Below are 57,671 nucleotides of genomic sequence, written 5' to 3' on the forward strand. Positions count from 1 at the left end.
ATCCTCGATTCGACATCCTAGGTTACTTCACGATTTTTTCTTTTCCCTGGCATAACTCAGCAACTCCTCTATGGTTTAGCTAGTTTTGCCCAGATCATTTCTCGAAAATTCAAGCTTTTATAGCCATCGATACTCGCCCGACTTGAATGGCCTTATCAAGTTCTGGTCAACCAAGTGATAGTAGATCTCGCAGTGGCTTTTGCGGTGCCCTGGGTAGTGAATAGAGAGTTCGGTTTTTTCTTTTTTTATTCCAAGTCCTGTTCGGGCAAAATTCACGGTTGTAAACGTCGCCCCAGTTAGGTCACTGCACAGCTTGGTTACAGGCGACAAGTTGTTTTTTTTCTGTTTTTCTGTTCTTTTCCCAAAGGGGAACACTTTATGATGACACCTTCGAATCCGAAATTACGAAGTCGGCAACGAGCGTTTACGCTCATTGAGTTGCTGGTGGTGATTGCGATTATTGCAATCCTCATCGCGCTGCTCTTGCCTGCTGTACAACAGGCCCGTGAAGCGGCCCGTCGGACAGCTTGCCGCAACAACGTGAAGCAAATCGGTCTTGCATTCCACAATTATCACGACGTGTTTGGGCGTTTCCCGGCGGCTTTCTCAGCCAACGCTGGAGACTCGATCTTTGACATTGGTGAAGGTCCCGGTCCGCGGGATGACATCGATGTCGACAGTAACATCCATACTTGGGTCGAACGCATTCTGCCCTACATGGATCAAGGCAATGTCTACGAAGGTATTAGCTTCGATACCATGATGGGTGCTTTGAACCCGGATGGTACGGGCATTCCCACATGTGTTGGTGTCAGCACCAAGGGCGGCAACGCTTCTGGTGTCTGGACACGAGCTCACGCTCCGGCAACCTTGAATGCTGTTATCCCGGCATTCATCTGCCCGACCGCTCCTCACCCCTCCAACAAAGTTGCTCCTTATCAGGACGACTGGTTGGGCGACGGTTATGGTGCTGTGGTTTATTACTCAGCTGGTGCCTTGGATTACACCGGTATTGCTGACTGGTTGTCGTCCGACTTGAACGGCGGTCAAGGTATCCTCGACATCGAGCACGATGTGGGCGATGCCGGATCCGACGGTATCAAAATCGGTCAAATCGTCGATGGTACGTCCAACACGTTCATCCTCGGCGAAAAATCTGCTCCGGATTCAAAAGAATGGGTTCAGGGCAAACCGCTCCAAGACATGTCTGACGAACAGTTCGGTCTGATGGGTCCTTCATGGACAGACTGGCAGTGGAGTGTCGGACACTTCTGGCGTGGTCTGACTCCCGGAAGCTGTAATGGGGACTACCCCACGACATGCCCCGGCGGTCGGTCAAACGGTACCTGCCTGATTAACTGTGGTAACAAGTGGAACTTCTACAGCTTCCACACCGGCGGAGCATTCTTCTTGTTCGCTGACGGCTCCGTTCAGTTCCTCAGCCAAAGTACTGAAAGAAACACCCTGTTGAACTTGCACGCTTTCAATGATGGTGCAACTACGGGTGAATTTTAAGTTGTCTGTGGCAAGTCTCGCACTTGCTGCATGAGTTAGTAGACCGTGAATTGCTCCACCAGCCCGGCGCCGGCCGGGCTGGTGGCTTTTATGTGAACATAGAGACAATACTTGTGTAATGTCATACGAGGGATGATGATGTTTTTGCGTAAAGATATTTTGCTGCTCCTGTCCGCGATGCTGCTGCTTGCTGGTTGTGGTTATGATAAAGAAATCAGCAAGGAAGAGATCGCAAAGCAAGCGGGCGTGGAAGTAGATGAACTCAAGGAAACAGTTCCAGTCACCGGTACAGTGACCGTGGACGGGACTCCCACCGGGAATGTCTACATGTATGCATATACCGAAGCCAGCGGAGTCAAACCGGTTGCCCAAACCAAAACCAAAGCCGATGGAACCTACTGCTGGACCAAATACCTACCGTGTGACGGAATGTTACCGGGGGAATACCGCCTTGCGTTCAAGCACATCGTTGAAGAGGGCAAGGGCAAAGAAGAAGGCCCGGACCTGTTTGAAGGTAAATACCGCAATCCAAACAAAAATGATTTCAAGTTGAGTGTCCAAAGCGGATCCCCGCAAGTCGACGTCAACTACGAGCTTTAATCAAGCAAAGCAAGCGTGCCCCTTTGCGGGGGGAATTGGCCGCCAATACCCAGGCGGCCGACACGTGACTTTGCGCTCGCAAATGAAATTATCGATCGAGTGATACAATTGGGTGACTTGTAAGCCATGACCATAGTGATCAGCTTGGTCATGGCTGCTGGTCTGTATTCTGAGGCTTGTCCGTGTCAGACACCTCTGCTGTAACATCACGGCCAGATGCGGTGCCAACCGATTCTGCGCGACGCTGGATGATCAACTGGCGAGTGGATTCTTTGCTGATTCTGCTCACGCCGCTGATAGCAGTCCCTGCAGTGATGCTGCTCTCATCATCCGTCGTTGGTGTCGACGCTGCGACCATTTCTTTGATCGTAACAGCCTTCTTCGCCACTGGCCATCATCTACCTGGGATGATCCGGGCCTACGGGGATCGGGACCTGTTCCAGCGATTTAAGCTGCGGTTCATTCTGGCCCCCCCCTTGGTGTTCTTAGCGTACTTTCCGCTCTACAACTACCACTTCGATCTATACCGACTGATCATCCTCGTCTGGGCGACTTGGCACGGTTTCATGCAGCTGTACGGCTTCGTGCGAATTTACGATGCCAAGGTGGGATCGACGGCCAAGGCAACGGCGAACTGGGACTGGTTGGTTTGCCTGTGCGGTTTCGCAACCGCCCGTCTCATGCGGCCAGAACAGGTTTCGAGCACGTTGGGCCACTGGTACTCGGCAGGCGGCCCCTTGATCCCCCCGACATTGCTGACCACAGTCCGCTGGGGAGCGATAGCAATTTGTATCGCGGTGCTTATCGGCTTTACTGTCAATTACATTGTGCAATGGCGACGCGGACCTAAGCCGAACCCTCTCAAGGTCGTGATGCTGATCAGCGGCATTGGCACGTGGTGGATCGCCATGTGCTTTGTGGATGAGTTGATCTTAGGCATCGCCCTGTTCGACATCTGCCATGATGTGCAGTATTTAGCGATTGTTTGGCTGTACAACTGCCGCAGCGTCAACGCAAACCCCAAACTAAACCGCTTCATGCGCTACGTATTTCGCCGCGGGATGGTCTTGCTGTATTTGGGGCTGATAACTGCTTACGGGACCATTGGTTACATTGCGCCGCTGGTGAAGGATGGCACGATCAGCAGTATCGTTTACAGCGTACTTTTTACATCAACGATCCTGCACTACTACTACGATGGCTTTATCTGGAAAGTCCGCGAAAAAACCAACCAAGCCAATCTGGGCTTGGCCGAAGGTGCGGTTGCGCCACGGAGTCAATGGTTATCAGGGATCAGGTCTTCCCACGCTCTCAAATGGGCGCCGGCGATTGTTGTCCTGGGGTTGCTATTCCTATCCGACCTGATTGATCCACCGTTGACGACTGCCCAAAAAGATAAGATGGACAAGAGCTACGCCCAGACCGTTGTTGGCAAACCGATCCGCCTTGAAAAACCAGAAGAGATTAGTTGGTTAAACGCGGAATTCCAATCAGCGCAGGACATTGCAGAAACCGTCCCGGACGACCGACGAGCACAATTGCGGGCTGCCATCTTATTGGCGAACTTCGGACGCAATGATGAGGCGGCAAACCGCTTGGAAGAGCTGCTAAAACAGCACCCCGAGTATTTCGATGCGCACACAACCTTGGCAGAAATCCATCTTTACCAGGGCAATCTCGAACAAGCAACCGACAGTTTTCAAACGGCACTTTCCCACGCCAAAACCGGCAAGGAACGCTCTGCCATCAATCTGAGACTCGGCGAAATCGATCTGCACAAGAAGGATTTTGCTGCGGCTAAAATCAAATTCCAAAAAGCTGTCGAAGACAACCCCCGCCTTTCAGCCTCCGTCGAAGCGCTAGAAAAGGCCAGCTCCCCCTCACCCAGCCCCTACCCAACCGGCGGTTAGCTCAGGCTTGGTGGGTGTGCTGAGGCTGCCTGCGACCTGAGTTGCCTTCATCGCAAGACGGCAGAGCTACGTGCTAAAGCTCAGGATGACCAAATTGTTGATCCAGTGCGGGAGCAATGCGGCCCAGATTGATTTTGTGTAGTGCACGGCGACTGAAAAAACGACGCCGTAAACAAACAGCGATACCAAAGCCGCGACCAGTGCAACGCCTTGTTGTTTTCCGGACAAAAACCACCAGGGAAGATGCAACAAGGAGAAGAGCAACGATTCCAAAAGAATCGCACGAGACGTAGAAGTCACTGACTTTAGGTGCTCTAAGATCACGCGGCGGAACATCATTTCTTCGACGAGCGGCGACACGATGATGAAGTTGAACCAAACGGCAAAACCAACTGGCAGCGAGAATATCCGTCCAGAATTTTGTGCCACAATCATGACGAAAAACAAGCTGGACAAAACCGTCCCCACCAGCAACCCCTGTCGCCAGTTGTGGCGGAATGCCCAAAAGTCTTCACGGTCCTTGACCACAAAATGAACATAGGCCAGTGCGGGGATCAGGACGACGGAGACGCGAACCAGGGCGCGGAGCAACGGCAAAGAAAACGGTTCGCCAACGAACGCCATCAAGACAGACCAGAGCGTCCAAGCGGCGAACATTCCACCAACACACCAACGAAAGAGACGCGTCGAACGATTCATAGGATCTGCTTGATTCTTGGAATGGGCAAGTGGCACGCCGTCGAAGAGCGGTTTGAATTTCTGAAATGCTAAAACGACAGTGCTGGGTTATTGCGATGATCGTTCACGTTTATGGTGCCACTGCTGGATTTTCGAGTAGATGCGGGGCGTTTGTCGTCGATTCGCGTGGAAAACTCGCCCTTCTACCGCACTGGCGGACAAGCCCAATCCTGTTCGGCACGGAATTTGCGCCATGGGCTTTGGTAGTCTTTCATAACTGCCAATTTGACGGAGAGGCGCCCTGTGGCCAGGAAGAAAGCGAAGCGGGTTTCCGATGCGGATTTGACCGGACTGAAATATCTGAAACGAATCTCTTCGCTGCTCAAACGCTTGCGGCCCGTCGGCTGCGAACGGGACAAAGCGGGCAATCGCGACTTGTTTTTTGATCAGTATTGCGGGTTGATACTGCTGTACATGTTCAACCCGATCGTCACTTCGCTGCGCGGCATGCAACAAACCAGCCAACTCAAAAAAGTGCAGCGCTTGCTGGGCTGCCAACGGGCTTCGCTGGGTTCGTTGTCCGAAGCGGCACGTGTGTTTGACCCGGAATTGCTGCGGGAAATCGCCGGTGAACTGCTCCAGCGCGCTCCGCAACGCGCCGACTGCGACCCGCGGCTGAAAGACTTCGCGCAGACCTTGACCGCCGTCGACGGCAGCCTGCTGAAGAAGCTGCCGCAAATCACGCAGGCCTGTTTTGCCACCCGCAACGATCGCGGTTTTAAGCTGCACGCGCACTTTGAAATCCTCAAAGGCGTGCCTGTCAAATCGGCAGTCACCGACGCCAGCGGCCAAGGACCGGCCAATGAAAAAAACGTGTTGCGCAGCCAATTGGAACCGGACCGTTGTTACGTGATCGATCGCGGTTACGAACAATTTTCGCTGTTCAACGCGATCGTCGATGTCGGCAGCAGCTACGTTTGCCGCATCCGCAACGACCGCACGTTTACGGCTGACGAGGTTCGCGAACTGGACGACGAGGCGCGGGTGGCGGGAGTGTTGGAAGACGCCATCGGCCAACTCGGCTCGCCCAAGTCGCGACGGATTGAGCATCCGCAGCATCGCGTGCGACGGGTTGTGATTCGCGCCGAAACGCATCCCAAACGAGGCGGACGCAAACGGGCCGCCGCCACGCACGACGTCGTACTGGTGACGAACTTGCTGGACGTGCCGGCGGAAATCCTTGCGTTGATTTATCGCTGCCGCTGGATGATCGAATTGTACTTTCGGTTTTTGAAACATGTGCTGGGCTGCCGCAAGTTATTAAGCGACTGTGACAACGGAATCGAAATTCAAACGTACTGTGCGATCATCGCTTGCCTGCTGATCAGCCTAGTGACCGGCCGCAAGCCGACGCTGCGGACGTATGAAATGCTTTGTTATTACTTCCAAGGTTTGGCGGATGAAGAAGAACTACTGGCCCACATAAACCGTTTGCCGCCGCACGCCACGACAAGCGTCTAACCCCACTCGCTCCGCGACTCCCCGCAGATGACGAGCCGCTCAACGCTGCGCTGAGACAACTCCCCACCCCACCAACCGCAGCCCTTGCAGCCACGCCCTCCCCCAAAAAACAAGCAAACACACCGCCACCTTGCCATCACGCCCAACAATAGCAACAATCGAGCCGAACAGGATTGGGACAAGCCGCCAGTGGCACCCCGCGTAACAGTTGTGAGCGAACCGAGATTCCGTGAATTTCAACAAATTGACAGAGCGCTGTCGCACTAAGCGGGTCCCGGAAAAGGTATGCTGGTTGAACACAACACGACGCGCGTCGCCACAGGTCATGATTCGTTCGAGCTTGTCAAATCTTACCGTGAGAAATGAAAACACAGAAAATCGGCAAGCGAACTTTTGCTAGGATGACGGTCCCATGGATCGATGAAGCCATTGAAAACAGCCCGATATCAACACCAGGCCGTTCACGCGTGGTGAACGGCCTGGGCTGACGCTTCTGGATGATCGTGGGCGTAGGCCCTCGGATCACGTCTCCTTTTATTCGCCGTAGAACTTCGTCAGTTCTTCAACGATCAGTGGCTGTTGGATCGAGTCACTGGTCAAGCGGGCACGGAACCGCAAGTTCCCGGCATTGCTGCCGATGATGCGGAGCTGATAGGTCGCCGTTTCCGACGGTCCCAATTCCGGAATCGAGCGGAAGACCAACAGGCCATTCTCAGCAATGTGAGCCGAGGGGCCTTCGGCATTGATCAACTCGATACCGTTGGGCAGTTCGATGGAGATGCCCATGTTGGCGGCGGCTTTGGAGCCACGGTTTTCCACACGCACTTCGATCGATGTTTCCGCACCGACTTCGACCGGATCGTCCCGATCGTCGACGACCATGACCAAGGCGGCACTGCCTTCGACGTTGGCGGCCATTTCGATTTCCTTGTGGCTGCCTTCATCCGATGTGACACGGACGTGGTGTTTGAAATCACCAATGGTTTTGGCCAGCAATTCGATGTCCAGTTCGACCGATTGTCCGGCGTCCAAGTGCCCGACATACCAGGTCACACCCTTGCCCGTGGAATCTGCTTTGCCGCCGTTGCTGGCTTTGACAAATTCGAATCCGGTCGGGATTTCGTGGTAGACGCGAACGTTGTTGCTCGCAGCACCACCGTCGTTGGTGACAGTCACACTGTATTTGCCGCGGCGATTGATGTACCGCAGTGAAGGTCCATCGAGATTGACGTCCAGGCTAGGAGCGACAATTTCGATACGGGACGCGGCCCGTTGTTTCAAGCCGCCTTTACCGGTGGCCTGTACGAGTACGATATGATCGCCACCATTGACAGCCGCCATGGCAAGGCGGATCGAGCGGCTTTCACCGGGGCCCAATGAACCGACACCGATGGACAGGTCGGTTCCTTTAGAATGTTTCAGTCCTTCAGGAATCGTGGCTTGCAGAACGACATTGTGAGCCACACCGGTTCCCGGATTGGAAACGGTCACCATGTGGGGAGTCGGGTCGCCGATGACGGCAGATTCCGGTCCCTTCATTTCGACTTTCAACAACGGCTCGTCCACTTGGAAGTTAGCAATCGATGTTCCCGTGAAGCGAACATTCGCAGCCGTCGCCAATTCACCCGGAATGCTCGGAATCAAGCGAATCCGGATTTCGGTTTTGGAACCGGCCGCCAATTCGGGGAATTCCCAAGTCAATCGCTCGACGCTATTGGCCGGTTTGGGTTCGGCATCCAACAGGCGGACTGAGTTCGGGAATGTCGCATCGACGATGACTTCGTGTGCGGCAGCGTCGCTGGTGTTCTCAACGATCAGACTGCATTCGCATTCTTGACCGACATTGATTTCATCATACATTTTCCATGTCAAATTGACCGCTGGTGTTCCGGTCGAGCGGACGATGGAGTGTGCGGTTGTTGTGACAGGCTTGTCCGCGGCGGCCGACGGCTCAACAAAATCAATGGCCGGTTTCGTATCAGCCGATTTGACTGCACGTGTCTGGCGGATTGTTGCACGAGCCCCTTCCTTAAACAAGTGGTCGGCGTTGTAGACCGGAGGTTTCGGAGCGACCTCAATTTTCCCCGAGGCCTGACGAACCTTCTCGTCCCGCCCCAATTGATCGTCACTGCGGTGATCAGCGTGACGCACATCTTTGACGTCGCCAGGCTTGGCCTCTGCCGCAGCTTGTACTGCTTTCTCGTCTTCTGCTTCGAACAGTTTTCGATAGTTTTTGACGGCGGTCGCACGATCGCGACTATAGCGACGGCTCGCTCTTTTCTTTTTTGCCAAGAATTTTTCGTAGCGTGAGGCGGTGTCATCCACTCCCGCGTTTTGGTCCGCGGCCCAGGCCGCACTGGTCATTCCCACGATGGTTGCCATCGCGAGCATCCACATCCCGCTTCGCATCCTAGATACCTCATTCATTCAAAGTAGTGACCGGTCCGTTGCGACGAGTCATCCCGAAAAACCGAAACATCGCTGACCGGTACTTGGCCCGGAAAAGTGGTTTTTTTGAGAGACGCTTTCTGAATTCTCGAGTAGGACCTTAAGGATCCCCAAGAGGATTCAGCTGCCGTCGCAGCCCTGTGGCAAAGCCGATGATTCATCACCGACTAGACACACACAAATCATCCATTGTCGTTGGTATCGGTCGTTTCAATCGTACGGCTAAAGCCGATTTGGCAAGATTTGACGGTTTTTCCGATTGTGCGGCGCCAACTGAGCGCAAACGTTTCGAGATGCGCGGTTGAATCTCGACCGCCGAATCGACAAACTGGCTAAAACCAGTTTCAAAACCGGGTCGTGCCTGTTCCGGTCACTTGGTCACTTGTAGATCAGTTCACTTGCATCTCAGTGTCAGCGGGCCGCATCCCAGGGTTTTGAAACAACTGGTACCGAGACGCGTTTGCCTTCCCCCCTGTTCCCCTGTGTTTACTGAGAGCGGCGGCCGATATGCGGTATCTCCCGACCAGACAGCGACTGATTTGTGCAATTGCGGTCCTGTACCTTCTTTGTGGAGCAGCAATCTTGAGGGACTTTCAACCTTATCTCGATACGGAACAAGTTGTTGCCGACAGCGGCTACGTGCGGCCGGCGCCCAACGGACGCCAAAGCCGGTCAGCAGTCATCGCCCAAAACGGCATCGTCGCCACCAGCCAACCGTTGGCTGCCCAAGCGGGATTGGATGTCCTCAAAGCGGGTGGCAATGCCGCCGACGCTGCTATCGCCGCCAACGCCGTAATTGGGCTCACCGAACCGATGAGTTGTGGCATCGGCGGTGATCTGTTCGTGATCTATTGGGATGCAAAATCGCAAAAGCTGTACGGCCTCAACGCCAGCGGACGCAGCCCCTACGCATTGAATCGCCAAGTTTTTACCGAGCAAGGTTTGACGCAGATTCCCACACAAGGGCCGCTCGCGTGGTCGGTGCCGGGATGTGTCGATGGTTGGGCGGAACTCAACGAGCGGTTTGGAACCATGCCGCTCAAAGAAATTTTGCAACCTGCCATTGAATATGCCGAAGCGGGGTTTCCGGTTAGCGAAATCATCGGCCTCGGCTGGAAAGGCTCGCAGCGATCGCTCAGTGCTTGGCCCGACTCGGCAACAACGTACCTCCCTGGCGGGAGCGCGCCGGGCATCGGAGAAATCTTCAAAAATCCTAATCTGGCTGCCAGCTACCGCAAAATTGCCGAACAAGGCCGCGACGCGTTTTATCGTGGCGACATCGCTAAATCGATTGTCGACTTCAGCGAAAAAAACGGGGGCTATTTTTCCCTCCGCGATTTTGAAGACCATACCTCGGAATGGGTCGAACCGGTTTCAACAAATTACCGCGGCTACGACATCTGGGAACTCCCCCCCAATGGCCAGGGGATTGCGGCGCTGCAGATTTTGAATCTTTTGGAGCCATACGACATCAAATCGCTGGGGCACAACAGCCCGGAATTCGCGCATCTATTCGTCGAAGCCAAAAAGCTGGCCTTTGCCGATCGCGCGAAATTCTATGCCGATCCAAGCTTCAACAAACTGCCGACCGCTGAGTTAATCTCCAAGCCTTATGCGGACCGGCGCCGGCAATTGATTGATCCGTCGCGGGCAGCGACCAATGTGCCGGCGGGCGATCCGATCCTGCAAAATGGCGACACGATCTATCTGACCGTCGTCGACAAAGACCGCAATTGCTGTTCATTGATTCAAAGCAACTACTACAGTTTCGGCTCGCAGGTCGTGCCGGGAGATGTGGGGTTTGTCCTGCAAAACCGTGGGGCGTTGTTTTCACTGCAAGAAGACCACCTGAATCGCTTAGAACCACATAAACGCCCCTTCCACACGATCATTCCCGCCATGGCGACGAAGGATGGAAAACCGTGGCTGTGCTTCGGTGTGATGGGGGGCGACATGCAGCCGCAAGGACACGCGCAGGTGTTAATCAACATGATCGATTTCGGCATGGACGTTCAGGAAGCGGGTGATGCGGCGCGGATCCGGCATCTGGGATCACGCACGCCTACCGACATACCCATGGACGCAACGGGCGGAACTGTGAATGTTGAACCGACGATCCCGCAATCGACGATCGATGCCCTGCAAGCCAAGGGGCATCGTGTCGAACGCTCCGTCGGTGGCTTTGGCGGTTACCAAGCGATTATGGTTGACCACGATCAAGGCACCCTTCATGGCGGGACCGAACCGCGCAAAGACGGCGCCGCCGTCGGCTATTAAACACTCCACCACCCAAGCACCCGCTCATCCTGCGGGCAGAACAACGCGAAATAGAATCACGTGGAAATCGAAAAAACACAACTGTTGGAACTGCTCGAATCACTCAGTCGCGGCGACGTCTCCCCCGAGGGTCTGATTGAGCAATTGGAAACGGCGCGGAGCGTCGGCACACACGATGCGCAGGTCGATGTCGATCGTCAACAGCGCTGCGGCTTTCCGGAAGTCGTCTTTTGCGAGGGAAAAACGGCGGCCGCGATTGCCGATATTTTCCGCGTGTTGATCGCGCAAAAACAGGACTGTTTCGGCACGCGACTGTCGGCCGACAAAGCGGAGAGCTTGCTGGAATGGTTTCCCGAAGCCCAGCACAACGGCGTGGCCCGCACGATACGAATCCCCCTACCGGATCTCCCCGAACCGACTGGCAATGTCGTCGTGATCACCGCTGGAACCGGTGACCGCCCGGTGGCCGAGGAGGCAGTCGAAACCGCGCGGTGGATGGGCTGCAACGTACGGTTGATTGTCGACATCGGCGTGGCCGGTCCACACCGCTTGCTGCAAGAGAAACAAAATTTCGTCGGCGCCGATGCGGTCGTCGTCGCCGCCGGGATGGAAGGCGCTTTGCCCTCGGTCGTCGGGGGCCATGTCGCCTGCCCGGTGATCGCCGTTCCCACCAGCATTGGCTACGGCGCCAGTTTCGGCGGCCTGGCGGCACTGTTGGGCATGGTCAATAGCTGCGCCGCCAACGTCACGGTCGTCAACATCGATGCCGGTTTCAAAGGAGGCTACCTCGCCGGCCTAATCGCCCGCCAATCCGCACCGCGAAATGTGACATCTTAGCGGTGCCATTTAGCCACAGATTGAACACAGATTAAACACGGATGAAACCTGCTCTTGGAACACGCCGGATCCTAAACTCTGGTTGGGATCGTGATGAACGTAAAAAAACACTTTTTTGATCTGTGTTCAATCTGTGTTTCATCTGTGGCTAATGATACCTGCGCCTATTTCGTATCACGTACCTCCTGTACGGGGCGAGTTGCGGCTGAAAATATGACGCGGCCGAAATCTTGCGGGCGGTGGTATTGGGGTACGGCGGATGTTCCCGGTGACCATTGGCTGTATTGAATGTTCGTGTCGCCGCCAAGCCGATTGAGATTCAAATGCCACACATCGTCCGGTCGCGGCGGTGTCTGTTTGGCGACGTGGGCGAATGCGGCAAAGGGGATTGCTGCTTCGAGAATCCAGAAGGAATCCGTATCACCATCGTCGTTGAGCGTGCCGACGACCGATGCTTTGATTTGGATACCCTCGGCGTTCCAATTCGTCTCAAGTGGCGTTGATTTTTTTGAGGGGTGGTACCCGTCTAAGTGCGCGCCGCGGACACTCATTTCGATATTGAAATACGCCATCGGCAAGTCGGGATTGGGAGCGGTGAAGACCTCAACGCAATCGTCTTCCCAGACGTCGCTATCATGCTTGGTCCGGGTCCCGGCGATATGAGCGTCCTGGCAAATGAAGGAGACGTACAGGTTTTTGTCGTCCCACAGTAACTTGGCAACCGTCTGTTCCCGCTTTCCCGATTTGTACCAGGCAAATTGAAACTCCCCCACGCTCGGCGCCGCAAACCAACCCGGCTCATCCAGCTTACCATCGATTGTGATCGGTGTGGCCGTACGATAGATCGTGTACGGCGCCGGCTTAACCTTGCGTGGCGCCGCCTTCAACAGGCGAGCAGTAATCGGGACCGCACTCGTCGCCGTTAACAAGATGACAAAGAGAATAAAAAAACAACGGCGTGGAGATGACATCCGTATAATCCTGATTCATTGAACTGAACGGGTGGGTGAATTGTCTTTATCATTAATCCGCATTGGCAGCCTTGACGCGATCTTGCCAGAATTCGCGCGCTGTTTTGTGATGTTTCAACACCGCGCGCCGCATCTGGGGATCGGTCAACTTCACGCGAGCCGTCCGTTCTTCGACCCAATCGACGAAGAACTGCGCCGCCGATTTACTGACCCGCTGTGGCTCATCACCGATCTCCACATAATACGCCGCCGTTGAGGCAAAGCGAAACGTGCGCGGGTTTTTGCAACGAACCCGAACCAAAAACCATCCGCTACGATCGAAGGTGATGGCCGGTAGTTCTCCGGAAAAACTTTGTGCATTCGGTGTGAGGGACTGAACCACTTCGCCGTTTTGAATGACTTCAATCACATCGATTTCATCCCGACCAGTGATGTCAGCAACGAGGTTGACATCAAACGGCCCGTTGGCTTTCGCCTTGAAGATATGTCCGGGCAACTTACCGTTGGCGGTGACTTTGAGAAGCGGACCGTTGGTGACAAATGACCGTCCGTCGCGGAGACCTGCCCACCAAGCGTCATAGGCCAACTCGCCGTCCAGTTGCACATAGACCCGGTTGTATCCCACCGGATTGGGCAACACGCCCGACGCACTGCCGGCCGATGGAGGAATCCGCAGGCCGCTGTTGAGAATTTTGTAGTACAACTCCTGCGTCCACATTCCATTGCCACGTGGGGCGGGAAGCCGTTGCTCATCACGTGGTTTGCCCCAAGCTTCATCTTCATACATGCGGCTGCGGCACATATGATTGTTGGCCAGTCCGATCGAGTCGACTTGCCCGCTGGCCAGCCAAATCGGCACGTCCCACCAAAAGGGCTTTTCGATATCGACCCACACCTGCTTGTGCTGGCGCGCGGTTTGGAGAAACGCCATCGGCGAAGGAAACTCGCGCGTCGCACCGATGATTTCCAATGGTCGCGTGAGATTGAAATACAGCAACGCCCCCCCTTCACGTTCATCTTCACCAGCCATCAGGTGATAGAACCGATTACCGTCGAAACGGACGAGCAGTTGTTCGGGAATCGCTTGATCCTTCCAAACATTGCGATTGTTCCACCAGGTAATCACCGGAGCAATATGCAGGTCCTCAGCCTGCATCAGCAGTTCGATATCCTGCACGTCCCGATGGACATGCAATTCCCCCGACCACCACCCCGCTGCCGCCATATCAGTGATGCGGGCAATGGTGATGGCGACGTCCTTCTTCGCACCGTCGACGACCGTGAACATCCCGGTGGCTGCAACGTACTCCGGTCCACGTTCCACTTCGTAGGTGTATTCCCCCGCCGGCAAGTCCAACGTCGCCGTCCCGGGGCAAACAAAGTGATCACGATAACTAGGTAGCGTCTCGCTCAACACCGCTTCACCCGCCGAATCCCGGAGATGCATACGACAAGGCACCGCTGCATCAGTTGCAGTATCCACAACGTTGATCACCACCTCCGCACCCGGCAGTAATATCGCGTCGGCGCACCACAACACAACAGCGCAGAGCAAAACCCAAAACCGGTTCATCAGCCTTCCCCCCCGAGTACGCACCGCATACATCAAATCAGACCACGGTCTTGTAGCTAACCTACGACGCCTGACAACAATCGGCAAGCAAACGACTTATTGGAATATCATCCCTGAAAGAAAAAAACCTCGCGCAAAGACGCAAAGGTTCCACAGCCAGACTGCCTTATATTTCTTTCTCTTTTCCTTCTTTCTCTTTGCGTCTCCGCGTCTTTGCGCGAGACTCTTTTTCATGAAATACACAAGTCACATCACGCATCACCGGCTTTAGCAGGCGCTCGAATCTCGGTACACTGCAAGCAGGACAATGGCGATCCCTTTTCAACGAGAATATCATGCACCGATCCTGGTTTTACCTCCTGGCCGTTTCTACGTTTCTAGCATCGCCATTAACGGCTGATGAACCGGCAACAAAATTCCAACCGCCGACTTACGACATCCTCCGCACCGCCGAGCCGATCCAACTCGACGGCAAGCTCGACGAACCAGCCTGGATTGCCGCTCCGGCGATGGGCGATTTGCACTTCACTTGGTACAAGTCGGGCCGCAAAGAACAGTCGGTCGCCAAGCTGCTGTGGGACGACAAATATCTGTACGTCGGCCACATCTGCCAGGACGCCCACATCACCGCCCGGCACAAACAGCACGACGGGCCGATTTCACAGGACGATTGCTTCGAGGTGATGTTCGCCCCCAACTCGGACAAGCCCAACGTCTATTTCAATGTCGAGTGGAACGTCATCGGCGGCTACATCGACAACCATCGCCCGAACGGCCCCAAGCAACCGCGTGCAAAAAAATGGGACGCCACCGGTGTGAAAATCGCCGGCACTTACGTCGGCACGCTTAACGATGACAGCGACACCGACGGCTATTGGATCGTAGAAGCCGCCATTCCGTTCCAGAATTTCCGCGACTACATGCCCCACACCCCGCCCGAGCCCGGGACCCAATGGAACCTCAATCTCAACCGCCACGGCGGCGACACAAACATGCAGTACAGCCAATGGTCCCCAGCCGACACCGACGTCCCCAGCTTCCACACCCCCCACCGCTTCGGCCGAGTGATCTTTTCGAAGCGGCGGAGTCCGTTTGCGGAGTAGTGTGATGTCCAAGTCAGAATTTCATGGATCGCGGGAAATGTGACGGGTAACATGGCGGGTGGCGAGGGAGCAGGCTCACGCACGGTCGCGTCACATTCATTTTCCACGAAGCGCACAAGGAAACAATTCATGGGATTCTCCGTCTATTTTCAATCGACAGAACCTGTTTCGGAAACAGTCGCAGCGAAGGTCGTCGCCGCGACCGATCAGGCTGCAGGTGAGCGAAGCTGGCTGAGTTGCGAGCCGATATTCCCTACTCTGCAAGAGGACGGGCATTTGTGGGGCGGATCAAAAGTGACCTTTGAACCGGACCCGCTCGACATCGAGTCGGCCGAGCAAGAAGGCTTGCCCAACGGTACGATCGCCGATGTGATCCAACTGCTCTGCGACATCTCCCGTGAGCACGGCATCGACTGGGAGGTCGGCCACGATTTTGGGGAACTGGGCGGCATCCACAATGGAATCGCCGACCCAGAGATGACCCAGGCCATCGACGCGCTGGCATTAACGACCGAAGAACTTCTCAGTGGAATGATGGGGGAGAGCTATGGCGATGACGAAGAGGATGACGACGGGCCACCCGACATCTTGCGTTTTCCGGGTTAAGTTCGCAGTTTGTAAGTTTCCTTAGTTGCAAATAAGAACAATGCTCGTATTAGGCGCAGAACCAGACCATGGAAACCTTCAAAAACGATGACGATGGCTATTTGAAATGGCACTCGACACATGAAATCGCGTTTGTGTTGAATCGCTTCGGCGGAACAAATCCGGCCTACAACGTTTTGCATCGCTCGACTTGCCCCTTTCTCTGGCGGGAGGTCGATGAGAACGCACGAACCGTCATCGAAAAGTGGTGCTCGACGTCGGAAGAAGAATTGACCCAGCAGGCGGACGCTGTTCTGGGTGAGGGAATGTGGAAAAGATGCGGCGTCTGTTTTCGTTCGTCGACAAACGAAAAAGCACAACCAGTCGCGTATCCCCAAAAACACTCTAGTTCATTCGAGCATCCTGGTTCCGTTTGGATTCCTGGTGAGCCTGCTGCATGGGTCAGCACCGGCGAAAAGGAGTGGAAACAACTTGTGACATCCGCATTGAACGAAAGCGTTTCTCCGTTGCCCGGTTTTAAATGGACGCCGGAGTGGCTCGACATTGAATTGCGACTGCTCGAAGACAGACTCTATCGAAAAGACCTCGACAATATGCTGACGCCGTTGTTGGCTGCCGCACGTGATGCGGGTTGGTTGGAGCGAGGTTTCAATCGCCTCGGATCGGTGACCGCTAGAAAAGTAGCGGTGTCCGACGTGGGGGAAGTCGGTGCCCTCATCACGCCGCACTCAAGCTTACCGCAATTTGATAAAGACGAGACGGGAGTTCTCATCAAGACAGAATTAAACAGTCTGGATGAGAGCTCGGTGAAATGGACGTTGTACGACTGCGCCTTTGATTTATGCACCTGCCAACCGGAACTGCGATTCCCGCCGCTTAGTCCGCTTGCCATCGATATTCGTGTCGTGGTCAATAATGACGACCGCCGCAAGTCGATCCAGGCATTGATGAAACCTTGTATCGACGGATTGGAACCAATTCTCGGCCACCCCGATAACCTGCCGCCGGTACCAAGAGAGCAACTGCGCCGTCGCCTGGCACCGCAGGACGAGATGGTCCTCTCACTGGCGATTCATGTGCGGGGCGGGAAATCCAGTGGCATCGCGGTCCGCATTCGCCAGCATCAAGATGGGTCGCCCGCGAGTGTAGAGTAAACTTAGCCGAAGAGGAGCTTCGCGATAGCCCGTTCCCAAGCGGAGCTTGGGAACGAGATCGTCCTACAGCCCAAGGCCTAAAGTCTACAGCCTTTTTTCCTCCGTGCCTCCGTGGTGAACCCCTCTACGACGTCGTAAACACAAACTCCCCATCCTGCGCGTCGATGTGAATCGTCGTCCCCTCGGGAAATTTGCCGGACAGGATTTCGTTCGCCAGTGTGTTTTGCAGTCGCTGTTGAATCACTCGCTTCAGGGGCCGTGCACCATAAACCGGATCATAGCCTTCGTTCGCCAGTTGATCCTTGGCAGCATCGGAGACGGTGAATTCGTAACCGGCCGTCTCCAGTTGCTTCGTCAGGTTTCGCAATTGCAAATCGACAATTTGGCGGATTTCCTCTCTGCCCAATGGGTGGAACACGATTGTCTCGTCGATGCGGTTGAGGAATTCCGGCAGGAACTCCCGCCGCAACGCTTCCATCACGCGGTTGTAGATCTCCTTCTCGTTTTCCTCGCCGGCCAAATCCATGATCGTTTGGCTGCCGATGTTGGAGGTCATCACCACAATGGTGTTGCTGAAATCCACGGTGCGGCCTTGGCTGTCGGTCAGACGGCCGTCGTCCAACAGTTGCAACAACACATTAAACACGTCGCGATGCGCCTTTTCGATTTCGTCGAGCAAGAGCACGCAATAGGGCCGGCGGCGGACTGCTTCGGTGAGTCGTCCTCCCTCTTCATAGCCGACATAGCCGGGAGGCGCGCCGATCAACCGGGCGACGCTGTGGCGTTCCATGAATTCGCTCATATCGATGCGAATCATCGCTCGTTCGTCATCAAACAAGAACTCGGCCAGCGCTTTGCACAGTTCGGTTTTGCCGACGCCGGTGGGGCCCAGAAAGATGAACGACCCAATCGGTCGGTTTTGATCCTGCAGTCCGGACCGCGAGCGGCGCACTGCATTCGAAACGGCTTCGACCGCTTCCTGTTGGTTGATCATCCGTTGGTGGATGCCCTCTTCCATGTGCAACAGTTTTTCGCGTTCCCCCTCCATCATGCGGTTAACCGGAATTCCTGTCCAGGTGCTGACCACGCGGGCGATATCTTCCTCGTTGACATCCTCGCGCAGCAACCGTTCTTCGCCGGAGTCCTGGATTTCCTGGAACTGATCCTCCAACTCCGACAGTCGAGCTTCCGCTTCTTTGAGATGTTGTTCCGCTTGTTGGGCGGTGATGTAATCTTCGTTGTTGTTGGTTTGACGGGCGCGATTGAACGCCTGTTCGTACTCCGTCCGCAAGCGGTCGATGTCTTCTTTGAGCGGTTGAATGCTCGATAGCGTTTTCTTCTCCGCCTCCCAGCGCATTTTGAGCTGATTGACCTGTTCCTCCCGGTCGGCAATCTGCCGCTGCAGGTCCTCAAGTCGTTGTTTGCTATCCGCGCCACTCTCTTGCGCCAGTGCGGTGGCTTCGATTTGCATCCGTGTCAATTGCCGCGTCGCTTCGTCGACCTCAGCGGGCATCGAATCGATTTCCATCCGCAACCGGCTGGCTGCTTCATCCACCAAGTCGATCGCTTTGTCCGGCAAAAACCGATCGGCGATGTAGCGGTCCGACAGCGTCGCCGCGGCGATCAAAGCCGGATCGGTGATCCGCACGCCGTGATGTGATTCATACCGTTCCTTCAAGCCCCGCAGAATCGAAATTGTATCCTCGACGTTGGGTTCTTGGACCATCACTGGCTGGAATCGCCGCTCCAAGGCGGGATCCTTTTCGACATGCTTGCGATACTCATCCAGCGTGGTCGCCCCGATACAGTGCAACTCACCGCGGGCCAGTGCCGGTTTGAGCAGGTTCGAAGCATCCATCGCCCCCTCTGCTGCCCCGGCGCCGACGACCGTGTGCATTTCATCAATGAACAGGATCACGTTGCCTTCCGCTTCGGTGACTTCTTTGAGGACCGCTTTGAGTCGATCTTCGAATTCGCCGCGATATTTCGCTCCGGCGACCAGCGCGCCCATGTCCAACGAGACCACGCGTTTGTCTTTCAGACCAACCGGCACGTCACCGGTGACGATACGATGCGCTAACCCTTCGACGATGGCCGTCTTGCCAACGCCCGCTTCGCCAATCAGCACCGGATTGTTTTTGCGCCGTCGCGAGAGGACCTGGATCACGCGACGGATTTCGGTATCGCGACCAATCACCGGATCGATTTTGCCGCGACGAGCGATTTCGACCAGATCGTGCCCGTATTGTTCGAGAGCTTGGTATTTGCCTTCCGGGTCTTGGTCGGTCACTTGTTGTCCTCCACGAACGGTTTTCAAAGCGGCGAGAATGGTATCGTTATCAATGCCGTGCATATCCAGCAAACGCTTCGCCTGATCATCGACATCGGCCAGCGCCAGCAACAGATGCTCGGTCGAGACATACGCATCCTTCATCGTGTCAGCCAGGGATTGCGCCTTTTCCAAGACTTGCATCGCCGGACGGCTCAGCCCCACGTTGCCCTCAGCCCCGGTGACTTTGGGAATGCGGTCAATCTCGCCATCGATGATCGTGGAGAGCTGTTGCAGGTTGGCGCCAATCTTTTCGATCAACGGCCGCACGATGCCTTGTTGCTCGTCCAAAAGTGCTTTGAGAAAATGAATCGGTGCGATCTGTTGATGGCCATGTTCCATCGCCAACGACTGTGCACGCTGCACCGCTTCTTGTGCTTTGACGGTCAGTTTTTCAATTTGAAATGCCATAGCAAAACTCCTCTACTGGGTTGATTCAGTATTCTACGCGCGCAGTGGCTCTGACTCCAGGTTGCCCAGAGAATTTAAACCCCGCTCGACTCGCCCCATATTTACTACGGTGGATCAAGCAAAGATTTGGGGGAATAGCTCTCACGCAAGAATGAAACGGCGGAGAGGGTTTTCGCACAGCAAGCGATTTCCCACCTGCCCCAATCCGCTCCATTCGATGCGAGGCTACAGCATTTGCCTCGTCACTTAGGCGAGGCGAATCAACGGCGCTCCACCAGAAGCCGTGACGCGATGCACCCAACAGCAGCTTCTCCCTCTCCCCCTGGGAGAGGGCCGGGGTGAGGGCTTTCGCACTCCGAGCGATTTCCCATACAGCCAAACACGCATCAACGCCGGCGGTTCCCTGGGATGAGGGCGGAATTCTTGCTGATCCGTTTATCCCGGTCGAGTTATCCCGATCGAGAATCACCCGTACGACATCGAAAATTGTGTCGCCACGCTCCCCACAGCGTGAGGACTCCTGACGTAGTCCGTTTCTAGAACTGCGCCTGGTGTTGCCGTTGGTGATGGTACTTGATCGCCGCTTCGACGAAACCGGAAAACAACGGATGCGCCGCCGTCGGTTTCGATTTGAACTCTGGATGAAACTGCACGGCCACAAACCAGGGATGCGCCGGGATTTCGACGATCTCCACCAACTTGCCGTCGGGGCTGGTTCCGGAGGGCGTCATCCCCGCATCGACGAATTGCTGCCGGTAATCGGGATTGAATTCGTAGCGGTGACGATGGCGTTCTGAAATCTCGGTCGTCGCATAACAGGCTGCAGACCGTGAATCCTCGGCCAGTCGGCACGGCTGTGTCCCGAGCCGCATCGTCGCCCCCTTGGTCGTTACCGATCGTTGTTCATCAAGCAGGCAGATTACGGGATGCTCAGCCTCATCGGCGAATTCGGAACTGTGCGCGTTGGTCAAATCCAGAACATTGCGAGCAAATTCAATGACCGCACACTGCATCCCCAAGCAGATGCCGAAGTAGGGGATTTCGCATTCGCGGGCAAAACGAATCGCTTCGACCTTCCCCTCAATGCCCCGTTCGCCAAATCCACCCGGACAAAGGATACCGTCGACCCCTTGCAGCAAAATCTCGGGGCCTTCCGCCTCCAGGGCTTCGGCATCGACGCGTTTGACCAACACCCGCGTCGAATTCGCGATGCCCGCGTGTTCCAACGATTCGTAAATCGATTTGTAGGCGTCGCGATGTTCAATATATTTGCCGACTACGGCGATGGTCACTTCGTGTTGCGGGTTCCGCAGACGATGAATCAAGTTCCGCCATTCGCTGATATCGATCGGCTGGGCGGGTAACGCGAGTTTGTCGACGATCAATTGATCGAGTTTGCTTTCCACCAGACCCAACGGGACCTCATAGATCGAAAAGTCCTTGTCCCGCTCCTCAATCACGGCCTGTTTTTCCACGTTGCAAAACAGCGCGATCTTCTCGCAGTTGTCGCGTCCCAACTCACGCTCGGTCCGCACGATTAAAATATCGGGCTGAATACCGATTTGCCGCAACTGCCCCACGCTGTGTTGCGTTGGCTTGGTCTTGGCTTCCTGTGCAGCCTTTAAGTACGGAACCAAGGTCAGGTGTATGAACAAGCAATTGTTCTTGCCGACATCCAACGGGATTTGTCGAATCGCCTCCAGAAACGGCAGGCCTTCGATGTCGCCCACCGTGCCTCCCAATTCCGTAATCACCACATCGACATCCGGGCCGCCGAGATTGATCACCGCCTCCTTGATCGCGTCGGTGATGTGCGGCACGACCTGGACGGTGTTCCCCAGATAGTCGCCACGCCGCTCTTTTTCGATCACGCTGGAATAGATTTGCCCGGTGGTGTAGTTCGATTTTCGTGACAACGGGCTGTTGGTGAAGCGTTCGTAGTGCCCCAGATCGAGATCGGTTTCCGATCCGTCGTCCAGCACATACACCTCGCCATGTTGAAACGGGCTCATTGTGCCGGGGTCCACGTTAATATACGGGTCCAGCTTCTGCATCCGCACTTTGAGTCCGCGTTGTTCCAACAGCAAACCAATGGAGGCGGAGGTCAGTCCCTTTCCCAAAGAACTCACCACACCGCCGGTTACGAAAATATGCTTGGTCGTCATCCTGAACTTTCAGCCTGAAGGAACGATACGCGTCAGATGGCCGCCTAAGAGGCGAAATGCAATAGTCCCAATCTTCACGATTGCAACACCAAACTGTCAACTCACCTTCAGCCAATCCGACCGCTGACACGCAAAATCGGGGGGTGGGCGCCGAAAAACTTCGCAAAACCCGGACGGCAATACGCTCCCCTAGCCTGGGCGTGATGGCTTATTGCGTCCCGCGCGGATGCAGACCGTTAGAAGCCGTAATCTACTATTCCCCTGCGGTGATTCGACGTAACCACATATGAGAATAGGCATTGCGACCCTCAGCGAATGCAAGGCACAAAACGGATCGCAAACGCAGGCCCCTCAACTAGGCCGCGCGTTCGTGTCGCTGGACAAACCGGGCGTAGTCATCCGGAGTATCGATCCCAGCCGCCGGGTGGGCCACTTCGCCAACTTGGATGGTCGCACCCGACTCCAAGGCTCGCAATTGTTCCAGCCGTTCGAGTTTTTCCAAACGGGACGGCGGTAATTCCGTCAACCGCAGCAAGAAATCACGGCGATAGGCATACAGCCCCAGATGCAGCCGCCAAGGGGTGTCGCCCGCCAACAACTCGTCTGGTTCGCCATCACGATAGAACGGAATCGGGCAGCGGCTGAAATACATGGCGGCGCCGTTGGCTGCGCAGACCACCTTGGTGCAAGAATTGTCGGACCACTGTTCTCGCGTCGTGATCGGCGTACACAGGGTCGCCATCTCCGAGGCGGGGTTTTCAGCCAATAACTCGACCAGTTGATTCAGGCTCGCCGGGTCGATATCCGGTTCGTCACCTTGAATATTGACAATAATCTCCGCATCGCTGGAACGGCGGCGGACCACTTCGGCAATACGGTCGGTGCCGCTGGGATGATCGTCGCGGGTGATTTCACATGTCCCGCCGAATGCTCGGACAACCTCGGCGATCTCTTCGCTATCGGTGGCAACGATAATTTCCGACAGCTGCGTCGCTCGGCAGGCCGCTTCCCAGGTGTATTGCAGCAATGGCTTGCCGGTTTCCGCCAATAACAATTTCTGCGGCAAGCGGGACGACGCCAACCGGGCTGGGATGATTCCAATTGCGCGCATGGGCAACTACCATTTCTCTGTAACCCCCGGCTCCGCCGAGGGGGACCGAATACGAAACCAACGCAGACCCGCCAAACCGTGGCGGGGCAGCGTAATACCAAATGTTTCCTCTCAAATCGAGACCAATCGCCGCGGGGCGACTGCTCACAATTCGGGGCATCGGTTGCGCGCACCTAGATAGTCAAAATGGGAAGGCAGACACGATTCTGACCGTGGCGGAATGATCGCGTTCCATTCCGGTGTCTGCCAGATCGAGTCTTGTGGTCCCTTCCCGGCACTGCCAAGTTGGCAGGTTTGGCAAGAGGCGGCAAAACACAACAAATCCCTAAAGTGATTTCCAGTAGCCACTTGTGGTATTTTAACTGTTTGGCACACTGCTTGCTTTTCGAAGGAGACCGAGGGATGTGTTGCCTGTTTGCGGTCGCGGTCGGTCAAAACCGATCAGCCGGGTGCGGAACACCCGAGCGATCTGTTGCAGGTCGTTCGCCCAACGGAAAAGGCGAGCCTCACCGGCTCGCAATGACATATTCAGTCGTGACAAAATTAATAGTTCAGTCCGTGAGGACTAGATCACAGCAGTCGCAAATTGGCCTGTAGTGAGGAGAAACTGTGGCGAAGTTGATGAATTTCGATGAGGACGCCCGCGCAAGTCTGTTGGCGGGAGTCGGTAAGTTGGCAAGAGCAGTCGGCAGCACCCTCGGCCCCCGTGGACGCAATGCCGTCCTCGATAAAGGCTGGGGCAGTCCCAAGATCACCAAGGACGGCGTGACTGTTGCCGAAGATATTGATCTGGAGGATCCCTACGAAAACATGGGCGTGCAGTTGGTCAAGGAAGCTGCTTCCAAGACCAGCGACATCGCCGGCGACGGAACCACGACCGCCACGGTCTTGTCCGAAGCCATCTTCAAGGAAGGCCTCAAGTTTATCGCTGCCGGCGGCGACCCGATGTCGCTGAGCCGCGGAATCAACAAGGCTGTCGAAGCGGTGGTGGGCGACATCAAAAAGATGTCCAAGCCCGTCGCCGGAAACGACAAAAAACAAATCGAACGCGTGGCGACAATCGCGGGGAACAACACCCCGGAGATTGGTGCGATTCTGGCCAATGCCCTGATGAAGGTGGGCGCCGATGGCGTAATCACCGTCGAGGAAGGCCGTCACGTCTCCACCGAAGTGGAACTGGTCGAAGGGATGCAATTCGAGCGGGGTTATCTCTCGCCGCACTTCGTCACCGACCAGGACCAGCAAGAATGCGTGCTGGAAAACTGCAAGATCTTGATCTTCGAAGAAAAGATCAGCAACGCCAAAGATCTGGTGCCGCTCTTGGAAGCTGTTTCCAAGGCGAACGCGCCGCTGTTGATCATTGCTGAGGACATCGAAGGCGAAGCCCTGGCAACGCTGGTCGTCAACAAGCTCCGCGGCATCTTGAACATCGCAGCCGTCAAAGCTCCTGGTTATGGCGACCGCCGCAAGGCACAGTTGGAAGACATCGCCATCCTCACCGGTGGCAAAGCGGTCTTCAAAGATCTGGGCCTCAAACTGGAAAACGTGCAGTTGAGCGACTTGGGAACAGCCAAGAAAGTTCGTATCACTGCTGAAAATACCGTTATCGTGAGCGGTGGTGGCACCAAGGCCGCCATTGCTGGGCGTGCCGATCAAATTCGTCACGAAATCGGCGAGACCGATAGCGAATACGATCGCGAAAAACTGCAGGAGCGGTTGGCCAAGTTGGCTGGCGGCGTCGCGCAGATCAACGTCGGAGCCGCGACCGAGACGGCTATGAAGGAACGCAAAGACCTGATCGACGATGCCCTGGCGGCAACGCGTGCGGCGATCGAAGAAGGGGTTGTTCCTGGTGGCGGCGTGGCGTTGGTTCGCTGTGCCAAAGCCATCGACGCTCTCAAGCTCGTCGGTGACGAAGCCCACGGAGCCTCGATCGTCAAGAACGTGTTGGACATCCCGATTCGACGCATCGCCGCAAACGCCGGTTCTGAGGGTGCGGTGGTTGCCAACAACGTTCGCAAGCTGAAAAACAAGTCCGAGGGCTACGATGCTCTCAATGACCGCTACGGCGACATGTTCGGCTTTGGTATTGTCGACCCAGCCAAGGTGACACGAATTGCCTTGCAAAACGCCGCCAGCGTGGCGTGCTTGTTGTTGACGACCGAAGCAATCATTGTTGAGGAACCGGCCGAAGAAGGTGACGACCACCAGCACGACCATGACCATGGAATGGGCGGTGGAATGGGCGGCATGGGTGGCATGCCTGGCATGGGCGGTGGCATGCCCGGAATGGGTGGCATGCCCGGCATGGGTGGTATGCCCGGAATGATGTAAGCATCGGCTCTTCAGAGCTTCCGGTGTGTCGGGGTTTGAGTCTGTGACTCAGAAACGATCAGCACATCGGGAGGATGAGAAGTCGGTCCGAAATGAGTCGATGAAGTCAGCCCCGCGTCCGGCAGAAATGGCGTGCGTTGGGGCAGACCTTTTCAATAAAAACGGTGTCAAAACCAATACGGTTTCAAAACCAAATAACGAGCGGCACGTTCGCTGGTTTTAGCGTCAACAACAGGCGTATACGGTTTTGAGCCGAGTGTTAGCAACAACGAAAACCTTGGCGAACGGATTTTTGGAGCAAACAAGAAGATGCAGTTGAAACCTTTGGATGATCGTGTTGTCGTACGAGTGATGGAAGCAGAAACCACAACCGCCGGCGGCATCGTGCTGCCCGATGCGGCCCAAGAAAAACCCCAACGCGGCGAAGTAGTTGCCGTCGGTCCCGGCCGTTTGCTGGAATCGGGCGAACGCGCTGAGTTGAGCGTTACGGTTGGCGATAAAGTCCTGTACGGCAAATATGGCGGAACGGACATTGAAGTCGATGGCCAAGAAGTCATGGTCCTGCGAGAAAGCGATATTCTGGCGAAAATCGTCAGCTAACGTTGCCCAGTTCACATGACGACGGCGATCGATTTTTTCCATCGCTGCACGTCGATTACTGATCGATCCGATACTGATCGATCCGGTCATTTGCAAGATTACAAACACCCCCGACGAGGAGTGAGATAGCGTGGCGAAACAATTACTTTTTGATGACCGCGCGCAACTCAAGTTGCAGCGCGGAGTACGGACGCTGGCGGACACCGTCGCCGTCACCATGGGACCGACTGGCCGGAACGTCGTGATCGACAAAAGCTTCGGCAATCCCGTCGTGACCAAAGATGGCGTGACCGTTAGTAAAGAAATCGAACTGGACGACCCGTTTGAAAACATGGGCGCCAAGTTGGTCAATGAAGTCGCCACCAAAACCAGCGACATCGCCGGCGATGGCACGACCACCGCGACCGTTATGGCGCGTGCCGTGTTCGAAGCGGGACTGCGAAGCATTACGATGGGAGCAAATCCCATGGTCGTTCGCCGCGGTATTGAAAAAGCGGCCGATGCCGTTTTGGCCTATTTCGCCGAAACGTCGAAGCCGGTCTCCAGTAAAGAAGAGATCGCCCAAGTCGGCTGTATCTCGGCCAACAACGACCGTCCGGTGGGTGACTTGATTGCCGACGCGATGGAGCAAGTCGGACGCGACGGTGTGATTACTGTCGAAGAAGGCAAAGGCAACGAAACCACACTGACGCTGGCTGAGGGGATGCAATTCGATAAGGGTTACATCTCCCCCTACTTCGTCAACGATCCCGAAACCATGAAAGTGGAATTGGAAGATTGTTATATCTTGCTGTTCGAGAAGAAAATCTCGAACCTGCGGGAACTCGTGCCGCTGTTGGAGAAAATTTCACAATCCAGCAAGCCGTTGTTGATCGTCGCTGAAGACGTTGACGGCGAAGCGTTGACCGCACTGGTCGTCAACCGCCTGCGTGGCGTGTTGAATGTGGCAGCCGTCAAAGCCCCCGGTTTTGGTGATCGCCGCAAAGCCATGTTGGCCGACATGGCCGTTTTGACCGGTGGCACGCTGATCTCCGAAGAGTTGGGCATCACCTTGGAATCGGTCGAGTTGAATCAACTTGGCCGTTGCAAAAAGGTTGAAATCGACAAAGATTCCACAACCTTGATCGAAGGTGGCGGAGACTCCGAAGCGATCAAAACCCGCGTGCAACAAATCCGCACTCAAATCGAAAATACCGATAGCGAATACGATCGCGAGAAATTCCAAGAACGTCTGGCCAAGTTGACCGGCGGCGTGGCAATTATCTCCGTCGGAGCCGCTACCGAATCGGAGATGAAACAGACCAAGGCACGCATGGAAGATGCCCTGCACGCCACACGGGCGGCTGTCGAAGAAGGCATTCTTCCCGGCGGTGGTGTCGCTTACTTGCGGGCGATCGAAGCAGCCAAAAGCGTCAAAGCCAAAGGGGACGAAAAGATCGGCGTCGCCATTGTGGCCAAAGCACTTGAGGCTCCGATTCGCCAGATCGCTGAAAACTGCGGCGAAGATGGCGCGGTGATCGCCGACGAAGTCCGCCAAAAAGGCGAGAACATCGGCTACAATGCCCAGGCAGGTGAATATGTCGACATGTTCAAGGCGGGCATCATTGATCCGACCAAAGTGGTCCGCAGTGCCGTCCAGAACTCGACATCGATCGCCGGCTTGATGCTGACGACCGAAGTCTTGGTCACACGGACTGACGACCTCGAAGGGGGCGACAAGAAGGCGGTTGAAGGTAGTATCCGCTAACAAGTCGCGCACTTTGAGTTTTCATAAAATCCGGACGGGCCACCCTTGCGGTGGCCCGTTTTGTGAATCAGCGATTGCAAAACCTAGAATCTGAATACGATACAAAAAATAGCAGATTCTTCGAGCTTCGACTTCGAGAAGGGCTCAAGCGGAGCATAGCTGGCGCAGTGTGTGCGAGTTTGGTTTCGGGTATCAACAATTGCGACTCAGTGTGAATCATTCTTCTTGAAAAAATCGATCGCTTGCGACGGCGGTCATTCCAGTTTGTAGTGAAACCATGGCGGTGATGGCAACGAAACGCGACTATTACGAAGTCCTCGGCGTGGCAAAGGGAGCCGATGGCGATGAAATAAAAAAAGCCTACCGCAAGGAGGCGTTGGCCAATCATCCCGATAGAAATCCGGGGGATGGAGAGGCCGAACAACGCTTCAAGGATGCTGCCGAAGCATTCGAAATCTTGGGGGATGAGCAAAAGCGAGCACGGTACGATCGCTACGGTCATGCCGGCGTGCAAGGCTTGGGGGGCGGTGCTGGCTTCACCGACATCAATGACATCTTCGATTCCTTTGGTGACATGCTGGGTGGGATTTTCGGTGGGTCACGAACAGGCCAACCGGGAGCCGGACGACGTCCCTCGCGCGGTCGCAGCCTGAGAACGGGCATCACCGTCACGTTGCTCGAAGCGGCACGTGGTTGCACCCGAGAATTGGAAGTCCGCCGCCACGAAAACTGTGAGACTTGCGGCGGCTCCGGCGCCAAAGCCGGTTCCATCGCCCAGCCCTGCGACTATTGTGATGGTCGCGGGCAGGTCGTGCAGTCGCAAGGTTTTTTCCGCATTCAGACGACTTGTCCCGCCTGCAGCGGCGATGGTGTCGTGGTGCGGGATAAATGTGAGGAATGTGGCGGATCTGGACGCGAATCAAAAACGGCGCAACTGGAGGTCAAGGTTCCTCCAGGGGTCGATAACGACATGCAGCTTTGTCTGCGGGGCGAAGGTGAACCGGGAGCGCTCGGAGGTCCGCGAGGCGATTTGTATGTGGACATTCACGTGAAGGAACATTCGTTGTTCCAACGCGACGGCAACACGCTGACTTGTCTGGTCCCGATTACCTATACACAAGCGGCGCTGGGCGCTGAAATTGAAGTCCCCATTCTGACCGGCCGGCACGACCTGAAAGTCCCAGCCGGCACGCAAACGGGCACCGAATTTCGGTTGCGGGGTTTAGGCATGCCCGACCCGCATGGACGAGGGACGGGAGACTTGTTGGTCGAAGTCCAAGTGGACGTTCCCAAAAAACTCACGGAACGACAAGAAGAGTTGCTCCGCGAGCTGGCGGAGTTGGAAGAGGCTCACGTCAGCCCACATCGCAAGTCATTTTTTGAGACACTCAAGGACTACTTCACAGGCGAAGACGAAGAAACCTAGAATTGATCGCCCCGTGAATCGGCGGTCCTTTCCCTGGACGATGATCGGTAAGGAAGAAATCTCGTGGCAGACGAAACACCCAACGAAAATCCCGACAACACAGCGGCCGAGGCAGCGGCATCTGACGATCAAGAACCAACGCTCGAAGAGCAGTTGGCCGCAGCGATCGCCGAACGGGACACAAACCTAGACCGCTGGCGGCGGGCTGAAGCGGAATGCGAAAACGTGCGCAAGCGGATGCGTCGCGAATTGGAAGAGGCGCGCAAATACGAATCGCTCGGACTGTCGCGCGACATTTTGCCTGCGCTCGATAACCTCCAGCGGGCGATTGACGCAGCAGGACAGACGCACAATCTGGATCAACTGATTGAAGGCGTCGAATTGGTGGCGAAGCAATTCCAAGATGCTTTGAACAAGCATCAAGTCATTGCGATCGATGCTGTCAACAAGCCGTTCAATTCCGAACAGCACGAAGCGATGCAACAAGTCCCCTCCGCCGATCATCCCCCGATGACGGTCATTCAGGAGCTCGAGCAAGGCTACACCCTGCACGACCGCTTGGTGCGACCCAGCAAAGTGATTGTCTCCAAAGCTGTGGAATAAAAGAGGTTTTCGCGCGGAGGATGTGGGTTGCTCTTTCCGCTATCATTTTTCAAGTAGTCCGGGACTGGTTTGCTCCGACCGCTGGCCATTTTCCTCGCTAAGAGGTTTTACGTCTCGACAAAGGAACTGCGATGCCGACGTACGACTACGTTTGTAAAAGCTGCGACCATCAGTGGGAAGTGTTCCATTCGATGAAGCAAAAACCGATCCGCAAATGCCCCGAGTGCGGCAAATTAAAAGCGGAGCGGATGATCGGTTCGGGCGGCGGAATCATTTTCCGTGGATCGGGTTTCTACGAAACGGACTACCGCAGCGAATCGTACAAGAAGGCCGCCAGTGCGGATAAGACCGCAGCGGCGAAAAAGACCGAATCCAAGCCAAGCACGTCCGACACAAAGGCGAGTTCGTCTGGAAGCAGCAAGTCGAGCGATTAAAGTCGGCCGGAGTCGTAACCGGTGTTGCCCCCGGAAATTGCTCGTCGCCCCCCGTTTCGAAAATCGCGCTTGACGCCGCACGAGTGTTGAGGCGACAATTTTGGCGGGGAGCCGTTTTGGCAGTATGCACCGTTTTTGAATCCGGGAAATCCGTGCGATGATTCAACTCATGACTTGTCCGATCTGCGATAAAGCTGTCTCCGCCGTCGAAGCAGCTGAGTCCAAGACATTGCCATTTTGCAGCCGACGTTGCCAACAGATCGATTTTTTCCGTTGGACGGATGGCCGATACGCCATTGAAGAATCCTTGGATGACCGGCCGGACATTGTCGAGAAACTCGCCGAAGAGTTTGACGAATTCGATGAGGCGGACGGTTAACTTGCTATGGCCAAATGCGATCAAGGGTACTTGTGCGAAGTCTGCGGCCAAGCCGTTCCGGGTATCACGGACAGCGATCTGTATTTGCGCTATGTGATCGGCCGCGTAGAAATCGCAGCACTGCATCGCGAACCCGAGCGTCATCTCCACTGCAATCCCGTACTATCGCAGTTCATTGTCGACGACAAATTCCCGCCGGTCACGGTTGAGGGCGATTTCAGCAAATGTCACATGGATGACGAATCCCGCCGCCGCGAAGAAGAGTTGGTCACGCGCGGCTGGCAACGCTTGAAGGAAGTGGGCCGCTTAGGACTCAGCGTGCCGGAATATCCACTCCCGGGTCTCTAAGTCCCGCAGCATGACTCGGTGACTTTTGAGATCACACTGCAGCTGAATATTTCATTCGGCATAGATGCTGGCAACGGGCAATGTGAATCCGGGGAGCACATCGCCGCCGTCGAGACTTTCCTCGATGCCGACAATTTGTTCCTGATCGACCGCTGTGTAAACGCGAACCTGTTTCCGCAAATGGTCGACGTACCACACAAGACGGACTCCGACCTCGAAATAATCGCGGAGTTTCTCCTGCATCTCCTCGGCCGTGTTGCCTTTGCTGATGACTTCGATCGCCAAATCAGGCACCAAAGTCGCCACAGGCGTGCGTGGGACTTTGCCGTCGGGAAGTTTATGCCGAGCAATGAAGGAGACATCAGGAATCCGGACTAAACCGGGCGCGAGCCGTAAGATGCCGTCTGCCCCCAATAGAATCCCGAGATTATTTTGTCGAATGAAATCGCCGAGGAACTGGCCAAGCAACATCGCAATATACGACTCATAGGTTCCCATGGTTTTCTCCAACAAAACGCCGTCGACCAGCTCATACAGACGATTTTCGCGGTCATGAATGTCGACCACGTCCTCCTCGGTGGCTGGGTCGGAGTCGTGTGGGAGGCGGATACGAGATAGCGGCATTGCACCGTAGCGTGCCGCTAAGTCAACCGCGGTCCAGTCGGCGGCTATGGAGTCGACTGCGTGAGACATGGGGGCTTGTTCTCGAAAAAACAGCATTTCTTGGTTTACTTCACCAATTATCCGCTGCGATTGGCTCCGGAACAAGTCCAAATGAGGACCGCCCCGATACACAGTGAGGGAACCCGTACAGCCATTTCAGTGTCTATTGGGACGGAATATTGTGCCTGCGCAGCGGCTAGGCAGGCACTAAGCCGCGTTGACAGAAAGTCGGAGTTTCTCGATACTCACTGATGAAGCAATCGAGGTCAATTTTGCTAGGCCAGAAAGTGCTGATCAATGCACGCGTGGAAGGTCTCTGCGCAGGCTGATCTCAAAACAGACGTTTTAAGACAAGCGGAACACGGGTGGAAACAGCGGTGAATGTAGCGACAACAGCAACAATACCGGACTTAAAATCGTACACGCGCGAAGTCGCTGAACGTGCGCAACAAGCTGCGCGGGGTCTGGCGCTGGCGAGCGGGGGGCAAAAGGATGATTGGCTGCGCCGGTCGGCGGAGTTGATTCGTGCGCGTGGCGACGAGATTTTGGCCGCCAACGAACAGGATATTGCCCAGGCACCGGAGTACGGACTGAATGCGGCAGCCGTTGACCGATTGCGGCTCACCCCCGAGCGATTGGAAGGAATTGCCACAGCGCTTGAGGAAGTCGTTGCGTTGCCCAATCCGGTGGGAGAGGTCATCGACAGCAACATCCGCCCCAACGGGTTGGAGGTTCTCAAAGTCCGCGTTCCGTTGGGAGTGGTCTTTTTCATCTACGAATCGCGGCCCAATGTCACAGTCGATGCGGCCGCGCTGTGCGTCAAAAGCGGCAATGCGGTCATTCTGCGGGGAGGCAAAGAGGCCTTTCACAGCAACCAGGCTTTTTATGCCATTCTGCAAGAAGCGCTCAGCGATGTTGGGTTGCCGGAGCAGGCTGTGCAACTCGTGGAAACAACCGATCGAGACGCGGTGGGGCATTTTTTGCGGCAGAGTGACAAGATCTCCGTGACGATTCCACGGGGCGGCAAAGCATTGATCGAACGGGTCGCCGCTGAAGCGACAATGCCGGTCATTAAACACTACGACGGAAATTGCCACGTCTATGTGGACACGGCAGCGGATTTGGATGCGGCGCTGCGAATCGTGATCAACAGCAAATGCCATCGCCCCGGTGTCTGCAATGCGGCCGAAAGCCTGCTCGTACATCGCGAGGTGGCGGAGACGTTTCTGCCGAAAATGGCGGCAAAGTTCGCCGAGCAAGGTGTCGAGATGCGGTGTTGCGAACGTTCGTTACCGCTCATGCCGGGTGCGGTCCCGGCGACACGCGAGGATTTTGCTGATGAGTTTTTAGACCTGATTATTTCCATCAAGGTGGTCGATGACTTGCAGGCAGCTATCGATCATATCGAAGAGTTCAGTTCGCGGCATACCGAGGCGATCGTCACCAACGACTTAGCGGCGTCGCGGCGTTTTTGCGCGGCAGTTGATTCGGCGGCGGTGATTGTGAATGCCAGCACGCGATTCAACGATGGAGGTCAATTCGGTTTGGGAGCCGAGATTGGCATCAGCACCGATAAATTTCATGCTCGCGGGCCGTGCGGTTTGCGGGAATTGACCAGTTACAAATACCTCGTGCAAGGCGCGGGACAGATTCGAGAGTAAGGTACTCCTCGAATCGGTAGACGGCAATGGGTGGAGGCCAAGGATGGCAGACGTACTCAGCCAATCAGAAGTGGAATCGCTGTTATCAGCGCTGGATCCGGGTGTGCAGGTCCGTCAAAAGCGCGCGGATGATCCGAATTCCCAAGTCAGCATCTATGACTTCAAACGCCCCGAACGCGTCAGCAAAGAGCAGATGCGGGGGTTCCAAGCGCTGCACGAAGGTTTTGGCCGGGAATTCGGGGCTGCGCTGAGCGGGATGCTGCGGACGATTGTGGAAGTCAAACTGATCAGCGTCGACCAATTGACCTACAGCGAATTCGTATACAGTTTAGAAAACCCGTCCTGCTTTAATTTGCTGACTGCCGAACCGTTGGAAGGGCATATCATTCTTGATCTGAACCCGTCCATTGTGTTTCCGATCATCGATCGACTCTTGGGGGGTGGACGGGAATCGACACAGAAATTGCCGGGACGGCCGCTCACAGAAATCGAAGTGCGACTGGCCAGCCGCATCACCAACTTGGCCATCGAAGCCTTAAAAAATGCTTGGGCACGGATTTGTCAATTGGACCCCAAAATCAGTCAGGTCGAGAGCAATCCGCAACTGGTGCAGATCGTGCCGCCCAACGAAGTCATCGTGTTGATCAGCTTTGAAATTACGATGGGGGAAATGCGGGGCATCATGAATTTGTGCATCCCGTTTAATACCATCGAACCGTTGGCCGGCAAATTTTCGTCCAACGCCTGGTCCACCTACACACAAAAACAGGCCGATGCGCGGCAGTCGATGAACCTTGAAACGGGGGTTAATCATGCAAAGGTCAAACTGGTGGTTCGATTGGCAGAGACACACTTAACCAACAGTGACCTGCTGAATATGGCTGTCGGGGATGTGATTCCCACCGGCACAGAAAAATCGGAACCTTTGCAGGTCGACATTGAGGGCGTGCCAAAGTTTTACGCGCAACCCGGCTCCTACAAAGGGTATACCGCCGTACAGATTGGAAAAGCGATCCGTGCGCCTGAGGATGTTGTCGAGGAAAAACTGAAGAGTATCGCAGCAACAAAACCACCGCAGGCGCAAGCAGCGACATGACATTTAGCCAACAGCGGGGCTTCTGGGAGGTGTCCTGCACAGATATTTTTCTCCGGCAAGGCGTAAGATGTCGTGGGCAAGTCCTTGACGGAGTGAGGTTTAGGGGTCAAAATATCCCCAGAGTAGTACAATCGTTCTTGCTTGTCAGGTTGCTAAGAACGGTGCGGGTTTGACGAATAGATCGTTATGGCCCGCATATCGGGCTGTGACACCTGACAATTCGAGAAGTGTCGTAGACGCATATCTAGGCGCTGCGGCGCAATAAAAGTTCAGACGTATTTTTTACCATGAGTTGCCTAGTTCAAACTGAAAAGGACACAAACTATCGACACAAGTCATCGACTCAACGATCAAATCCGCATTACACCAGTGCGGGTTGTGAGTCATACGGGGGAAATGCTGGGAATCATCCCCACAGCCGACGCACAGCAAGTTGCGTATGACGAAGGCCTGGATCTTGTAGAGGTTGCTCCGAACGAACGTCCTCCCGTGTGCCGCATTATGGATTACGGGAAGTTTAAGTACGAACAGAAGAAACGGCTGGCCAAAAACTCCAAGCAGCATCACGTCCAACTGAAGGAAATTCGGGTCCGCCCCAAAACGGGCGACCACGACATCGACTTCAAGGTCAAACGTGCACGCACGTTTTTGCAGGGACGTGATAAGGTCAAGGTGAACATCATTTTTCGCGGCCGAGAATTGGCGCACAAGGATCGGGGCATGGAGATCCTGAATAGCATCATCGAAAACTTGGACGACATCGCGAAAGTTGAAAAATTTCCTAGCATGGAAGGTCGGAACCAGATGAGCGCAATCTTGGCTCCGCGGGCGTCCTAACCTCGGTGGGAGACAAGAAATCGTTTCAAAACCCTCTGGCGTGTCCTGTTGACTGATCAGCAAGTTCCTGGAACATCCGCAACCGGGTTTTGAAACAGATTCTACGGTTTTCGGCGACTCAGCGGTGAAATCCAACGGTTGATCAGGCATCTGTGCCGATCAGATGGATCATTGCGGGGTGATTTTCGGGGTCCAGCTAGAGATTCCTCGAGCGGCAGACGTTTTTTTGCACGCGCAGGCTGGCTTTCCGAAACGGAAGTCCGCTATAATCCGCGACTTCTGAAGATATTCAAACCAATTTTTCATAGACTCTGGCGGCGGGATCATGCCCAAGCAGAAGACACACAAGGGAATTAAGAAGCGGTTCAAAGTGACTGCTACAGGGAAAGCCAAGCATCGCAAGGCTTTTCGTGGACATATCTTAGGGAAAAAGACCTCGAAGCGTAAAAGCGATTTGCGCCAGGATGGTGTGCTCGTCGGCGCCGAGGCGAAGCTGATCCAAGCCGCTTTGCGGCCAAGCAGTTAACGACGCACGTGTTCAGAATTGCCGTATTGGATTGAAGGCGGGCCACCTTGGTGGACAAGGCGCCAAGGCTCGCTTCGCCTTTGCAGAACAATTTTGCGGGGGGAATTTCCCCTGGGCAATTCATGCTGGGCAATACAGAAGATCTATGGGCCGGGACGCACTCCCGGAAATCCGCTCGAGCCACATCGCTGCACAATTTAGACAACAGGTAGTTTAGAGTCATGAGAGTTCGCAAAGGCGCCGCTCGTCGGCGTGCCAAAAAACGGTTATTCAAAGAGGCCCGCGGTAATTTCGGGGGCCGTAAAAACTTGACCCGTACGGTCAAGGAAACCCTCGTCCGCTCACGGGCATTTGCGTATCGCGATCGCCGCGTGCGGAAACGTGATATGCGCAGACTGTGGATCACGCGGATCACCGCCGCTTGCCGCAGTCGGGGCATGAGCTATTCCCGGTTTATCAACGGCTTGCTCAAAGCCGAGATTGCCCTGAACCGCAAATCGCTCAGCGAGTTGGCCATCCACGAGCCGCAGATTTTCGACGAACTGGTCGAACTGGCACAGGCTCAAGTCGCTGCTGCCGCTTAAACCGGCTGCCGGCTACTTGCTGGTCATCATGCTCATTTGCCGAACACGCAATTCCTCGGTCCCCGCCGCCTGCAAAGACGCGCGGGGATCGATTTATTTCGGTCCCATGATATCTCCCTCCGATTTCCGTAAACCTTCATCAAAACGGCCAAACCTCTGATGGAATCCGTCAAGCAGAAATTCGACGAGTACGCTCAGGAGGCAAAAGCTGCCATTGAAGCAGCGACTTCTCCTGAAGTCTTGGAAAAAATTCGGGTTGAGTTTCTTGGCGCCAAAAAGGGCCGGCTCCGCGATTTGCAATCGTTATTAGGTAAGGCAGACCCGGAACACCGCCCTGCCCTAGGCAAGCTGTTCAATGAAGTCAAAACAGCAGTGACCGCCTGTTACGATGAATACAAGAAACAGCTCTCAGCCCCGAAAACGACTGCCGCAGGGCTCGACATCACCCTGCCCGGTGCGGTGCCGCGATTGGGGAACCGGCATCCCCTGACGCAGACGATTGATGAATTCAAAGAGATCATGGGGCGGATGGGATTCACCGTCGCCTCCGGTCCTGAGATCGAGGACGAACACCACAACTTCGAAGCACTCAACATCCCCGACGACCATCCGGCTCGGGACCCGCTGGAGAATTTCTATCTAGCAACGGCAGAGACCGCGGCCGGCGGGCCGTTGTTATTGCGCAGTCAAACATCGACCGTGCAGATTCGCGTGATGGAACAGACCGAGCCGCCGATTCGTATTATTTCGTTGGGCCGCGTCTACCGCCCCGACACGATGGATCGCACGCACTCCTGCATGTTCCATCAAATGGAAGGCTTGATGATCGGCGAATCGGTGACGATGGCCGAACTGAAAACCGTGTTGCGGTTGTTCGCGCAAACTTACTTGGGGCATGACGTGCATGTCCGCTTTCGGCCCTCGTTCTTTCCCTTCACCGAACCCTCGGTGGAAGTCGACATGAGCTGGGGCGATGATTGGTTGGAGATTGGCGGCGCGGGGATGGTCGATCCGAATGTCCTGCGTTCAGTCGGCTACGATCCTGAGAAATACTCCGGCTTCGCATTCGGTATGGGTGTGGAACGGTTCTGCATGCGACGGCACAACATCCCCGACATCCGCGAGTTTTACACCAACGACGTGCAATTCCTGCAGCAGTTTTAACAAGTTGTGACCGTCGAACGTTGAACATAAAGTAGGGCAGGCTCCCGCCTGCCGTCATCATTCGCGGCAGGCGGGAGCCTGCCCTACAGAAACTTAGCGAGCGGGTTTAACTACAAGTCGGTTCAAAGGAGATACCAACGATGAGTGTACCAACAATTGCTCCCGGCACGACAAAAGTGGGTTGGATCGGCACCGGTGTAATGGGCCAAAGTATGGTCGGGCACCTGATCGACGCCGGCTTCGCAGCCACCGTTTATACTCGCACGAAAAGCAAAGCCGACGCGCTGATTGCCAAAGGGGCTGTCTGGGCCGATTCGCCCAAAGCAGTTGCCGAAGCCTCGGATGTGATCTTCACGATTGTTGGTTTTCCCAGCGATGTGCGGGAAGTGATGTTGGGCGAAGACGGCGCACTGGCCGGTTCAAAGGCGGGCAACGTGCTGGTGGATATGACCACCAGCGAACCGTCGCTAGCCATTGAAATCGCCGAAGCCGCGCAAGCGAAAGGCGTGCACAGCGTTGATGCCCCGGTCTCGGGTGGCGACGTGGGTGCGAAAGAGGCGCGGTTGTCGATCATGATCGGCGGCGACAAAGAAGTCGTCGAAGCGCTGAATCCCTGTTGGGAAGCAATGGGCAAAACGATCGTGCATCAAGGCCCCGCCGGCGCCGGGCAGCACACGAAAATGGTCAATCAAACGCTGATCGCCAGCGGCATGATCGGCGTCTGCGAAGCGTTGCTGTATGGTCACAAAGCGGGCTTGGATTTGCCAACGGTTTTGCAATCGGTGGCGACGGGTGCAGCGGGAAGTTGGTCGCTGTCGAATCTCGGCCCACGCATCATGGACAACAACTTTGACCCCGGTTTCTTCGTCGAGCACTTCATCAAAGACATGGGCATCGCCCTGGCCGAAGCCAAACGGATGGGCCTGTGCCTCCCCGGCTTGGCGCTGGCGCACCAGCTATATCTCTCCGTCCAAGCCACCGGCCACGGCCGCGACGGCACGCATGCGTTGCAACTGGCGCTGGCTGAGATGTCGGGAGTGGATTGGCGAAAGCGGTAGTGGTATTTGAAGAGCGCATGGCAGACCTGCTTGTCCGGATGTTGAAACGCATTGTCATGTGACGGGAGACCTACGGTCCGGTTAAGTGCGGGGTCAGGAGACCCGCGCACAACTTCCGAGCGATGGAATAATACTCACGCAAAGCCGCCAAGATCGCAAAGGCGATACGGGGATCATCTCATTCATGATCGATGGCGGCGTGGCGGGGATGCCGTTTCTGTGAGAGAATTGTTTCCGTCAGTTGGACGCGATTTACGCAAGCTGATGCCTAAGCGCATCGACGTCGCAAATTTCTTTGCGAACTTGGCGGCTTTGCGTGAGGCTTTTTTGTCCTGCGGCTAACTGGCACCCCACCGCAAAAGTAGGGTCAGCTGTGTGTACAGCCGGACCCTATGAGGCTTATTACACCCCAGACCATTGGCGAGACCTACAACGTAATGTCTGTTGGTTTCGCCCTTCCCCATTTGAATGCGTGGCGAGGTCGTATACGGTAGTGGTATTTAAAGAGCGCATGGCAGACCTGCTTGTCCGGATGTTGAAACGCATTGTCATGTGACGGGAGACCTACGGTCCGGTTAAGTGCGGGGTCAGGAGACCCGCGCACAACGTTGTGGCGGAAACGGTAACCATGCGGTCAAGGCTCTAATCCGATGCAACCGACGCCTCAATGGTGGATTGTCGACAAACTTAACATTCGAGACGTTGAGTTAGATTTCACTTCATCGAGCGGGGAACGGTTTAGTACGCAGGCGGTCTATGCCGGGGTCACCTGTCTGGTTAACGCACTGGACTATGTGCAGTTCCATGCTGATCCGACGCAAGTCATTGTCTGTGCGGAATGTGGGAACACGGGATGCGCGGCAGGTGGATGGATTTGCATTCGACGGTTCGGCGACTTCGTTGCGTTCTTCCCCGCTTTTAGCCAAATGTTTGACGCGTGGAACGACGCGTCGAAAGGCTTCGGAGAACCCGAGGAGTTTTCGCCACCACCGTATGTTGCGACGCACGGGATTCCATTGATCCCTTCTTGTGTCTACACGGAATGCAATACAGCAACGTCGGCTCTCCCTGGCTTGGATGCGATAAAGCCGATCACTGCAGGCGAAGCCGTTTGGCTAACCCAGTGGTTGGCTCCCTTGCATGTTCTCGGGAAAAATCCACGGCGGCCACGCCTGCTGCATGAGGCGATTCTAGCGGTAAAAGATGGCAACCTCATCGACGAAATCGACTGCCTGAGGCGATTTTTGGACGACAACTTTAACTCGTCCGCAGTACTTGCACCGGTCGCTACTTACGAGAACTCAATAATCGAATTCTATCTCGAAGGTCCCGGGACTCCAGCTTGGCGGCCACTCTCCCACATTGGAGATCGATTGGCTTTTCATTTTGAGCCCAACGCAACCTTGGACTTTTTGGTCGAAGATTCGTAAGCTTACCTCAAGTGCGGGGTCAGGAGACCCGCGCACAACGTTGCGGCGGATTGGCGAAAACGGTAGGAATCCGGTGGGCTGTGCGAACCACTTTTGTGATTTTTCGCAGCATTTATTTCGTTTTTTTGCCTTGCCTAGTAGGAGTCACATAATGTGACAGGCAATAAAAAGCGGAGGTACCCCCAAGTGGTTTCCGAGCGCGACGGAGATGCAACCACGACACGCTGTTATCGGATTGACCGGCAACATCTATGGTTCGGCATTTGCCAAACCATTTATTGCGGCGCCATAGCGATCGCCTGTTATTACGTGGCTTTTGTGGGGACCACAATCCCCGATTCTGATGCGGGTGGTCTCCGCTTATTTTCAGCTATTTTTTGGAGCTGTAGTATTGCGATCGGTCTGTTTCAGGTTCTCTCGTATTTCCGTGATCGCCTGATTCTTTCTCCGGATAGCATCGCGAAACGAGCTTGGACTGGAAAGACATCGTCGATTCAAAACGTTGATGTTTTGAGACTGATTTGGAACGAAAGCGGTAAAAGAAGGATTCGGCTCCAAACGGCTACGGCAACGCTCACGATCAATTTCTACGAATACCCGATTCGGGATGGTAAAGAAATCATCGCCTACGTCCGCCGCCAGTTTCCTGCGGAGATCCAACAAGGGTGGGACATATTTTGCCGTAGTGAACCGCAGCGTAACCGCTCGCCGCAATATCTCATTCGCATCACGACTGCCGCAGCTGCGCTGTTGTTTTTTGCCACCGCGATTCTGTCCAGCTTGTACGCATTCGGTCAGCAAACAGTCTTCTCGCTATTGGTAGGCTTCCTCTGTGGGACGGTAGGCCAATTGTTGTTGATGCGAGTTTTTCCTGTGATCGATGGCCCGAAATCCATAATGAAGTCTCAGGGCGATGAGGACATCACAGTTCAGGAAGACACTCGGACCTTTCGCAGTGATCAAAGTTATATCTTCAAAGGTCTATTAATCGTCGTTCTCTGCAGCGTCATAGGAATCTTCTCAACAGTAAGTGCAATTTTTGAGATGCTCGATTCCGAGCCTGGATCGATTGGCGCATTAATCTCTATGGCATTCATTTGGGGCGGGGCCGTCGCAGGTGGGATTTTTGTGATAATCTCAAGCGTTCGCGCACGACTGTATCTTTCCAAAACGGGAATTGTCCAGCAAGGTTGCATCGGTCGAGAATCGATACGTAGCGACGATGTGAGCCGAGTCCAATGGGGCGTACGTGCGGCGCGGAATGTCTTTATTTCGGGGGTTACGGGTGAAATCCAAATAAACGTTGATGGCTATCAACAATTTGAGCAAGATGAGATCATAGATTTCATCCGTAACATGTTCCCGGCAGAAATCCAAGAGAACTGGCTAACGTATTCCCAACGGGAAATTCGCCGTAAGGAATGGGAAGCTCTCCGAAGAGAACCGGAACAACCGTCACAGAAAAAGGCAATCGCATGTGCCCTGATCTTCTTTGTCGTCGCGGCAGCATTCGCTGCTGCCGGACTATGGGGAGTCGGGGCACCAGCGTTTGGAGTGGCCGCGTTTTGCGGCGTTGGTGGGATGTGGTACGGTTGGCGGATCTGGCAGCGATGGCGGATGAAGTCACAGTAGGATCCGCTACAGTGGACCGTTCAACACAGCATACTACTTTGCGAGCTTGGCGGCTTTGCGTGAGGCTTTTTTCGACCTGCGGCTGAATGGCATCCCAGTAGCACGAGATCCCAGCTCTCAACACCGCCCATCTAATGCATGACGGCGGGCTTCATGTTGGCGATTCGTACGACAAGTAGTCGTTGAAAATCTCCTTCCGTCGCAAGATCTTCATCTGCGGCTAAGGAGACGCTTTCGCCCGACGGATCGGCCGCTTTCTGTTGAGTGCGGCGGCGATACTCTTGCAGTTGTTGGTCATCCGCTTCGGTCCCGAAGTAGAATTGATGCCCCAACGTGCCGGGTTGGTCGCGGTTGCCGCCGATGACGACCCATTCTCCAACCATCATCCGCACCTGAAAACGATTCGGGTGAAAGATCTTCCGCTTCTGGCCGTGCTGCAAAGTGTAACTTCCGGCGGCAGCGGCAGTGAAACGGGGTGTTGCGTGAGAGTGATACATCACTGGCACAATTTCCAACTCGACCCAACCGTCTTGAGTCTTGCGAGCTGTGATCTGATATTTTCCCTGCGCCAATTCAAATTCGCGATAGGTCGTTTCCGCCCCTTCAGCAACTGCAACTTTACAACGAGTGAAATAAGGGCTGGCCGTTACTTCCGTCGGCGTGCCGTCGCGAACGACCACCGACTGTAACTTTGTGGGGCTGGGAGTCCAGGAGGCTCCCGATCTTGAGGCTGGCGGTTGCAGCAGTGTGACCAGAGAGTCGGGCGGTTGGGCGGCGGCGATGCCTACGCGAAATCCGTTGTCTCGGATCCGCTGCCAGCTCATCTCCTCATCGCCCGCCACGACTTGGTTGATATCATTCCACAGCCGTTCGCCGATGAGCGGGTCGTCGATCGGGCGGCGAATGTGTCCGATTTCCAGCTCGATTGCGTTGGGCGCCGCCGTGATGGGAGGAAGTTTGCTTTTCTCCGGTCCAGAGGCATCATCCGGCGCATCATCAAACACGTGACAGCCGGTTAAGCTGCACGTAATGACTAGCAACCAAAGGGAGCTCACAGAGTGCATCGAAACATCCACTGGTGAGGCAAAATTTCGCCAAAACGGGCGAGAGGCTGGGGAAAAGGGAGCGGGAGTGTACGGCAGATAAAAAGGAGTGTCAATCGGTGATATCTTGGCCGAATTCGCATGCTGCAACGCTAGAATCCGACGCATCGAGGCTGTATAATGCCCGCGACCTGTTCAACTCGTGGTTATGTGAACAGGTGTGCGCTTTGCTACCCAAGCAGGCACACAAACCAGGTGCGATGCTTGCGATTCCCTCACAGCAAAAAAAGCCGCACAAAAAACCACAACTCGTTTAATTGGGGGAGGTTAGTAATCAGCCCCCCAGCAGCCCAAGTGGCGGAATTGGCAGACGCGCTAGGTTGAGGGCCTAGTGGGAGTTAAATCCCGTGGAGGTTCAAGTCCTCTCTTGGGCACTTTAAGTGAAAGGACTTACGTCGATTTGGCGTGAGTCCTTTTTTCGTTTGGGGGCGGCAAATCTGCCGCCCATGACCCGCAAGCCACATTTGTGTGTCAGTTGAGTCGTGTTCCTTTATACTTTGAGAACTTTCTTTTTTGATCCCTAGGAGCCAACCCGTGATGAAAAAATCCGCTGCCACTGACGCGATGCAAAGCCGTTTATTTCTCTGCTGGAGCAGCTTATTGCTGGCGGTTGCCACTTTCATCACGTTGAGCATGTACGGGGAGTTGGCGTGTGCGGCGGAGGACGCTGCCGTTCAGCATTCTTTTCTCGGGGTCGGTCTTGCCAATCAAGCTGTGATTGTTGGTGAAGATAGGGAGGTGGAATGGAAATTTGAGATGCCGGCTAGTGATGGCTGGGTGCTGCCCAATGGCAACGTGTTGCTGGCGCTGTATGGGACGAAAGAATTTCCCAGCGGTGGCATTGTGGAAGTCGATCGCGAAACCAAAGAGATTGTTTTTCAATACAAGGCCCAGCAAAAAGAAACCAGCACCGTACAACCGTTGCCCAATGGCAAGTATCTGCTTGCCGAGTTGGGGCCCAAGCCGCGCGCTTTGGTGATCAACAGCCAGGGAGAAGTCGTCAAGTCGACGCCGCTGCAGTGTCAGACAGACAATGCCCATATGCAAACACGGATGCTGCGGGTGTTGCCGAATGGAAATTACCTGGCGCCGCACTTATTTGATTTTGCCGTCAAGGAATACAACCCCGATACGGGCGAGGTTGTCCGCTCGTTTGCAACGGATGACCGTGGCCGCGAGAAACGTGACTGGCCCTTCACCGCCATCCGCCTGAAAGATGGCAATACGCTGATCGCTTGCACAAACGGTAATCGGATTATCGAAGTCGATGCCAATGGCAAGATCGTTTGGAGCGTCACGAATGACGACCTTGGCGAAGATCTCTTCGACGATGCCTGCGGCGCGCAGCGTTTGCCGAACGGGAACACGGTGATCTCCAGCTATCACGCCAAAGGCGATGCGGTCAAACTGTTTGAAATCACGCGCGATAAGAAAGTCGTTTGGCGGTATTCGGGAATGAATGACGGGTTTCACCATTTCCAAATCCTCACGACCAACGGGAAGCCGGTCCAGGAAAACACTTGGAAATAGCGATCCGCGACTAGACCAATTCCGGCATGGGTTGAGCTTCGCCTTCGACCAGATATTGTGGGCGACCGTTGAGGTCGGTGATCGTGGTCTGGCCGGTATCGATGCCGAGATGTCGGAAGAGTGTGGCGTAGACTTCGCCAAACGTCACCGGGCGGGCGACCGCTTCTCCGGCGATGCGGTCGGTCGCGCCGATCACCTGTCCATGTTGCATTGCTCCACCAGCCATCAACGCACAATTCACTTTCGGCCAATGGTCGCGTCCGACTCGGGCACTGATTCTCGGCGTCCGGCCGAATTCTCCCCAGACGACGACGGCGCAATCTTCGGCGAGCCCTCGCTGATTGAGATCTTCCACCAGCGCGCTGAGGCATTGATCGAAGATTGGAAAATCCTCCGCTTCGCGCAGGAAGATGGAGTTATCGGCCCGCCCTTCGGTATTCCGTCCGCCGTGCCAGTCCCACTTGCTGTAGTTCAGCGTGACGACGCGGACACCGGCTTCGATTAAACGGCGGGCGAGCAGCAGGCTTTGCGGCACGCGCGGAGCGCCATTGCTGTCGATCATAATGGTCGGGTCGCCGGTCCCGTAACGCTCGACTGTACGCGGATCTTCTTGAGAGAGGTCCAAAGCCTCGGCCAGCTTCGATGAGGTGAGCAGCCCCATCGCTTGTTCAGTGAAGGCATCCAGACCCTCCATCGTCGAGGTCTGATCGATCTCCCGACGGATGACGTCCAACCCTTTGAGAAGCGATTTCCGGTCGGCCAGTCGATCGAGCGTGACGCCGTTGAGGACCATATCGTGTCGTGTCTCACCCATCGGTCGAAAGGGCGAGTGCGCTGCTCCCAGAAACCCCGGACCGGGTTCATTGTAAGGACCGTGGGTGCAGGTGTAGCACAGGCTGACAAAGGGCGGGGATTCGGGACGTGCCGGACCTTGTACTTTTGACACTATCGTCCCAAACTGCGGCCAGCCGCCTGATGGCTTTTGATTTTTGGGGTGGTGGCCGTTGAAAACTTGGATCGCATCGTGACCTGCTTGATTGCCAACCAGCGAGCGGATCACCGTCAACTTGTCCGCCATGGTGGCGAGCCGGGGAAACGCCTCGCAGATTTCAAATCCGGGAACATTGGTCGCGATCGGTCGCCATGGCCCGGCGATTTCCTTGGGGGCTTCCGGCTTGAGATCAAACATATCCTGGTGCGGCGGCCCGCCGACCAAGTAGATCATGATGACCGATTTTGGCGACTTGCTGCCCGACAGCGATTCCGCACGCAGCAGGTCCGGCAGCGACCACGCGCCGGCGGTTCCCATCGCGGCCAGACTCCCAATCCGCAGAACATCACGTCGCGAAACACCATCGCAAAATTCTCCAGTGGAGTGGGCGCGTCCTGCAATCGTCAACATACTCAGACTCCAGCAGACAGGAATGTTCCACGAACCGCACAATGTTCTGGCCATTCTGTTTATATCAACAAATCTACATGGATGCCATTCTGATCCTGGCTTATAATGCCGTGAGTGGCTGGCCCCGAAAAGTTGAAACCGCAGCGAACGGTTTTCCTTAAGCAGCTTTACGTGCGGATGCGCGTCAAGTAGAATCGCGTTCGACAGTTCATAGCCGGTCGCGTGAACAGGATGAACGTCATTTGACAGAATAATCTGCACCCGTAGCTCAACTGGATAGAGCATCGGTCTTCGGAACCGAGGGTTGGGGGTTCGAATCCCTCCGGGTGTACTTCACTAAAATAAATTCAGTCAAATCTTTTGACTTACAAGCTCCTCAGCGGATAGCTGGGGAGTTTTTTTATGGTTCTCACGAATTCCCCGGCGAATGCTGAATTCTTGTTAGGGGATTTTAGTTTTTCCTGGATTTCAACGGCGACTGTTTGGGTGGATCGTTGAGGGCCGTAGAGTGTCTCCGCTGCGGCATTTTGGCGATGCCTTGGGAGGAGTTTCGGCATCATAGCAGAGACACCCGTGTAGATGAGACGTTGAGCACAGCCTCGACGCATATTGTGGGGACTGGGAAGAGAGGGTCGTCACGCTTGCGAATGGTTTTCGCATCAATTCTGCGTTAGGGCGGGTGTGACCTTTTCGGTCTTTACTGGGAGTTGATGAATAAACCTCAGTTTCTCAACGACGGAATCGTTGAATATCTGGGGGACCAAATCGAGTAGCCCCATATCCCGGTTTAGTTCGTTGGCGATAATTCCCACCCGACTATAGGCTGCGAGCATGGAATCAAAGTTCTCGTAACTGGTGGTTACGAGGCCAAAATGTTCTGTCGTCGACAGAATGGTCGCCATATCCAAGTATGCCTGGAACGTTTCAGCAAAATCTTCCCAAGGATGCATGGAAGCGTATCCCGAGACATAGCTCTGTTGCCAGTTTTTGGCAGGGCCCTGCTGATAGTACCGCTTCTGAGAATCGGCATACGTTGGATTGCGCTCGTCTCCAAAGAGATGGCGACTCTCTTCCACTCGAAAATCTCTGACGAGCAAATCCCAATAATAGTGTCCGAGTTCGTGTCGAAAGTGACCGACAAGAGTTCGTTTGGGTTCTTGAAATTCGACGCGCGTTTTTTCACGTTCGACGCTGTCCGCTTCTCGCAGGCTGATGGTAATGCAACCGTCAGCGTGTCCTGTGGAGACTTTGCCGTTTTCATCGGATTTGAATTCAAACGTCAAATTCGGTTGGAGTGCGTTATTTCCAGAGACGGGAAATCCCAATCGCTCGACGACCCACAAGACTCGATGTTTGGCAGCTTCTAATTTTCTCCAAAGTGTCACATTTTCATTGCGTGATAGATCAGGGACGACCGAATTCAACCGACAGTAACTGCACAGCGCATTCACATCGTTCGCATCGAGCGCGCGATTGCAGGCGTCGTACTGTAAGTCGTTTGAGCAACGACGCAGTAGCGCCCCGCAAGCGGTGTTCCCGCATTGAAGCGCCCCTGAAGGCGTCTCTTCCACAGGTGTCACGTTTGCGCAGTGCGGGCACGTTACGGTGTCTCGTTTACAATTGACACAGAAATTGCTGTCGAAGAATAACGTGTTTCCGCACTGGCAGTTAAAAGTTTGCATGCGATTTTTTCTAAAAATGAAAGGTTCCTAATGACGGCAGTTGCCGGTTGTGATGCTATCGGACCTTATTTGCCAGCATGTTTTTGGTCATAGATCAATTCGTGGTCAATCACATCTCGAACAAAATCCTGTTCCAGCGACGCGTCTGAAGCATTGGAATGCAGCACAGAAATATCGCCTGTCGTTTCGAACACCACTGCCAAGACCTCATCGTACTTCAGCGCATTCGCTTCGCGGAGCTTTCCATAAACGTCCGACTGAGTCACGTTTGCTCGCTTTAGGTTTTCGTCAAGCATTTGATTGCCGGCCATCAACAGCAGCGGTTGGTTATCCACAAGCTGGCTGAAGCTGTGGGAATTGCGTCTAAAGAAAGCCAGCATCCATTGGCCCACGAACAAGACGGCCAAGGCCGTTAATCCAACAAACAGCGTCGGGGTCGAGCTTGATATCGTGGAAGCAAAAATTGATCCCACCGCCACGGTCATTGCGAAATCCGCAGCGGACATTTTTGAAAAACTTCTTAAGCCGACCAGCCTCGTGTAGATCAAGATGGCAGCGTAGGTGAGGACACCGGAGAGCAATACCATTCCTAATTCCGACCAATCGGAGTAAATCCATTCTTTAAACATGAAAATGCAAACTCCTTAAGGGGAGTGGTTGGTCGTCCGAGTTTTCGGACCGATGCGGTTCGCCGCCGTGAACTAGATGCTTGGTGTTCGCTAGTATTTTGGCCATGTGTCCGTTTTCCCGGAGAAGTACTGTCCTGCAACGCTGATGAAGAGGAAGTTAAGAAACGGACACTCTCGCCAACCGAAGTCCGCTGCTAGATGGGCGAGATAGACGCGATGCCTGGACAATCGCAAAAACTATGCCACTCGACAGGCCCCTCAAATAACAAAGCACGCATGTCGCTCGATCGCATGAATCCCTGCTATCTGGTGGACAGGAATGGCAAATTGCAAGCATTCGCCGGTCTGGAGCGGCGTAGAGAATAGGGCGGCGGATTGATCGCTTCGCAGTCAGTCTGGTCACCGGGCTACCTCTCCGCAGTGAATACGGCAGCCTAAACCGCACTGCCCGCTGCTTCGATCTCGAGAAGACCAGATCCGCTGAAGTTTGAAAGGGGCGTTCTGTCTCTACAAAGGTTCTATCTCTGCAAAGAATGAGCAGCTAACCGTGAGGAAATCCCGCAGGCTAAACAGCAAATACTTTGCATTCGCGTGCTAAACGTCGAGCCCTGCACGCGAGTTGCCGTGGCTGACAGTGTGAATCAAATTATCTGTCTGATCACATCCGGCGCGCCATTTGCAAGTTGATGTTTCTGGAGAGGACTCCGTTGAGCATCCCACAGCGTGAGGCGAAGAGAGCCGTGACCACAACGATGACAACAATCGAGCAATCAACATCTGCAGGCATCATGGCGGCAGTGGGCAACACTCCATTGGTACGGCTATCCCGGTATTTAGAGAATCCAACGGTCCAACTGTATGCCAAGCTCGAATGTTGCAATCCGGGCGGCAGCGCTAAGGATAGGCCCGCCTATGAAATGATTAAGGCCGGGTTAGAAGCAGGCCAGATTGATGCGACGTCGACCATCGTCGAATCGTCTTCGGGCAATATGGGAATTGGCTTGGCACAGGCTTGCGGCTTTTTTGGACTCAAGTTGATTTGCGTCGTGGATCCCCGTACGCAGGCACAAAACATCCAGATCATGCAGGCTTTGGGAGCTGAGGTCCAGATGGTGGAACGGCCGGTGGAAGATGATTTTTTACAAGCGCGTCTCAATCGTGTCTGCTGGTTGCTGGAGAATATTGAAGGAAGCTACTGGCCCAACCAGTATGCCAACGAATATAACCCACGGTCTCACGAACTAGGGACCATTCGAGAAATCGATGAGGAGCTGAACGGAGAGATCGACTTTCTTTTTGTCGCCACCAGCAGTACCGGCACTGCACGCGGTTGTCAGGATTATTTACGTCGCCATCGCCGACGGACTGAGGTTGTCGCCGTGGATGCGGTCGGCAGTGTCTTGTTTGGTGGAGAACCCGGCCCACGACATATCCCTGGTCTGGGAACCGGGCGGGTCCCCAAATTGGCTCGTGGTCAGGCGTTTGATTTCATTCGCCGCGTGACGGATCTGGACTGTGTAGTGGAATGTCGCCGATTGGCGAAGCGCGAGGCGATCTTAGCCGGAGGATCGGCAGGCGGCGTTCTATCAACCATCCGTGCCATGCAAGAACAACTGACAGGCAAGTCCTGTGTTGCGATCTTACATGATTCGGGCACACGCTACCTAGACACAGTCTTTAATGATGCCTGGGTGGAATCGACGCTGGGATGTTCATCGGCAGAGTTACAACGACTGATCCACTCTAGCACTCCTGTCAGCGAAGGGGTTGAAGATCAATGTCAAGTGCTAGCGTGAAAGACAACATAGTCGGTTCTCCGCAATCGAGTTGCGGAGAGGCACGGTTTCGAATCGCTGTTATCGGATGTGGTCCCAAAGGGCTGTTCTGTTTAGAGCGGTTGCTGGAGAGGCTCACTTCAGTAGAGAATCGTCGGGGGCTGGAAATTGTGATCTTTGAGCAGGCTCCCTACCCTGGTGCGGGGCAAGTGTACGATTTGCGTCAGCCGGACTACTTGCGCATGAATTTTGCATCACACAACATCAGTGCATGGCCGCCGAATGGTCACTTGAACTCGTTTCCCCAACCTACGCTGGTGGATTGGCTGCAGCAGTATTTTCCGCACATGGCAAAACCGGATGCGTTCATCCCCAGAGCTTTAGTCGGGGAGTATCTCCATTGGTGTTTTCAAGAGGTATTTAAGCAACTCAAGCGACTTGCCGCTGTTCGCATTGAACGCGCGTCCGTGTCGCAAATCACACGGGAGGGACAATCATGGCGTGTCGACTCCCCCCACGACTCCACGGTTTACGATGAAGTTCTCCTCACAGTGGGACACGAAGGTTGGCGAACGTCTTTGCCACAGAAGCTTGCGGGCCATCCAGCAGATGTGAATTCTGTGTTTCCCACCGAGAAGCAACTGTCGGTGGACCATGTTCGCCCCCAATCGACGGTGGTGATTCGAGGCTTCGGACTGACCGCTATCGATGCGATCCTGGCCATGACTGAAGGGCGTGGCGGACATCTGAAAAGACGTGATGGAAAATGGTTTTATACACCGTCAGGCCAGGAGCCGAGCACGATTATCCCCTGCTCCCGCTCAGGTAGACCGATGTTTGCCAAGCCGGTTCCGGGAAAAGCATTGGTCCCTGAAAAGGTTAAGAACATTTGGCCTCGATATCGCGAGGTATTGTTACAATTGCCGGCACAGACAGATGGATTGGATTTCGAACGTGACATGTGGCCGGTCATTCAAGACGCTGCGAAGTATGCCTTTAATCTTTGCGGAGGACGAGGCGCAAGACAGTGGTTTGACTCGTGGTACATGGTCGATTGTGATGGCCAAACAGCGGCGGAATTGATGCAGCAGTCCTACCGTGTGGCGATGGGTCAACAGAATCCATCCGCGGCTTGGGCATGGGGTGAAGCCTGGCGACAACTTTATCCGGCTTTGGTCGCGCGAATCAGCCACGGAGGGTTAAAGGACAATAGCTGGGCAGATTTCCACCCGTTGGCAGCGGAGATGGAACGCTTGGCCTTCGGTCCACCCGCTGAGAACCTAGGGCGACTGCTGGCATTAATTGAGCACCAGATTGTCGATCTACGCTTTGTGAGCGGTTGCTACCCAGGGACAGAGTCGAGATCCATCGAGACAGAATCAGGAACCACGCAACTCGCTGTCGACCACTTTGTGAATGCCGTCCTCCCCGCACCATCGGAACTGGCCCCGGAAGGATTGTTGGCAGCGTTGGTTCAAGACAGACTTGTTAGTCGGCATGAGCCTAGCCAAGCGTTGTTGGTCAACCGTGAGGCGCGTCCCTTGGACAGTGCTGGACACCCAACCGCTGGATTAGCACTTTTCGGGCGCTGCACAGAAGGGTGCATTTTAGGAAACGATACTTTGAGCCGGACGATGCACGATCATCCCGAGACTTGGGCAAATTCCGTTTGCAGGCATCTGCTCTGTTCGAAAGGCAAAACTCATGAATGAAGTGATTCTCGACCACCGGGATATTAACTGCGAAGAAGTCCGCAAAACAGATGCTGATCGGTTGCCATGCGAAGGAGTATTGCCGCTAAAGGGGCGGGTGGAACCTTGGATGCATTCGGCTTGCAACAGTGGTGCGCTACACCAGTGGGTGCAGCAGTACGGATCTCCATTGAATGTCGTTCATTCCGAACCATTGCAGCGAAATATTCGCCAATTCAACGATGTCGCCGAATCACGTGAACTCGACTTCCAGGTGTTTTTCGCCCGCAAAGCCAATAAATGCGCGACGTTTGTGGATGCCACCAACCAGATGAGTGCGGGGATCGATACCGCCAGTGAAATCGAACTTCGCCAAGCGTTGCAATGCGGTGTTCCTTCCAGTCGCATCATTTGCACTGCTGCGATCAAAAGCACGCAATTGCTGCGTTTGTGTGTCGACTCCCAGGTGACCATCGCGATTGACAATGCGGATGAGTTTCTGGCACTCAAAACGTTGGCCGCTGACAAGCAAATGCAGGCAAATATTGCCTTGCGGCTGAGTGGATTCCAGCATGCAAATGCCAAACTAGAATCACGATTTGGATTTGACGTCAATGAGGTCATGCCATTCGTATTCAAACATTTGCCCAACGCAGCAGACGATCATTTGAGGATTCAAGGACTACATTTTCATTTAGACGGATACTCAGCCGAGCAGCGAGTTTCCGCCATTCAACAGACGTTGAGCGTCATCCAGGAATTACGAAACGTTGGCCATTGCCCGTCATTCATTGATATCGGCGGCGGCATTCCGATGAGTTATTTGGAGTCCGAACATCAGTGGGATGACTTTTGGCGTGAGCATCGACGCGCACTCTTAGACCAGCGGACTCCGATCACATATCGCAATCATTCACTTGGCCTGAACGTTGTTCATGGCGAGATATTTGGTAAGGCGCACTGCTACCCCTTCTTCCAGCGACTGGTCGGAGCCGATTGGTTGGCACACATCCTGGATAGTGATTGCGCTGGACAAACGATTACTGAGGCCATTAACGATTACAAGCTCCAATTGCGTTGCGAACCTGGGCGTAGCCTTCTCGATGGTTGCGGGATGACGATTGCCCGTGTTGAGTTTCGCAAGCAGACCTCACAGGGCGATTGGCTGATTGGTTTATCGATGAATGGCACGCAATGCCGCACCTCCAGCGACGACTTTATGGTTGATCCGCTCCTGGTACGCAGCCCAGAGAACATAGAGGAATCCAATGGTGTCACTGACAACTGTCTGGAAGGCTATCTCGTCGGTGCCTCCTGCACCGAGTCGGATTTGTTGATTCAACGGAAGTTGCGATTTTCCGGAAATCTCCATCCTGGTGATCTCATCGTGTTCCCCAACACCGCTGGTTATTTCATGCACTTTCTGGAGAGCCGGACTCATTTGTATCCGTTGGCACGCAACATAATACTTCCGCGCGAGGTGAATGAGCCACCGAGACTCGATGCGATCGATGCAGAGTGAGAATATTCGTGACGCACGATCTCTCCGGGCAAGTTGGTGATTGCTTCTCGTTTGCATCCCGGCTAACGGGTGGTGAGAAGTTGAGGCAATTTACAACGATGGGTCGTGAGGTCGACATTAGATCCAACAGCTAGAGACCGTGCCTGGTTATCCGAAGAGGCTTGTGTGATATCACTCACTCAAATTTGATTCGGCCGCTTCAGTCATCTTCTCAACTTGCTCGGCCACCGACACTTGTTCACTCACCAACTTGACCGCTAAGCAAGACTGCTGTCGGATTGCTCCAGTTCTTCCTCTTCCTGCTTTTCAATCTGCATCTGCTTGCCGATTGCTTTGTGGTGCTCCCAGTTCCCGGTGGCTCCGGAACGACGCTCGTCGAGATTGGCGATGACTTCCTGGCGGCCGTAGAGGAGGAGTGTGTCGTGCTCTTCTAGGATGGTCTTGCCGCGGGGGGCTCCGAAATAGTTTCCATTTGCTTTTTCGACACCTAGCACAAGCACGCCCTCATCGGCCAGATTGAGGTCGCCCAGTGCCTGATTGGCGAGCCAGTCATCCGCTTGGACACTCAATTCCAGGACCACGTAGTCTCCCGTGAGATGCAACAACCCGGCATAGTCACGCACTTCCAGTGCGGTCCAACGCTTTAAGGCCCAACGAATGTACTTGGAAAGCTCACGGTCAATCCACCGGCTATGGGCGAACATCCACAGTACGGAGAGACTCGCTAACAGGCAGGTAATGCGGAACCAAATGTTCCCGGTAATGCCGGTCGCGGTCTGTGTCCCCATAAAGGAGAGGATCAACGACGACATTGCCGTGACGATTCCCGCATTACCCAATAGCATCAACAACATAATGATGCGTCGCCTTACGGGATGACGGACCACTTTTTCTGATTCGGTGGTGCTAAACCCCGTCCCAGAGAATGCCGAACGTGCTTGGAACCGCGCGAGTTCATTGGAGAGGCCCGTCAATGTCAGTGCTACGGACGCAATACGTACGACGACCATAGAAACAAGCACGACAACAATTAAGGAGATGATAGGAATCATTACGGGCGATTTGAGTTGGTTTTAGAAAAGGGGCGACAGACCAAGAATAATTTGCGTGACGAGATCATTCCGTTGTCTCGTCTTCTGACTTCTCGATTTCGATGTCCGCTCCCGGCACATCAATGTCAATATTTGATTCTGTGTCCATGTTATCTTCCGCGGCCGGTGCGGTGACGGGGTCGGGTTCTGTGGTCGACTGGTCGCATCCCGTTGCACAGAAAGTCGACAGTCCGAATAACGTCAGGCACAAAGCGTTCATCCAGTGACGCATGATTTTCTCCTAGTGATTATGGGGATATGATCCTATTGGCGTTGAGCGACATACGTTGAGATCCATCACTCCGCCTGCTGACATAACAAATCACTGGTTTCAAAACCTCATTGCGTGGGGGAGACCCTTTGCCCAAGGACGGGGTGACGCAATCGAGGATTTTGAAACCAGTTGATTCTGCAAAGTTGATTATTTCGTCTCTGCCAACTCTTTGGCTAACACTTGTTTTGCCGTTTCAACTTCGGCTTGCTTGCTTTGCCATTTCAAAGCGTCGAGCGATTTCATGTCATCGATCTCATCTTGCAGGCGTTCTTGGTGAGTGTGCAATTCTTCGATTTGCACCTCAATGGCATCTTTTTCCGCACCATCCAAGCCGTCGGCTTTTTCTTCCAAGGCTTCGATTCGTAATTCCGCTTCATGAACTTGGGCCTGGGCCTGCTTCAGGTAAGCATCGCGTGATTGCTGAGCTTTCAGTTTGGCTTCGATCCGATTGGCTTCTTGCTCTGCTTCTCGTGTTTCTTGCTCTTCTTCAGCAATCGCTTCGTTGGCTTCTTCACGCGCCTCTTGAGTCTCGCGTTGTTCTTCGTTCAACTCGTCGAAATTCGGCCGCATTACCTTTTGGCGTTCGGCTTCTGTTTCGTTCCGTTCCTCGTTGATTTCTTCTTGTGCGTCTTGGCGAGCGACCTGTGTTTCTTGCCGTTCTTCGATCACCTCGTTGCGAGCATCCGAAAGATCTTCGCGTGTGACATCTTGATTGCAACCAGATCCCACGGCGATGGCACTGCTACAAATTCCATACATTGTTACTCGAATAATCCGACTCATGTCTGTCTCCTGTTCTGAAAGACTGAAGTTGTAATCGCTGAATACTTGAAACTGATCTAATGCAAATCGCGGGCCAAACTTCCCGCAATGCATGGCGAAGTTGGATTGCTCTCGCAGAAGGCTGATTTACAGGAACGATTTGTAGAGAAACGGAACATGCAGAATTAGCGGGAGACCGCCGTCCGTAGGGCGTTGGAGCGGAAATGGCTTTCTTTTTCGAGCGTTGATCGCTCAACCTGGTTGAGTTGCGATCAATGGGTTGTGGAGCAAACCGTGGGGTTTAAGAATTCTAAGAGCAAGGGCTATCACGTATGCCGGGACGGTAGTAGAATGAGCTGAGTCCCTGGATGAACGAGGATACCTGAATGCACAAAGTGCTTGTGATCGATGACGACCGTACGGTTTTGCGGTTAGTGGAAAAAGCTCTCGCCGATGTCGACATCGAACTTTTTTCTGCTGAGACAGCTGAAGACGGAATGGCCCTGCTCAAGCAAGAGCAGCCCGACGCGCTCTTGTTGGACATTATGCTGCCGGACAAAACGGGGTTGGAACTGGCCCAGGAGATTCGCGCGTTTGATGCCAAGTTGCCGGTGGTCTTCATCACGGTCTCGGACGATAGTGACGTGGCCATTGAAGCGATGAAATTGGGCGCCTATGAATACGTGCTCAAGCCGCTGGGGATTGAGCAGATTCAGGATCTTGTTGAGCGGGGCTTGGAGACCCGGCGGTTGATGCAGGCTCCGGTACTGCTGCAGGAAAACAATGATCAATCGCTCGATGGCGAGGTCCTGGTTGGGCGCAGCCCGCAAATGCTTGAGGTCTATAAACAGATTGGGCGTGTGGCCGCCCAGGATGTGTCAGTCTTGATTCGCGGCGAAAGCGGAACCGGTAAAGAGCTCATCGCACGGGCCATCTATCAGCACAGCCATCGTGACGACAACTGTTTTTTAGCGGTCAATTGCGCTGCTTTGACCGATACCCTGCTGGAGAGCGAGTTATTCGGCCACGAGAAAGGCGCGTTTACGGGGGCGGATCACCGGCGAATCGGACGGTTTGAGCAGTGTAACGACGGCACCATCTTCCTGGATGAAGTGGGAGATATGTCACCGCTGACGCAGAGCAAAGTGCTGCGGTTACTGCAAGAACAGCGATTTGAGCGTGTGGGCGGCAGCGATATGATCCAGGTCGATGTGCGGATCATTTCCGCCACGAATTGTGATCTAGAACGGATGATTGAGGATAGTGAATATCGCCTCGATCTGTTCCATCGGCTCAACGCATTTGAGATTCATCTCCCGCCGTTGCGCGATCGCGGGAACGACATCCAACTGCTGATCGAACACTTTTTAGCAAGATTCAACCAGAAGCTCGGCAAGGGCATCACCGGGATCTCGGATGAAGCTATGGAGCTTCTCTTCGGCTACTCCTGGCCGGGCAATGTGCGGGAACTGCAAAGCGTACTTCGCAAAGCTATGCTGATGGCCACTGGCCCGGTACTTGTGCCGGAGTTTTTCCCTCAGGAATTACAAAGCAAGAAACCAGCAGAACCATCCGCCGCCACAGCGGATAACAAAGCCACCGACATTGCCGGCTTTCTGGATGAACGTGAGGCGGCCGGGTCCAACGACTTGCATGCGGAATCGACGGAGTGGATGGAGCGTTACCTGCTCTCGCGGATTTTGCAAAAGCACAATGGCAACCAGTCGAAGGCCGCTGAAGAATTGGGGATCACCCGGGGGAGCTTGCGGCACAAGATCAAGACGCTGGGGATCTCGATCAATCACGTAGTGAAAGCCGATGCCGATGCCGATGAAAGCCCTGATCCTGTAGGTGAAGACTGCGATTGCTGACTGACGCGACGATTGAATCGCTGGGTGCCCACCAACAAAAAAAATGCAGGTCGTTAAAAAAACGGCCTGCAACGGACGAGTCATACTTTTGCGGAATCCGAACTCACAAAAGTCGACTCGTTATTTTCGCGGTTTCGAGTCGTTAGCGTTTATCGATTTCGACTTCAATGTCGGCATCGCGGTCGTGTTTCACCTTGTAGCGTTTATACAGTTCGTTGGTGTATGAACGATCGGCGAAGTTCGGCCAATGCTCTTGGTCAAATCCGCGAGCCCCTTCCAACTGCTCCTGCGTAACATTCAGGACAGCAATATGCTCGTTCTTGTCATCCGGATTCGGTTGGCATTTGAACGCTTCGAAAGGTACGGCGAACATTTTGTCGCCCAAACCTAAAAACCCGCCATAGGTCACGGCTGCGTATTGAACGTCGCCATTATTGGCATTGATCACAAGATCTTGGATTTCACCCACGCTTTTGCCTTCCGGGTTTTGGATATTCAAACCATGGAGTTGGCTGGCACGGATGTTTGCACCTGCGGTCTTCTTGTCAATCGCCCCGGTCCGCTCACGCGCCGAGTTGGCAGCGGTCTCACGATGGGCTTTTCGGTGT

The 57,671-nt window shown here is 54.6% G+C and carries 47 protein-coding genes, 2 tRNA genes and 1 pseudogene (1 of these 50 cut by a window edge); 33 read left to right on the forward strand and 17 right to left on the reverse strand.

The annotated features are described in order from the left end of the window. The first annotated feature begins 378 nt into the window (after positions 1 to 378). From Mal52_RS21820 to Mal52_RS21830, 3 genes are all read left to right on the forward strand, one after another. Positions 379 to 1,515, forward strand: coding sequence for a DUF1559 domain-containing protein (locus Mal52_RS21820; RefSeq protein ID WP_145380742.1), 1,137 nt, complete (start codon positions 379 to 381; stop codon positions 1,513 to 1,515). A gap of 132 nt (positions 1,516 to 1,647) precedes the next feature. Next, the gene (locus Mal52_RS21825) at positions 1,648 to 2,115 is read left to right on the forward strand and encodes a hypothetical protein (protein WP_145378634.1); all 468 of its coding nucleotides are present in this window, start codon (positions 1,648 to 1,650) and stop codon (positions 2,113 to 2,115) included. A 248-nt stretch (positions 2,116 to 2,363) separates the two neighbouring features. Continuing rightward, positions 2,364 to 4,025 carry a tetratricopeptide repeat protein gene (locus Mal52_RS21830; RefSeq protein WP_145378635.1) on the forward strand — a complete coding sequence of 554 codons (1,662 nt, stop codon included), beginning with the start codon at positions 2,364 to 2,366 and terminating at the stop codon, positions 4,023 to 4,025. 66 nt (positions 4,026 to 4,091) lie between these two features. Here the strand turns inward: Mal52_RS21830 and Mal52_RS21835 are convergent, their stop codons facing one another. Then, the gene (locus Mal52_RS21835) at positions 4,092 to 4,724 is read right to left on the reverse strand and encodes a CPBP family intramembrane glutamic endopeptidase (protein ID WP_145378636.1); all 633 of its coding nucleotides are present in this window, start codon (positions 4,722 to 4,724) and stop codon (positions 4,092 to 4,094) included. A 282-nt stretch (positions 4,725 to 5,006) separates the two neighbouring features. On the opposite strand from Mal52_RS21835, the gene Mal52_RS21840 reads away from it, so the two are divergent. Continuing rightward, on the forward strand, positions 5,007 to 6,224 hold the full coding sequence (locus tag Mal52_RS21840) for an IS4 family transposase (RefSeq protein ID WP_197534386.1): 1,218 nt from the start codon (positions 5,007 to 5,009) through the stop codon (positions 6,222 to 6,224). A gap of 534 nt (positions 6,225 to 6,758) precedes the next feature. Here Mal52_RS21840 and Mal52_RS21845 read toward each other — a convergent pair. Then, positions 6,759 to 8,633, reverse strand: coding sequence for a COG1361 family protein (locus Mal52_RS21845; protein ID WP_197534387.1), 1,875 nt, complete (start codon positions 8,631 to 8,633; stop codon positions 6,759 to 6,761). A 621-nt stretch (positions 8,634 to 9,254) separates the two neighbouring features. Here Mal52_RS21845 and ggt point away from each other — a divergent pair. Next, positions 9,255 to 10,949, forward strand: coding sequence for a gamma-glutamyltransferase (gene ggt / locus Mal52_RS21850; RefSeq protein WP_231962411.1), 1,695 nt, complete (start codon positions 9,255 to 9,257; stop codon positions 10,947 to 10,949). Between the two features lie 60 nt (positions 10,950 to 11,009). Continuing rightward, positions 11,010 to 11,786 (forward strand): nickel pincer cofactor biosynthesis protein LarB, encoded by a 777-nt coding sequence (gene larB / locus Mal52_RS21855; RefSeq protein ID WP_231962412.1) that lies wholly within the window; start codon positions 11,010 to 11,012, stop codon positions 11,784 to 11,786. A 164-nt stretch (positions 11,787 to 11,950) separates the two neighbouring features. Here the strand turns inward: larB and Mal52_RS21860 are convergent, their stop codons facing one another. Beyond that, complete coding sequence (locus tag Mal52_RS21860; protein ID WP_145378640.1) at positions 11,951 to 12,757, reverse strand: carbohydrate-binding family 9-like protein; 807 nt, start codon at positions 12,755 to 12,757, stop codon at positions 11,951 to 11,953. Positions 12,758 to 12,809: 52 nt separating this feature from the next. Beyond that, a complete protein-coding gene (locus tag Mal52_RS21865) occupies positions 12,810 to 14,330 on the reverse strand; it encodes a CehA/McbA family metallohydrolase (RefSeq protein WP_145378641.1) in 1,521 nt (506 codons plus the stop codon). 335 nt (positions 14,331 to 14,665) lie between these two features. Here Mal52_RS21865 and Mal52_RS21870 point away from each other — a divergent pair, with 335 nt between their 5' ends. The 3 genes from Mal52_RS21870 (at position 14,666) to Mal52_RS21880 (ending at position 17,193) form a co-directional block, all read left to right on the forward strand. After that, positions 14,666 to 15,433 (forward strand): carbohydrate-binding family 9-like protein, encoded by a 768-nt coding sequence (locus Mal52_RS21870; RefSeq protein WP_145378642.1) that lies wholly within the window; start codon positions 14,666 to 14,668, stop codon positions 15,431 to 15,433. 129 nt (positions 15,434 to 15,562) lie between these two features. After that, positions 15,563 to 16,039 carry a hypothetical protein gene (locus Mal52_RS21875; protein ID WP_145378644.1) on the forward strand — a complete coding sequence of 159 codons (477 nt, stop codon included), beginning with the start codon at positions 15,563 to 15,565 and terminating at the stop codon, positions 16,037 to 16,039. Positions 16,040 to 16,107: 68 nt separating this feature from the next. Then, positions 16,108 to 17,193 (forward strand): hypothetical protein, encoded by a 1,086-nt coding sequence (locus Mal52_RS21880; protein ID WP_145378645.1) that lies wholly within the window; start codon positions 16,108 to 16,110, stop codon positions 17,191 to 17,193. Between the two features lie 124 nt (positions 17,194 to 17,317). On the opposite strand, the gene clpB is transcribed toward Mal52_RS21880, so the two are convergent. The 3 genes from clpB to kdsB all read right to left on the reverse strand — a co-directional run bounded on the left by clpB (position 17,318) and on the right by kdsB (position 23,209). Beyond that, complete coding sequence (clpB, locus tag Mal52_RS21885; protein WP_145378646.1) at positions 17,318 to 19,933, reverse strand: ATP-dependent chaperone ClpB; 2,616 nt, start codon at positions 19,931 to 19,933, stop codon at positions 17,318 to 17,320. Between the two features lie 536 nt (positions 19,934 to 20,469). Beyond that, positions 20,470 to 22,098, reverse strand: coding sequence for a CTP synthase (locus tag Mal52_RS21890; RefSeq protein ID WP_145378648.1), 1,629 nt, complete (start codon positions 22,096 to 22,098; stop codon positions 20,470 to 20,472). Positions 22,099 to 22,453: 355 nt separating this feature from the next. Then, positions 22,454 to 23,209: a 3-deoxy-manno-octulosonate cytidylyltransferase gene (kdsB, locus tag Mal52_RS21895; protein WP_145378650.1), complete on the reverse strand. Its 756-nt coding sequence runs from the start codon at positions 23,207 to 23,209 to the stop codon at positions 22,454 to 22,456. 609 nt (positions 23,210 to 23,818) lie between these two features. On the opposite strand from kdsB, the gene groL (Mal52_RS21900) reads away from it, so the two are divergent. From groL (Mal52_RS21900) to Mal52_RS21935, 8 genes are all read left to right on the forward strand, one after another. After that, on the forward strand, positions 23,819 to 25,543 hold the full coding sequence (groL, locus tag Mal52_RS21900) for a chaperonin GroEL (RefSeq protein ID WP_145378652.1): 1,725 nt from the start codon (positions 23,819 to 23,821) through the stop codon (positions 25,541 to 25,543). 309 nt (positions 25,544 to 25,852) lie between these two features. Then, positions 25,853 to 26,143, forward strand: a complete 291-nt coding sequence (gene groES, locus Mal52_RS21905; protein ID WP_145378654.1) for a co-chaperone GroES — start codon at positions 25,853 to 25,855, stop codon at positions 26,141 to 26,143. 130 nt (positions 26,144 to 26,273) lie between these two features. Then, a complete protein-coding gene (groL, locus tag Mal52_RS21910) occupies positions 26,274 to 27,890 on the forward strand; it encodes a chaperonin GroEL (protein ID WP_145378656.1) in 1,617 nt (538 codons plus the stop codon). A 286-nt stretch (positions 27,891 to 28,176) separates the two neighbouring features. Further along, complete coding sequence (gene dnaJ / locus Mal52_RS21915) at positions 28,177 to 29,316, forward strand: molecular chaperone DnaJ (protein WP_197533380.1); 1,140 nt, start codon at positions 28,177 to 28,179, stop codon at positions 29,314 to 29,316. A 63-nt stretch (positions 29,317 to 29,379) separates the two neighbouring features. After that, positions 29,380 to 29,919: a nucleotide exchange factor GrpE gene (locus tag Mal52_RS21920; protein WP_145378660.1), complete on the forward strand. Its 540-nt coding sequence runs from the start codon at positions 29,380 to 29,382 to the stop codon at positions 29,917 to 29,919. A gap of 131 nt (positions 29,920 to 30,050) precedes the next feature. Continuing rightward, positions 30,051 to 30,353 (forward strand): FmdB family zinc ribbon protein, encoded by a 303-nt coding sequence (locus Mal52_RS21925; RefSeq protein WP_145378662.1) that lies wholly within the window; start codon positions 30,051 to 30,053, stop codon positions 30,351 to 30,353. Between the two features lie 157 nt (positions 30,354 to 30,510). After that, positions 30,511 to 30,732, forward strand: coding sequence for a DNA gyrase inhibitor YacG (locus tag Mal52_RS21930; protein ID WP_197533381.1), 222 nt, complete (start codon positions 30,511 to 30,513; stop codon positions 30,730 to 30,732). A gap of 6 nt (positions 30,733 to 30,738) precedes the next feature. Beyond that, positions 30,739 to 31,080, forward strand: a complete 342-nt coding sequence (locus Mal52_RS21935; protein ID WP_145378664.1) for a hypothetical protein — start codon at positions 30,739 to 30,741, stop codon at positions 31,078 to 31,080. A gap of 51 nt (positions 31,081 to 31,131) precedes the next feature. Here Mal52_RS21935 and Mal52_RS21940 read toward each other — a convergent pair whose 3' ends face one another. Next, positions 31,132 to 31,773, reverse strand: a complete 642-nt coding sequence (locus Mal52_RS21940; RefSeq protein ID WP_145378665.1) for a Uma2 family endonuclease — start codon at positions 31,771 to 31,773, stop codon at positions 31,132 to 31,134. A gap of 347 nt (positions 31,774 to 32,120) precedes the next feature. Here Mal52_RS21940 and Mal52_RS21945 point away from each other — a divergent pair, with 347 nt between their 5' ends. The 9 genes from Mal52_RS21945 to Mal52_RS21985 all read left to right on the forward strand — a co-directional run bounded on the left by Mal52_RS21945 (position 32,121) and on the right by Mal52_RS21985 (position 41,731). Continuing rightward, entirely contained in the window at positions 32,121 to 33,404 is a 1,284-nt protein-coding gene (locus Mal52_RS21945) for a glutamate-5-semialdehyde dehydrogenase (protein ID WP_231962413.1), read from the forward strand. 43 nt (positions 33,405 to 33,447) lie between these two features. Then, positions 33,448 to 34,500, forward strand: coding sequence for a flagellar motor switch protein FliM (gene fliM / locus Mal52_RS21950; protein ID WP_145378669.1), 1,053 nt, complete (start codon positions 33,448 to 33,450; stop codon positions 34,498 to 34,500). A 306-nt stretch (positions 34,501 to 34,806) separates the two neighbouring features. After that, positions 34,807 to 35,337: a translation initiation factor IF-3 gene (gene infC, locus Mal52_RS21955; RefSeq protein WP_145378671.1), complete on the forward strand. Its 531-nt coding sequence runs from the start codon at positions 34,807 to 34,809 to the stop codon at positions 35,335 to 35,337. A 325-nt stretch (positions 35,338 to 35,662) separates the two neighbouring features. Beyond that, positions 35,663 to 35,863, forward strand: a complete 201-nt coding sequence (gene rpmI / locus Mal52_RS21960) for a 50S ribosomal protein L35 (protein ID WP_145378673.1) — start codon at positions 35,663 to 35,665, stop codon at positions 35,861 to 35,863. 221 nt (positions 35,864 to 36,084) lie between these two features. Then, positions 36,085 to 36,447 (forward strand): 50S ribosomal protein L20, encoded by a 363-nt coding sequence (gene rplT / locus Mal52_RS21965; RefSeq protein ID WP_145378675.1) that lies wholly within the window; start codon positions 36,085 to 36,087, stop codon positions 36,445 to 36,447. A gap of 159 nt (positions 36,448 to 36,606) precedes the next feature. Further along, positions 36,607 to 37,611, forward strand: a complete 1,005-nt coding sequence (gene pheS / locus Mal52_RS21970) for a phenylalanine--tRNA ligase subunit alpha (protein ID WP_145378677.1) — start codon at positions 36,607 to 36,609, stop codon at positions 37,609 to 37,611. A gap of 140 nt (positions 37,612 to 37,751) precedes the next feature. Next, positions 37,752 to 38,669, forward strand: coding sequence for an NAD(P)-dependent oxidoreductase (locus Mal52_RS21975; RefSeq protein WP_145378679.1), 918 nt, complete (start codon positions 37,752 to 37,754; stop codon positions 38,667 to 38,669). A gap of 650 nt (positions 38,670 to 39,319) precedes the next feature. Then, positions 39,320 to 40,099 (forward strand): hypothetical protein, encoded by a 780-nt coding sequence (locus Mal52_RS21980; protein ID WP_145378681.1) that lies wholly within the window; start codon positions 39,320 to 39,322, stop codon positions 40,097 to 40,099. Between the two features lie 153 nt (positions 40,100 to 40,252). Beyond that, positions 40,253 to 41,731, forward strand: a complete 1,479-nt coding sequence (locus Mal52_RS21985; protein WP_145378683.1) for a hypothetical protein — start codon at positions 40,253 to 40,255, stop codon at positions 41,729 to 41,731. Between the two features lie 131 nt (positions 41,732 to 41,862). On the opposite strand, the gene Mal52_RS21990 is transcribed toward Mal52_RS21985, so the two are convergent. Continuing rightward, positions 41,863 to 42,795, reverse strand: coding sequence for a hypothetical protein (locus Mal52_RS21990; RefSeq protein ID WP_145378685.1), 933 nt, complete (start codon positions 42,793 to 42,795; stop codon positions 41,863 to 41,865). Positions 42,796 to 43,122: 327 nt separating this feature from the next. On the opposite strand from Mal52_RS21990, the gene Mal52_RS21995 reads away from it, so the two are divergent. Continuing rightward, positions 43,123 to 43,208: transfer RNA gene (locus Mal52_RS21995), tRNA-Leu, on the forward strand. A gap of 163 nt (positions 43,209 to 43,371) precedes the next feature. After that, positions 43,372 to 44,364 (forward strand): beta-propeller domain-containing protein, encoded by a 993-nt coding sequence (locus tag Mal52_RS22000; RefSeq protein WP_197534388.1) that lies wholly within the window; start codon positions 43,372 to 43,374, stop codon positions 44,362 to 44,364. 10 nt (positions 44,365 to 44,374) lie between these two features. Here the strand turns inward: Mal52_RS22000 and Mal52_RS22005 are convergent, their stop codons facing one another. Beyond that, the gene (locus Mal52_RS22005; RefSeq protein ID WP_197534389.1) at positions 44,375 to 45,766 is read right to left on the reverse strand and encodes a DUF1501 domain-containing protein; all 1,392 of its coding nucleotides are present in this window, start codon (positions 45,764 to 45,766) and stop codon (positions 44,375 to 44,377) included. A gap of 257 nt (positions 45,767 to 46,023) precedes the next feature. On the opposite strand from Mal52_RS22005, the gene Mal52_RS22010 reads away from it, so the two are divergent. Then, a tRNA-Arg gene (locus Mal52_RS22010) sits at positions 46,024 to 46,097 on the forward strand. Positions 46,098 to 46,425: 328 nt separating this feature from the next. On the opposite strand, the gene Mal52_RS22015 is transcribed toward Mal52_RS22010, so the two are convergent. From Mal52_RS22015 to Mal52_RS22020, 3 genes and pseudogenes are all read right to left on the reverse strand, one after another. Then, positions 46,426 to 47,151: a putative zinc-binding metallopeptidase gene (locus tag Mal52_RS22015; RefSeq protein WP_231962414.1), complete on the reverse strand. Its 726-nt coding sequence runs from the start codon at positions 47,149 to 47,151 to the stop codon at positions 46,426 to 46,428. Positions 47,152 to 47,175: 24 nt separating this feature from the next. Next, positions 47,176 to 47,448: pseudogene (locus tag Mal52_RS30610) on the reverse strand (zinc-ribbon domain-containing protein); the annotation flags it as partial. Positions 47,449 to 47,513: 65 nt separating this feature from the next. After that, positions 47,514 to 48,077 (reverse strand): DUF421 domain-containing protein, encoded by a 564-nt coding sequence (locus tag Mal52_RS22020; RefSeq protein WP_145378691.1) that lies wholly within the window; start codon positions 48,075 to 48,077, stop codon positions 47,514 to 47,516. 752 nt (positions 48,078 to 48,829) lie between these two features. Here Mal52_RS22020 and sbnA point away from each other — a divergent pair. Genes sbnA through Mal52_RS22035 form a run of 3 tightly spaced genes read left to right on the forward strand, consistent with a single transcriptional unit; the run spans position 48,830 to position 53,065 of the window. Next, positions 48,830 to 49,873: a 2,3-diaminopropionate biosynthesis protein SbnA gene (gene sbnA, locus Mal52_RS22025; RefSeq protein WP_145380746.1), complete on the forward strand. Its 1,044-nt coding sequence runs from the start codon at positions 48,830 to 48,832 to the stop codon at positions 49,871 to 49,873. Then, a complete protein-coding gene (locus tag Mal52_RS22030; protein ID WP_197534390.1) occupies positions 49,870 to 51,564 on the forward strand; it encodes an FAD/NAD(P)-binding protein in 1,695 nt (564 codons plus the stop codon). The genes sbnA and Mal52_RS22030 overlap by 4 nt, the downstream gene beginning before the upstream one ends. Continuing rightward, positions 51,557 to 53,065, forward strand: coding sequence for a Y4yA family PLP-dependent enzyme (locus Mal52_RS22035; protein ID WP_197534391.1), 1,509 nt, complete (start codon positions 51,557 to 51,559; stop codon positions 53,063 to 53,065). The genes Mal52_RS22030 and Mal52_RS22035 overlap by 8 nt, the downstream gene beginning before the upstream one ends. Positions 53,066 to 53,322: 257 nt before the next feature. On the opposite strand, the gene Mal52_RS22040 is transcribed toward Mal52_RS22035, so the two are convergent. The 3 genes from Mal52_RS22040 to Mal52_RS22050 all read right to left on the reverse strand — a co-directional run bounded on the left by Mal52_RS22040 (position 53,323) and on the right by Mal52_RS22050 (position 55,213). Beyond that, positions 53,323 to 54,117 carry a TrkA C-terminal domain-containing protein gene (locus tag Mal52_RS22040; protein ID WP_145378695.1) on the reverse strand — a complete coding sequence of 265 codons (795 nt, stop codon included), beginning with the start codon at positions 54,115 to 54,117 and terminating at the stop codon, positions 53,323 to 53,325. A 64-nt stretch (positions 54,118 to 54,181) separates the two neighbouring features. Continuing rightward, positions 54,182 to 54,388 carry a hypothetical protein gene (locus tag Mal52_RS22045; protein WP_145378697.1) on the reverse strand — a complete coding sequence of 69 codons (207 nt, stop codon included), beginning with the start codon at positions 54,386 to 54,388 and terminating at the stop codon, positions 54,182 to 54,184. 189 nt (positions 54,389 to 54,577) lie between these two features. Beyond that, positions 54,578 to 55,213 carry a hypothetical protein gene (locus tag Mal52_RS22050; RefSeq protein ID WP_145378698.1) on the reverse strand — a complete coding sequence of 212 codons (636 nt, stop codon included), beginning with the start codon at positions 55,211 to 55,213 and terminating at the stop codon, positions 54,578 to 54,580. Positions 55,214 to 55,578: 365 nt separating this feature from the next. On the opposite strand from Mal52_RS22050, the gene Mal52_RS22055 reads away from it, so the two are divergent. Beyond that, complete coding sequence (locus Mal52_RS22055; RefSeq protein ID WP_145378699.1) at positions 55,579 to 57,063, forward strand: sigma-54-dependent transcriptional regulator; 1,485 nt, start codon at positions 55,579 to 55,581, stop codon at positions 57,061 to 57,063. 142 nt (positions 57,064 to 57,205) lie between these two features. Here the strand turns inward: Mal52_RS22055 and Mal52_RS22060 are convergent, their stop codons facing one another. Beyond that, positions 57,206 to 57,671, reverse strand: the final stretch of a protein-coding gene (locus Mal52_RS22060) for a PRC-barrel domain-containing protein (protein WP_145378700.1). 497 nt of this gene lie beyond the right edge of the window; only the last 466 of its 963 coding nucleotides appear in the window; its start codon lies beyond the right edge, outside the window — the gene reads right to left on this strand; its stop codon occupies positions 57,206 to 57,208.

Origin of the sequence: Symmachiella dynata (genome assembly GCF_007747995.1) — a bacterium.
Lineage (GTDB): Bacteria > Planctomycetota > Planctomycetia > Planctomycetales > Planctomycetaceae > Symmachiella > Symmachiella dynata.

Bases quoted from the DNA above. Each gene is read 5' to 3' on its own strand.
- kdsB (WP_145378650.1), bottom strand. From the start codon at position 23,209: ATGCGCGCAATTGGAATCATCCCAGCCCGGTTGGCGTCGTCCCGCTTG.
- clpB (WP_145378646.1), bottom strand. From the start codon at position 19,933: ATGGCATTTCAAATTGAAAAACTGACCGTCAAAGCACAAGAAGCGGTG.
- Mal52_RS21975 (WP_145378679.1), top strand. From the start codon at position 37,752: ATGAGTGTACCAACAATTGCTCCCGGCACGACAAAAGTGGGTTGGATC.
- Mal52_RS21880 (WP_145378645.1), top strand. From the start codon at position 16,108: ATGGAAACCTTCAAAAACGATGACGATGGCTATTTGAAATGGCACTCG.
- Mal52_RS21940 (WP_145378665.1), bottom strand. From the start codon at position 31,773: ATGTCTCACGCAGTCGACTCCATAGCCGCCGACTGGACCGCGGTTGAC.
- groES (WP_145378654.1), top strand. From the start codon at position 25,853: ATGCAGTTGAAACCTTTGGATGATCGTGTTGTCGTACGAGTGATGGAA.
- Mal52_RS21935 (WP_145378664.1), top strand. From the start codon at position 30,739: ATGGCCAAATGCGATCAAGGGTACTTGTGCGAAGTCTGCGGCCAAGCC.
- Mal52_RS22045 (WP_145378697.1), bottom strand. From the start codon at position 54,388: ATGCGTCACTGGATGAACGCTTTGTGCCTGACGTTATTCGGACTGTCG.
- Mal52_RS21990 (WP_145378685.1), bottom strand. From the start codon at position 42,795: ATGCACTCTGTGAGCTCCCTTTGGTTGCTAGTCATTACGTGCAGCTTA.
- rpmI (WP_145378673.1), top strand. From the start codon at position 35,663: ATGCCCAAGCAGAAGACACACAAGGGAATTAAGAAGCGGTTCAAAGTG.
- Mal52_RS21865 (WP_145378641.1), bottom strand. From the start codon at position 14,330: ATGAACCGGTTTTGGGTTTTGCTCTGCGCTGTTGTGTTGTGGTGCGCC.
- Mal52_RS22005 (WP_197534389.1), bottom strand. From the start codon at position 45,766: ATGTTGACGATTGCAGGACGCGCCCACTCCACTGGAGAATTTTGCGAT.
- Mal52_RS21875 (WP_145378644.1), top strand. From the start codon at position 15,563: ATGGGATTCTCCGTCTATTTTCAATCGACAGAACCTGTTTCGGAAACA.
- Mal52_RS22055 (WP_145378699.1), top strand. From the start codon at position 55,579: ATGCACAAAGTGCTTGTGATCGATGACGACCGTACGGTTTTGCGGTTA.
- Mal52_RS21835 (WP_145378636.1), bottom strand. From the start codon at position 4,724: ATGAATCGTTCGACGCGTCTCTTTCGTTGGTGTGTTGGTGGAATGTTC.
- Mal52_RS21845 (WP_197534387.1), bottom strand. From the start codon at position 8,633: ATGCGAAGCGGGATGTGGATGCTCGCGATGGCAACCATCGTGGGAATG.
- pheS (WP_145378677.1), top strand. From the start codon at position 36,607: ATGGAATCCGTCAAGCAGAAATTCGACGAGTACGCTCAGGAGGCAAAA.
- Mal52_RS21830 (WP_145378635.1), top strand. From the start codon at position 2,364: ATGATCAACTGGCGAGTGGATTCTTTGCTGATTCTGCTCACGCCGCTG.
- Mal52_RS21825 (WP_145378634.1), top strand. From the start codon at position 1,648: ATGATGATGTTTTTGCGTAAAGATATTTTGCTGCTCCTGTCCGCGATG.
- dnaJ (WP_197533380.1), top strand. From the start codon at position 28,177: ATGGCAACGAAACGCGACTATTACGAAGTCCTCGGCGTGGCAAAGGGA.
- rplT (WP_145378675.1), top strand. From the start codon at position 36,085: ATGAGAGTTCGCAAAGGCGCCGCTCGTCGGCGTGCCAAAAAACGGTTA.
- Mal52_RS21860 (WP_145378640.1), bottom strand. From the start codon at position 12,757: ATGTCATCTCCACGCCGTTGTTTTTTTATTCTCTTTGTCATCTTGTTA.
- Mal52_RS22000 (WP_197534388.1), top strand. From the start codon at position 43,372: ATGAAAAAATCCGCTGCCACTGACGCGATGCAAAGCCGTTTATTTCTC.
- Mal52_RS21890 (WP_145378648.1), bottom strand. From the start codon at position 22,098: ATGACGACCAAGCATATTTTCGTAACCGGCGGTGTGGTGAGTTCTTTG.
- Mal52_RS22050 (WP_145378698.1), bottom strand. From the start codon at position 55,213: ATGAGTCGGATTATTCGAGTAACAATGTATGGAATTTGTAGCAGTGCC.
- Mal52_RS22020 (WP_145378691.1), bottom strand. From the start codon at position 48,077: ATGTTTAAAGAATGGATTTACTCCGATTGGTCGGAATTAGGAATGGTA.
- Mal52_RS21925 (WP_145378662.1), top strand. From the start codon at position 30,051: ATGCCGACGTACGACTACGTTTGTAAAAGCTGCGACCATCAGTGGGAA.
- Mal52_RS21930 (WP_197533381.1), top strand. From the start codon at position 30,511: ATGATTCAACTCATGACTTGTCCGATCTGCGATAAAGCTGTCTCCGCC.
- Mal52_RS22040 (WP_145378695.1), bottom strand. From the start codon at position 54,117: ATGATTCCTATCATCTCCTTAATTGTTGTCGTGCTTGTTTCTATGGTC.
- Mal52_RS21820 (WP_145380742.1), top strand. From the start codon at position 379: ATGATGACACCTTCGAATCCGAAATTACGAAGTCGGCAACGAGCGTTT.
- fliM (WP_145378669.1), top strand. From the start codon at position 33,448: ATGGCAGACGTACTCAGCCAATCAGAAGTGGAATCGCTGTTATCAGCG.
- Mal52_RS21980 (WP_145378681.1), top strand. From the start codon at position 39,320: ATGCAACCGACGCCTCAATGGTGGATTGTCGACAAACTTAACATTCGA.
- Mal52_RS22035 (WP_197534391.1), top strand. From the start codon at position 51,557: ATGAATGAAGTGATTCTCGACCACCGGGATATTAACTGCGAAGAAGTC.
- Mal52_RS21870 (WP_145378642.1), top strand. From the start codon at position 14,666: ATGCACCGATCCTGGTTTTACCTCCTGGCCGTTTCTACGTTTCTAGCA.
- sbnA (WP_145380746.1), top strand. From the start codon at position 48,830: ATGACAACAATCGAGCAATCAACATCTGCAGGCATCATGGCGGCAGTG.